The organism is Petrotoga sp. SL27 (genome assembly GCF_002924605.1).
GTDB classification, from domain to species: domain Bacteria; phylum Thermotogota; class Thermotogae; order Petrotogales; family Petrotogaceae; genus Petrotoga; species Petrotoga sibirica.
Map to the genome: position 1 here is coordinate 457 of NZ_JAIP01000016.1, position 42,534 is coordinate 42,990.

General features: G+C 33.0%; 42 protein-coding genes. 30 read left to right on the plus strand and 12 right to left on the minus strand.

Annotated elements, in window-relative coordinates:
- From AD60_RS06590 to AD60_RS06680, 19 genes are all read left to right on the plus strand, one after another.
- Window positions 1–1,141 (plus strand): flagellar biosynthesis protein FlhA (locus AD60_RS06590; RefSeq protein ID WP_146048834.1); only part of this gene is annotated, 1,141 nt, incomplete at its 5' end.
- Window positions 1,131–2,447 (plus strand): flagellar biosynthesis protein FlhF, encoded by a 1,317-nt coding sequence (gene flhF, locus AD60_RS06595; protein ID WP_103927497.1) that lies wholly within the window; start codon window positions 1,131–1,133, stop codon window positions 2,445–2,447. The genes AD60_RS06590 and flhF, both read left to right, overlap by 11 nt.
- A complete protein-coding gene (locus AD60_RS06600) occupies window positions 2,444–3,298 on the plus strand; it encodes a P-loop NTPase (protein WP_103927498.1) in 855 nt (284 codons plus the stop codon). Before flhF ends, AD60_RS06600 begins: the two co-directional genes overlap by 4 nt.
- Window positions 3,299–3,348: 50 nt before the next feature.
- Window positions 3,349–4,047 (plus strand): flagellar brake protein, encoded by a 699-nt coding sequence (locus AD60_RS06605; RefSeq protein ID WP_103927499.1) that lies wholly within the window; start codon window positions 3,349–3,351, stop codon window positions 4,045–4,047.
- A gap of 42 nt (window positions 4,048–4,089) precedes the next feature.
- Window positions 4,090–4,722 carry a CheY-P phosphatase CheC gene (gene cheC / locus AD60_RS06610; protein ID WP_103927500.1) on the plus strand — a complete coding sequence of 211 codons (633 nt, stop codon included), beginning with the start codon at window positions 4,090–4,092 and terminating at the stop codon, window positions 4,720–4,722.
- The gene (gene cheD / locus AD60_RS06615; RefSeq protein WP_103927501.1) at window positions 4,715–5,212 is read left to right on the plus strand and encodes a chemoreceptor glutamine deamidase/glutamate methylesterase CheD; all 498 of its coding nucleotides are present in this window, start codon (window positions 4,715–4,717) and stop codon (window positions 5,210–5,212) included. Before cheC ends, cheD begins: the two co-directional genes overlap by 8 nt.
- A 12-nt stretch (window positions 5,213–5,224) precedes the next feature.
- The gene (locus tag AD60_RS06620) at window positions 5,225–5,920 is read left to right on the plus strand and encodes a sigma-70 family RNA polymerase sigma factor (RefSeq protein WP_103877078.1); all 696 of its coding nucleotides are present in this window, start codon (window positions 5,225–5,227) and stop codon (window positions 5,918–5,920) included.
- 2 nt (window positions 5,921–5,922) lie between these two features.
- A complete protein-coding gene (locus AD60_RS06625; protein WP_103927502.1) occupies window positions 5,923–6,228 on the plus strand; it encodes a hypothetical protein in 306 nt (101 codons plus the stop codon).
- A 135-nt stretch (window positions 6,229–6,363) separates the two neighbouring features.
- Complete coding sequence (locus AD60_RS06630) at window positions 6,364–6,861, plus strand: hypothetical protein (protein ID WP_103927503.1); 498 nt, start codon at window positions 6,364–6,366, stop codon at window positions 6,859–6,861.
- A complete protein-coding gene (locus tag AD60_RS06635) occupies window positions 6,840–7,541 on the plus strand; it encodes a hypothetical protein (RefSeq protein WP_103927504.1) in 702 nt (233 codons plus the stop codon). Before AD60_RS06630 ends, AD60_RS06635 begins: the two co-directional genes overlap by 22 nt.
- A 7-nt stretch (window positions 7,542–7,548) precedes the next feature.
- Complete coding sequence (locus tag AD60_RS06640) at window positions 7,549–10,473, plus strand: DEAD/DEAH box helicase (protein WP_103927505.1); 2,925 nt, start codon at window positions 7,549–7,551, stop codon at window positions 10,471–10,473.
- A gap of 12 nt (window positions 10,474–10,485) precedes the next feature.
- Window positions 10,486–11,844, plus strand: a complete 1,359-nt coding sequence (mnmE, locus tag AD60_RS06645) for a tRNA uridine-5-carboxymethylaminomethyl(34) synthesis GTPase MnmE (protein WP_103927506.1) — start codon at window positions 10,486–10,488, stop codon at window positions 11,842–11,844.
- A gap of 12 nt (window positions 11,845–11,856) precedes the next feature.
- Window positions 11,857–12,561 carry a hypothetical protein gene (locus tag AD60_RS06650; protein WP_103927507.1) on the plus strand — a complete coding sequence of 235 codons (705 nt, stop codon included), beginning with the start codon at window positions 11,857–11,859 and terminating at the stop codon, window positions 12,559–12,561.
- 3 nt (window positions 12,562–12,564) lie between these two features.
- Window positions 12,565–13,740, plus strand: a complete 1,176-nt coding sequence (locus tag AD60_RS06655; protein WP_103927508.1) for an ABC transporter permease — start codon at window positions 12,565–12,567, stop codon at window positions 13,738–13,740.
- Window positions 13,741–13,754: 14 nt separating this feature from the next.
- A complete protein-coding gene (locus tag AD60_RS06660) occupies window positions 13,755–14,489 on the plus strand; it encodes an S-adenosyl-l-methionine hydroxide adenosyltransferase family protein (protein WP_103927509.1) in 735 nt (244 codons plus the stop codon).
- A 61-nt stretch (window positions 14,490–14,550) separates the two neighbouring features.
- Window positions 14,551–15,168 carry a YigZ family protein gene (locus tag AD60_RS06665; RefSeq protein WP_103877087.1) on the plus strand — a complete coding sequence of 206 codons (618 nt, stop codon included), beginning with the start codon at window positions 14,551–14,553 and terminating at the stop codon, window positions 15,166–15,168.
- Window positions 15,165–16,568, plus strand: coding sequence for a DNA polymerase III subunit gamma/tau (dnaX, locus tag AD60_RS06670; protein WP_103877088.1), 1,404 nt, complete (start codon window positions 15,165–15,167; stop codon window positions 16,566–16,568). Before AD60_RS06665 ends, dnaX begins: the two co-directional genes overlap by 4 nt.
- A gap of 9 nt (window positions 16,569–16,577) precedes the next feature.
- Complete coding sequence (locus AD60_RS06675) at window positions 16,578–17,414, plus strand: hypothetical protein (protein WP_103877089.1); 837 nt, start codon at window positions 16,578–16,580, stop codon at window positions 17,412–17,414.
- Window positions 17,383–18,423 carry a radical SAM protein gene (locus AD60_RS06680; RefSeq protein WP_103877090.1) on the plus strand — a complete coding sequence of 347 codons (1,041 nt, stop codon included), beginning with the start codon at window positions 17,383–17,385 and terminating at the stop codon, window positions 18,421–18,423. Before AD60_RS06675 ends, AD60_RS06680 begins: the two co-directional genes overlap by 32 nt.
- 47 nt (window positions 18,424–18,470) lie before the next feature.
- Here AD60_RS06680 and speE read toward each other — a convergent pair whose 3' ends face one another.
- The 3 genes from speE to AD60_RS06695 are packed head-to-tail and all read right to left on the minus strand — an operon-like array spanning window position 18,471 to window position 20,286.
- A complete protein-coding gene (gene speE, locus AD60_RS06685) occupies window positions 18,471–19,337 on the minus strand; it encodes a polyamine aminopropyltransferase (protein WP_103877091.1) in 867 nt (288 codons plus the stop codon).
- A complete protein-coding gene (speD, locus tag AD60_RS06690) occupies window positions 19,337–19,735 on the minus strand; it encodes an adenosylmethionine decarboxylase (protein WP_103877092.1) in 399 nt (132 codons plus the stop codon). The genes speE and speD overlap by 1 nt, the downstream gene beginning before the upstream one ends.
- Window positions 19,736–19,749: 14 nt before the next feature.
- On the minus strand, window positions 19,750–20,286 hold the full coding sequence (locus AD60_RS06695; protein WP_103877093.1) for a helix-turn-helix domain-containing protein: 537 nt from the start codon (window positions 20,284–20,286) through the stop codon (window positions 19,750–19,752).
- Window positions 20,287–20,485: 199 nt separating this feature from the next.
- Between AD60_RS06695 and AD60_RS06700 the strand changes: the two genes are divergently transcribed.
- The 5 genes from AD60_RS06700 to AD60_RS06720 all read left to right on the plus strand — a co-directional run bounded on the left by AD60_RS06700 (window position 20,486) and on the right by AD60_RS06720 (window position 25,729).
- Window positions 20,486–21,505: a rod shape-determining protein gene (locus AD60_RS06700; protein ID WP_103877094.1), complete on the plus strand. Its 1,020-nt coding sequence runs from the start codon at window positions 20,486–20,488 to the stop codon at window positions 21,503–21,505.
- Window position 21,506: 1 nt separating this feature from the next.
- Window positions 21,507–22,184 carry a hypothetical protein gene (locus AD60_RS06705; protein WP_103877095.1) on the plus strand — a complete coding sequence of 226 codons (678 nt, stop codon included), beginning with the start codon at window positions 21,507–21,509 and terminating at the stop codon, window positions 22,182–22,184.
- Window positions 22,185–22,203: 19 nt separating this feature from the next.
- Window positions 22,204–22,617, plus strand: a complete 414-nt coding sequence (locus AD60_RS06710; RefSeq protein WP_103877096.1) for a hypothetical protein — start codon at window positions 22,204–22,206, stop codon at window positions 22,615–22,617.
- On the plus strand, window positions 22,598–24,307 hold the full coding sequence (locus tag AD60_RS06715; RefSeq protein WP_103877097.1) for a penicillin-binding transpeptidase domain-containing protein: 1,710 nt from the start codon (window positions 22,598–22,600) through the stop codon (window positions 24,305–24,307). Before AD60_RS06710 ends, AD60_RS06715 begins: the two co-directional genes overlap by 20 nt.
- A gap of 180 nt (window positions 24,308–24,487) precedes the next feature.
- Window positions 24,488–25,729, plus strand: coding sequence for a hypothetical protein (locus tag AD60_RS06720; protein ID WP_103877098.1), 1,242 nt, complete (start codon window positions 24,488–24,490; stop codon window positions 25,727–25,729).
- Here the strand turns inward: AD60_RS06720 and AD60_RS06725 are convergent.
- The gene (locus AD60_RS06725; protein ID WP_103877099.1) at window positions 25,719–26,096 is read right to left on the minus strand and encodes a DUF123 domain-containing protein; all 378 of its coding nucleotides are present in this window, start codon (window positions 26,094–26,096) and stop codon (window positions 25,719–25,721) included. The genes AD60_RS06720 and AD60_RS06725 overlap by 11 nt on opposite strands.
- Window positions 26,097–26,149: 53 nt before the next feature.
- Between AD60_RS06725 and AD60_RS06730 the strand changes: the two genes are divergently transcribed.
- On the plus strand, window positions 26,150–26,680 hold the full coding sequence (locus tag AD60_RS06730; RefSeq protein ID WP_103877100.1) for a hypothetical protein: 531 nt from the start codon (window positions 26,150–26,152) through the stop codon (window positions 26,678–26,680).
- Here AD60_RS06730 and AD60_RS06735 read toward each other — a convergent pair.
- Window positions 26,669–27,529, minus strand: coding sequence for an alpha/beta fold hydrolase (locus AD60_RS06735; RefSeq protein WP_103877101.1), 861 nt, complete (start codon window positions 27,527–27,529; stop codon window positions 26,669–26,671). The two genes, AD60_RS06730 and AD60_RS06735, sit on opposite strands and share 12 nt — an antisense overlap.
- Window positions 27,530–27,815: 286 nt before the next feature.
- Here AD60_RS06735 and AD60_RS06740 point away from each other — a divergent pair, with 286 nt between their 5' ends.
- Window positions 27,816–28,058: a glutaredoxin family protein gene (locus AD60_RS06740; RefSeq protein ID WP_103877102.1), complete on the plus strand. Its 243-nt coding sequence runs from the start codon at window positions 27,816–27,818 to the stop codon at window positions 28,056–28,058.
- A gap of 62 nt (window positions 28,059–28,120) precedes the next feature.
- Here AD60_RS06740 and AD60_RS06745 read toward each other — a convergent pair whose 3' ends face one another.
- Window positions 28,121–30,637 (minus strand): alpha-amylase family glycosyl hydrolase, encoded by a 2,517-nt coding sequence (locus AD60_RS06745; protein WP_103877103.1) that lies wholly within the window; start codon window positions 30,635–30,637, stop codon window positions 28,121–28,123.
- Window positions 30,638–31,085: 448 nt separating this feature from the next.
- Here AD60_RS06745 and AD60_RS06750 point away from each other — a divergent pair, with 448 nt between their 5' ends.
- The 4 genes from AD60_RS06750 (at window position 31,086) to AD60_RS06765 (ending at window position 35,592) form a co-directional block, all read left to right on the plus strand.
- On the plus strand, window positions 31,086–31,361 hold the full coding sequence (locus AD60_RS06750; protein ID WP_103877104.1) for a hypothetical protein: 276 nt from the start codon (window positions 31,086–31,088) through the stop codon (window positions 31,359–31,361).
- Window positions 31,355–33,013, plus strand: a complete 1,659-nt coding sequence (locus tag AD60_RS06755) for a LytS/YhcK type 5TM receptor domain-containing protein (RefSeq protein ID WP_103877105.1) — start codon at window positions 31,355–31,357, stop codon at window positions 33,011–33,013. Before AD60_RS06750 ends, AD60_RS06755 begins: the two co-directional genes overlap by 7 nt.
- On the plus strand, window positions 33,010–33,690 hold the full coding sequence (locus AD60_RS06760; RefSeq protein WP_103877106.1) for a LytTR family DNA-binding domain-containing protein: 681 nt from the start codon (window positions 33,010–33,012) through the stop codon (window positions 33,688–33,690). Before AD60_RS06755 ends, AD60_RS06760 begins: the two co-directional genes overlap by 4 nt.
- Window positions 33,691–33,921: 231 nt before the next feature.
- Window positions 33,922–35,592: a carbon starvation protein A gene (locus AD60_RS06765; RefSeq protein WP_103877107.1), complete on the plus strand. Its 1,671-nt coding sequence runs from the start codon at window positions 33,922–33,924 to the stop codon at window positions 35,590–35,592.
- Window positions 35,593–35,676: 84 nt separating this feature from the next.
- Here AD60_RS06765 and hpf read toward each other — a convergent pair whose 3' ends face one another.
- From hpf to AD60_RS06795, 6 genes are all read right to left on the minus strand, one after another.
- On the minus strand, window positions 35,677–36,276 hold the full coding sequence (gene hpf / locus AD60_RS06770) for a ribosome hibernation-promoting factor, HPF/YfiA family (RefSeq protein ID WP_103877108.1): 600 nt from the start codon (window positions 36,274–36,276) through the stop codon (window positions 35,677–35,679).
- Between the two features lie 96 nt (window positions 36,277–36,372).
- Complete coding sequence (gene priA / locus AD60_RS06775; protein ID WP_103877109.1) at window positions 36,373–38,667, minus strand: primosomal protein N'; 2,295 nt, start codon at window positions 38,665–38,667, stop codon at window positions 36,373–36,375.
- A 15-nt stretch (window positions 38,668–38,682) separates the two neighbouring features.
- Complete coding sequence (locus AD60_RS06780; RefSeq protein WP_103877110.1) at window positions 38,683–40,674, minus strand: alpha-amylase family glycosyl hydrolase; 1,992 nt, start codon at window positions 40,672–40,674, stop codon at window positions 38,683–38,685.
- 130 nt (window positions 40,675–40,804) lie between these two features.
- Window positions 40,805–41,614: an Mrp/NBP35 family ATP-binding protein gene (locus AD60_RS06785; protein ID WP_103877111.1), complete on the minus strand. Its 810-nt coding sequence runs from the start codon at window positions 41,612–41,614 to the stop codon at window positions 40,805–40,807.
- Between the two features lie 32 nt (window positions 41,615–41,646).
- A complete protein-coding gene (locus tag AD60_RS06790; RefSeq protein WP_103877112.1) occupies window positions 41,647–42,063 on the minus strand; it encodes an OsmC family protein in 417 nt (138 codons plus the stop codon).
- Between the two features lie 212 nt (window positions 42,064–42,275).
- On the minus strand, window positions 42,276–42,534 hold a 259-nt coding region (locus tag AD60_RS06795), incomplete at its 5' end, for a beta-eliminating lyase-related protein (RefSeq protein WP_233186840.1).

The window sequence follows — 42,534 nt, forward strand, 5'->3', positions numbered from 1 at the left end:
ATTGGGTGCTTCAACCACACCAAAAGGTGAAAAAAGGGACGTTTCTGGCGGTTTTGCACCACCTCTTACAACCCCAGAAGAAGTTTCAGAAGTCTTACAAGGAGATACAATTGAGGTAGATATTGGTTATGGACTGATTCCTTTAGCTGATCCAAATCAAGGTGGAGACCTATTAGATAGGATAACCGTTGTTCGAAAACAATTAGCCTATGAATTGGGTATAGTTATCTCTCCCATTAGAATAAGGGACAGCGTTCTATTAAGTTCGAACGAATACGTCATTAAATTAAGAGGTGTTGAAGTTGGGAGATTTGAATTGATCCCCGATAGACTTCTTGCTATAAACTCAGGTATGGCTTCTGAAGAATTACCCGGTATAAAAACAAAAGAACCTGCCTTTGGTTTGGGAGCCTTCTGGATAGACGAGAGTTTAAAAGAGGAAGCTATAGAAAAAGGCTACACAACTGTTGATGCACCCAGTGTTTTTGCCACTCATCTTTCTGAAACCATTAAAAAATATGCTCACGAAATTATTGGTACCAAGGAAATAGAAATATTGATAGATGGATTGAGAGTTAATTATGCCAACATTGTAGATACCCTTATTCCAACAATGCTAAAAATGCATGAACTAAAAAAAGTTTTAAGTGAACTATTATATGAAAGAATTTCAATAAGGAATCTCCCCTTAATTTTTGAAAGTTTGGTAGAGGCAGTAGATAAATATGGGAACAATATTGAGAACTTAGTAGAGTATGTTAGAAGATCTTTAGGTAGGCAAATAGCGGAAAATTTAAAGTCAGACGATGGAGAACTACATGTTACCGCATTGGATCCATCTATAGAGAAAAAATTATCTGAATCGATTAGGGAAGCCGATTCGGGAAGGGTTATAATACTCGAACCAGAATATTCAAATATTTTGGTACAAAAAATATCAAAATCTCTAGAAAATATGATGATGAAAGGGTTTAATCCTTTATTAATCTGTTCTAAAAACATAAGATATCCGTTTGCCAGATTTATATTAAAATTTATTCAAAACATTAGTATTATTGCTTACGAAGAGATACCTTCGGATACTTCTCTCAACGTGAACGAAATAGTGAAAATAGAAGGTGAGAGATCCAATGCAAATTAAAAAACTTACAGTAAAAACAATTTCTGAAGCAATGGAAAAGATAAGAAGAGAATTTGGTGAAGATGCCTATATTTTAGAAACAAAAAAAATTAAAAAAGGGGGTTTTTTTGGAATCGGTGGAGAAAAACACATTGAAGTAACCGTTTTGAGCGAAGAAAATAAAAATTATCAATACAATACTCAAAAATCAAAAAAATACCCAAAGGAAGTTGATAATACCTATTCGTTAAACGATCTGATAAAAAGGAATACACCCGACGTTTATAGAAAAAAAGAAAAAGAACAAAATATATCAAAACCATCGTATTTAAACATCGAAAAAGAACCCAGTGACAAACGTTCGAAAGATGATTTAACAGAGTTTATAAAAACAAGTAGGGAAATATCCTCTAAGATAGACAAAAGTGCAGAAGCGTTTTACCATCGATACAATGAAAAGGAATCTTCTGAAGGTAACATAAAAGATCGTTTGAAATTAGAAGAGTTGATGAATATGGTTAAACAGTTGAATAAAAAAATGGAAGCAAACAATTTCTACCTTCAAGATATAAAAGATAAGTTATACGAAAAATCGTATTCAAGGACTTTCATTGAATCCTTTTTAAATCAATTGAACGATTTGAAGGTCGAAGAAAATTGGAAAAATCAAGAAATTATAAGGACAAGATTTGAAAAAAAGCTTCATCAAAGCTTAGAAATTTTAAATTTTGGTGATATAAAAGGTAAAGTTATGTTTATAGGTCCCACAGGTGTAGGAAAAACAACAACTTTGGCCAAAATAGCAGCCAACTTGAAAAAAATGAATAAAAAAATCGCTTTAATTACAATTGACACTTACAGAATAGCTGCAACAGATCAGTTAAAAACTTATGCAGATATTCTAGGTGTTTCGCTTCATATTTGTTATACCCCCTCTGACCTCAAAATTGCTTTGGAATCACTTCTGAATTTTGATGTAATTCTAATAGACACTGCAGGGAGAAGCCATAAGAACGATTTACAGATGGGAGAACTCAAAGTGTTCAAAGATGTAGTTGAACCTGATTACAATACAATGTTAATATCTTCCAATACCAATTGTGAAGATATGATGCATATTTATGATAATTTTTCTTTTCTAAAACCCAACGCGTTAATTTTTACAAAGATAGATGAAACCTCATCATTTGGGCAATTATTTTCTTTCTTAGAATATTCTAGAGTACCTTTGTTGGGGATAACAAACGGTCAAAGAGTTCCTGAAGATTTGAAGTTTCCTTCTAAAGAATGGCTGACCCATGCAGCAGTGGAGGAGGTATTTAAATGAACCGTATATATCAAGATCAAGCAGCTGGTTTAAGGGAAGAGTATTTAAGCTCACAAACAAAGATTATAACAGTCGTAAGCGGAAAAGGTGGAGTCGGAAAGTCGGTATTATCAGTGAATATCGCTGCTGATTTGGCCGCACATGGGAAAAGAATACTTTTATTTGATTCGGATGCAGGCTTTGCAAACGCTTCTATTTTGATGGGAAACACTGTGAAAAATACGTTGAGTGAGTATATGAGGGGGAATGTCACCTTCAATGAGTGCGTTCAAGATACAGAGTATGGTGTTAAGATAATAAGCAGCGGTTTTGATTTTACAGATTGGAAGATCTTTCAAAATAATTTTAATGACTCGATAATGGATGAATTTTTAAATTTGTTGAAAGACATCGATTTTTTTATAATAGATGTAGGTGCAGGTTATTCTGAAAAACTCAATAATTTTTATCTAAATTCGGATACGATATTTCTAATAACCGTCCCAGAACCGACAGCGGTAGTTAACGCCTACAGCTTGCTGAAAGCTTTATCGGTTTTGAATGTAAATGGGGAAATAGAGATAATTCTTAACATGATTAAAAATAAAAACGAAATAGAGATGGTTAAATCTGTCTTAAATAGAACCACAAAGAGGTTTTTAAACAGAGAAATAAATAACTTTCATGAAATTTCCTACGATGAAAACGTTCATGTGAGTGTAAAGAGACAGATACCTTTAATTTCATTGAAAGAAAACAGTAAATTTTCGAAAGATATAAAAAAGATAACCTCCGATATACTGAATATCAAAACCTCTTCCCATACCAATTTCACACAGAGATTGAAAGAAATGTTTGGGAAAGGCCATTGAACTGCGAGGCGAAGTGGCGCTATAGATAGTATTAAGAAAAGGAGTTTAAGATGTCTGATTTTGTAGAAAAAGTAAGTTCAAAGAATGTTTTATACACTAATATGCCTTTGGATTTAGAAATTCAAGAAAAAGGAATTCAAGGGATTTATAAAAGTATCTTATACGAATATGACCTCAACACTAATCTAGCTAAAATTGGAATGCCTATTTTTAAAGGTGCTTATCTGAAAATTTTTCGAGGTACAAATCTAAAAGTAAGAGCATACTCTTCAAGGGCAGTTTATTTATTCAAAAGCAAAGTTTACGGTAGTGGAAAAGAAGCGAATATAAGGTACCTTATGATAAATATTCCTGAAACAATCGTTAGGGTACAAAGAAGGCAACACGCTAGAATTCCTGTTTCTGAAGAGGGCACCTTTTATCTCAAAGAGGAACAAGAAAATAGTAAAAACCAGGAGAACGTTCAACCCACCCAATACAGGTTTATAACTAAAGATTTTAGTGCTGGAGGATTGGCTATTGTTACCTCTAAAGAGTTGAAAGTCGGGCAAAGAATAATATTAAAGCTATCTTTAAAAAATGAGATCAGACTCGAAGACATGGAATCACAGGTTGTTAGGTTAATTGATAAAACTACAGGTGGAGAATACATTTATGGAATTAAGTTTTTAAACTTAACGAGAGATAAAGAAGAAGAGCTGGTAAGGTTCGTTTTCAAATTAGAGCGAGAGACATATAAAAAGATTTGAATGTAATCTTTGACGGTTTTCGATTAAAAAGGGGGAAGTTTAATGTCAATCTATGATGAGATCAACGAACAAAAATTGGATGCATTGAAGGAATTAGGAAACATAGGTGCAGGTAATGCAGCGACAGCTATTTCAACGATGTTGAACAAAAAAATTGATATCACGGTTCCATCCGCTGAAATTATACCTATTTCAGAATTATGGGAGGAGTTTAGTGATCCTGAAGGCATAACAGCTGGCGCTATGGTAGAAATTGGTGGAGAACTCCACGGGGCAATTTTGTTTCTGCTTGGAACCCAAGAAACGAAAAAAATCTTAGAATTGCTAATGCTCCCCCGACCTGAAGACTTAACCCAAATTGATGAAATGACATCTTCAGCCATTGGAGAAGTTGGAAATATTATGTGTAGCTCTTATATATCTGCCATTTCAAATTTCACAGGTTTGAACATACATTCCTTGCCCCCAAAAATTACTGTGGATATGTTGACAGCCATAGTTTCTGAATCTTCTCTTATGGTTACTGAAGGTAGCGATTTTGTAATTCTAATTAGAACAGATATAAATATTGAAGATTATGAAGGAAACGTAAAAGGCTTCTTAATATATTTATCAGACGAACAAAATATAATAAAATTATTAAAAACCTTAGGAATGGGGACGAATAATGACTGAGAGCAAGAAAAAAATAATAGGAATTGGAGAATACATAGTAGATAAAAATCCAGCTATTTTGGTCACATTAGGATTAGGTTCTTGTGTGGCTGTTTGTCTGCGGGATAAGAAAAACCTCATTGGAGGGCTAGTCCACATCATGCTTCCAGAAAGCAGAAACAGCAAAAAGGATGAAAAAATTGGTAAATACGCAGATACTGGTATAAAAGCGATAATAGATGGAATTGTTGATTTAGGTGGAAACGTTAAATATCTGGAAGCTAAGATAGCAGGAGGAGCAGCGATGTTCAAAAATTCAAATAATTCTTTGAATGTCGGAGCAAAGAATGTCGACGCAATCAAAAAAATTTTAAAAGAAAACAGCATAAAAATAATCGCTGAAGATACAGGAGGGAACAGAGCTAGGAGTGTTGAATTTAACATTGCAAATGGGGATCTAAAGGTTAAGAAGGTTGGCGGAGGAGAGAAGGTAGAAATCACTGTAATTTAAGGTGGCTCATGAATGAAATACAAAATTAATGAAGAACAGTTGGTAATGGAATTTTTGCCTAAAATAAAGATTATAGCTTTAAATTTAAAAACTACTTTACCTAAAAATATAGAGTTGGAGGATTTGATTCAGGAGGGGATTATAGGATTACTTCAATCATATAAGAGATACAACCCGGAGAAAGGCACTTCTTTTTACACCTACGCTCTAAAAAGAATCAAAGGTTCGATGTATGATTATCTGCGCAGAATAGATTGGCTTCCAAAAGAAATAAGAAGTTTAGTAAAAAAGTACGAAGATTTGATTTACGAATGTAAAGATAATGAGTACATAGACGATAATTCAGTGGCAGAAAAACTTCACATTGAAAAAAATGATGTAGACAAGATAAAGTTCTCCTTGAGTAAAAGGCAGATTCTTCAGTTGGATGAATACTTTTTAAGCAATGAAGAAGAGAACTGGTTTGAAGATATACAAGAAGAAAACGACCCTGAAATACTGGCTTATAAAGATATGTTGCATGATAAATTAACACAAAGTATCGAGAAATTGGAAGAAAGAGAAAAACTTATTCTTTCTCTATACTATAACGAAGGCTTGACCTTTAAGGAGATAGGAAGTGTTTTAGAAATAAGTGAATCACGGGTTTCTCAGTTACACTCTGTAATATTGGTTAAATTAAAAAAGATGATTCAGGGAAGTGAATAAAAATGGCTTCACTTCACGAGTTACAAATATTGGTAACCAAATCTATAGATGTAGCCAACAATGTGCAGGCAATATCTCATTCTTACGATGCAGCCAAAAATATGTTGTTAGTTAAACAAGCGAGTGAATATTCTCAAAACCTACAAAAAAGGATAAAAAGTAAAGACCAAGTTGAAAAGGAAAATGTGGATAATAAATCATCTTCTGGGGTTCCCCCTCAGAGGAATATAAACAATGAAAAAAAAGATACCGTAAAGAAGTATGTAGTGGATGAGTACAGAGGTAAACTTTTGGATTTAAGATTATAGGTATTTTATAATTGGGATGGGTTGCAGGTCAAAGTCTTACTAAATCCCATCCTTATGGGCGAGCAGCGGGGCAAAGGGGCGCTAATAAATACTAAGATACCTTAAAAGAAGGTAGGGAAGGAGAAATAAAAATATATGTTAGGTTATTTTTCAATATATAAATCAGATGATGAACTCTATTCTGGTGGATTATTGATTCTCAATGAAAATGGAATACCCGTTTCGTTTAAATACACCGAACCAATAAAACCTTCCAAAATTCAAAAAATAATTTATGGATCAAACCTAAAAAATTATTTAGCCTTTCAAATACTAAGTAATGATGAATTATACTCCCCTCACGATGTGGACTTAATACTAACTGACGACAGTGATCTAATAAATTATATCGATATTGGCAAGATAATAATGTACATAATGGAAGTAAGCAGTGATAAAGGCTTTGAGGTTAAAGAAAAAGAAGGTATAATTCCTATAAACCAAAATACGAGCTTAAGATTTTATTCTTCGAAACTGTTGGATTCCCTTACATTGAAGAAACTAAAATCTTATATAGAAATTTTTGATATCTTTGAACCATTTACTCGATTAAAAGAGGCTTTGGTGTATATATGTACTTCAAAAGAAAAATAACTATCAATCAAGCTAGCCTTTCTTTGGATACCCGTATAAATTCAATACCTTTCCAGAACATAAAGTACCACCTTCTACCCTCAAAAACTCAAAACTCAAAAATAAAGACGGTTGATATCAACAATTTGGTAAAGATAAAAGAACTCCCTTGGACAGGGGAGGAAATTACCTTTGTTGAAGAAATAGATCATCTTTTACCAAAAAAAATAATTAATTTTGATTTTATTAAGATTAGTATAATTAAAAATTCTTCTTTATCTGGTATAAATATAAAGGATAGTGAAATGAAGATAGGAGTTAGTTTAATAAATGTGCCAATGCCAACTAATACAACCCTAAATACGACAAAAATGATAGAATTTAATATTAAAGAAAGTGTGCCTCAAAAAATAGTAGTTAAACCAATTAGAAAAGTTTTAAAAAGACCTGTTTCGAAGGAATACATCCTACAGTTGGCACAGGAGATTGTATCATCAAAAAAATTGCAAAAGATAAAGCTATCTTTCTTAGGCTTTTATGTTAAAGTCCCTATAGCAGAAGAGATAAATTACTATTGGAAAGGTGAAAAATTGATATGTTTTCTTAAAAATAATAAAACAGATATTACCGATTATCTCGATTGTGCCGTTTTTTTTGATTCTGAAAACAATAAAAAGTATTTGAAGTTTATCAGGAGGTAACGTTGAATTGATTAGAAAAGAGCTTGTAAATTTTCTAAACTCGCTAAAAAAAGTCAACAAACAGAAAATTTTAGTGCTTCCAGATGGATATCTTTACGATATCGATGAGGAGGGAGAGGTTTTCATTTATCCGGACTTTGATATATTTCCATTTGAAAATTTGGATATCTCTCCAAACATAAAGGCAAATAGGATGAAAACGTTATATGCTTTATTAACGAAAAAGAACGCGACTGTTTTAACTACCTTCTCGTCTTTAATAAAGTACACCTTACCCAAAAAAGAATTCGCAATCAAAAAAATCAAAGTTGGAGATACATTCGATCTTGAATATAATGTTCCTTATCATTTAGGATACAACCTTACTGAAGAAGTAACTAGTCCTGGAGAATATTCTAAAAGAGGTTTTGTAAGAGATTTTTTCGTTCCAATTTACGAACAACCTGTGAGAATAGAATTATGGGATGAAGTAATAGATAGAATATCTTTTTTTGATATTTATTCACAAAGATCGATTGAAAATTTAAAAGAAATAGAGATAATTCCTGGTTCTGAAATTATGAAATTTGACCACAACTTAGAAATTTATGAGGAGAGGTTAAAAAAATATACCATTGAAACAAATGAGGAAGAGCCCCTAACTCTTGATCAATTCAACACTCTCCCGGGAATCTTTTACAAAGATAAAAATACAATATTAAGTTATCTAAATGAAGACAGAGATATTTATTTAATAAACAAAGAAGAAATTATAAACTCTTACAGAGAAAAAGTAAAAGAAAACTATGAAATGTGTGACAATGAACTAAAACGAAAAATATATAAAATGTTTTCAGGACATAACCTTGAAATTTTGAACAAAATAAAATACGAAGAAGTTAAACTAACCCTTGAAAAGATTTACTTTATAAAACCCAAGAAAGAAGATAAAAGGTTGGAATATATACCCCTTCTTGATTGGGAAGATCTAAATGAAGGGGACTTGGTGGTACACGAAGATTACGGAATAGGAATATATCATGGCGTTAACAAAATTGAAACCCCTTTGGGTTTAAGAGAGTTTGTGACATTAGAATATTCTGATAATTCAAAGGTCTATGTTCCCGTAGGTAGGTTGGACAAACTATCCAAGTACATTGGAGATCCCGAAACAGTTAAAATATCTTCTTTGAACAGCAAAAGCTGGAAAAATACGAAACAAAAGGTAAAAGAAGAAATTAAACTAAAGATCAGAGAACTCCAAAAAATCTATGCCTTAAGAGAAAATCAACGAGGGATACAACTATTCGGGGATCCTGAATTGGAAGAAAAATTCAAGGAAACCTTTCCTTACGTTGAGACACCTGACCAAGAAAAGAGTATCAACGAGATTATGAGAGATCTCGAAAGTGAAAGACCAATGGATAGATTGTTGTCAGGTGATTCAGGATTTGGTAAAACCGAAGTTGCTATGAGAGCGTCTTTCAGAACGGTTGTTTCAAACTATCAAGTGCTACTATTAGCTCCAACAACTATACTTGCTAAACAACATTACGAAAATTTCAAACAAAGAATGGACCCTTTTGGAATTAAGATAGCTTTAGTTACTCGTCATAAAACACAAAAAGAAAAGAAAGATCTTTTTGAAAGCATAAAAAAGGGTCAAACAGATATAGTAATAGGAACGCATGCCTTATTATCAGATTTACTACAAGTTAAAAAATTGGGGTTAGTTATAGTCGACGAAGAACAAAGATTTGGGGTACTTCAAAAAGAGAAATTCAAAAAGTTAAGCGAAGGTGTAAACTTCCTTATGATGAGTGCCACTCCCATACCTAGAACCTTATACATGTCTATCAGCGGATTAAGAGACATATCCACGATATCGACCCCGCCCGTGGGTAGGTTACCCATTCAAACATTTGTAGGGAAATATTCAGATAAGTTAATACGTACGGCTATTTTGAGAGAGAAATCTAGGGGCGGACAAACGATCTATATTCACAATAGAGTACAAGAATTGAACGAACTGTACGAAAAACTACAAAGCCTCGTTCCAGAAGTTAAGATAACAATGGTACATGGTGGAACATCAAAAAAGGAGTTTATAAACTCTATAAACAATTTGTACGATGGAAATATCGATCTACTTTTATCAACAACAATAATAGAAAATGGGATAGATATACCTAACGTTAACACCCTTATCCTAGACGATCCAGAAAGATACGGGATCTCTCAGTTATATCAAATTAAAGGAAGAGTCGGAAGATCTAACAGAAGAGCTTTCGTCTACTTTCTTTTTAAAAAAGAAGTCACCCCTCAAACTAAAAAAAGGCTGGAAGCGATCAAAAAGTACAATGAACCAGGAAGTGGATTAAAGCTTGCTTTAAGAGATTTAGAAATTCGTGGATACGGGGATATATTGGGAATAGAGCAAAAAGGTCATATTAACGCGATAGGGTACCATCTATACCATGAGATGTTGAATAAAATTTTGTTTGAATATGGAATTAAAAAGGAAGAAGAAATTCAAAAACCTCAAACCTATACAGAAATAAAAGGTATAAAAGGTTCCCTAGTTATTCCAGAATCATATATTCCTAATTCTATTGAAAGAATGCGAATATATAGAAGTATATCTGTAGCTAAAACAGTTGATGATGTTGAGGATATAAAATCTGAAATACGTGACAAATACGGTAAACTTCCACAAGAGGTAGAAAGATTATTTCAATACGCTTTTATAAAAGTAAAAGCCAATATGGAAGGTATTAAAGAGATAGAAATAGGAGATACATATATATCTTTTAAATTCGAAAATGATGTAAATCCTGTCATTGAAAAATACGACAAATATTCAAGAAAGATTACCTTTTATCCAGAAACGAAAGAACTCATAAGTTATGGGCCCAAAGACCATATGAAATATATGGAAAAGGTTTTTTCCTAAGAGGTGAAGAAGGTGTTGAATGATACAATAGTTGCCATTTCATCCCCAATTGGTACAGGAGCTATAGCGGTGGTAAGAATTTCAGGCAATCACGTTAAAAACATAATAGGCCAAGCATTAAAAAGAAAAAGATATACCCCTAAGAAAATGTACTATGGTTGGCTTTATAATAAAGAAGGAGAAAAAGTGGACGAAATTACCTGGGTTTACCATTCACAACCTCACTCTTACACAGGAGAGGATATGCTTGAAATATTTTGTCATGGTGGTAAACTTATCACTTATGCCGTTTTGAATACAATTATAAAATATGGTGTAAGGCAAGCTCTACCTGGGGAATTTACAAAACGAGCTGTTTTAAACGGTAAGATGGATCTCATAAAAGCAGAAGCTGTAAACAATGTAATTACTTCGGAGACCGAAATATCTTTAAAAGCGTCTTTTAATCAACTTAAAAATCCCCTTTCTGAAAAGATCAATGAGATAAAAAACAGTTTGCTAAGTATCTCTGCCCAGATCGAGGTAGAAATGGATTATCCTGATGATATAGAATTTGAAGATCACAATATGAAGAACAAATTAGATGATATTGTGAATCGTATGGATCAAATACTAAAGGGTGCTGACAACGGTATTATAGCTGTTGAGGGTGTCAGAACGGTTATAGTAGGAAAACCGAACTCTGGTAAAAGCACCTTGTTGAACGCCCTTCTGAGAAAAGATAGAGCGATTGTAACTGATATTCCAGGAACAACAAGGGACACCATTGAAGAAAATCTGAACATAAACGGTATATACATAAAACTCATAGACACAGCAGGAATACGAAACACAGAAGACACGTTGGAAAGGGTTGGAATAGAAAGGACCATAAATTCCATAAAGAATTCTCATCTAATCTTGTTTGTTTTGGATGGCACAACGCCTTTTACACAAGAAGACGAACTAATTTATAATAAACTAAATGAATTGGGAAATAAAACTGTTATAATTGTATTGAATAAATCGGATTCTCCTAATTTTAAAGAGAGTAATTATCTCCCATTGAAACAAAAAAATCCCAATGATTTTGTTATAATTTCTGCAAAGAACGGAGATATTAAAAATTTGGAAGATAAGATATATGAAAAGTTTTTTGAGAAGGTCAATATTGAAGAACCAACTCTAACTAACCAAAGGCAAAAGATAACCTTAGAATCATCTAAAGAGTTTGTTTTAAACGCTATTAATTCGTTTGAGAAAGGTTTTTCTAACGATGTAATTATGTACGACGTAAGAAAAGCACTTGAAAAAATCTACGAACTCTCTGGGGAAAATTATACTGAAGAATTACTAGATAAAATCTTTTCCACATTTTGCGTTGGAAAGTAGGAGGTAAAATAAATGTATCGGTCAGTTTCTATTTTCTTTGGGCTAATTCCCTTAATGCAATTTTTCATAAAAGGATGGTACTTTTTTGGAATATCTTCTATAGGCTTAATTTTTTCGTATTTTATTCTTAAAAAGAGGGGAGCCAAACCATTCATCACAGAAGGTGCGCTCTTATTAATCTCCCAGCTTTTTATGAATATAATTGGGCTATCAAATATACCGATGTTTTTATATATCTCTTTGGCAGCGGTTTTAATTTTTGTTGCCTCGAGAGATGAAAAGATAGTTGACGATTTGAAAGATTATATAAAAGAAACTGGCCATTCCAAAGAAGATTGGGATTTTGAAATATGTTTTTTTGGAATGGGGCAGATTAGAAACATCGATCAATTAACAAATTTATCTACCGCGGCATTTGGTTTTTCAAACAAAGGCATAGCTTTCAACACTAAGTTGGGAAGTGGGTATTACACAAGGTTTATTGATTATAATGAAATAGATGATTTCGGCATGTTCAAATTACAAAAGAAACAAGAGTTGTACTATCCCAAAATAAGAGATATGTTCATCTGGCCAAGTAATATGAGCACTATGCATAAACCGTATATAAACACCTACGGTTTATACCTTTTAGTGGGGGATGAGTCCTTGACTTTTTACGAATCACCGAACATCATACTTAAAATATCCCAGCATTTGGAAGAAGTGAGGAGATAACAGATGAAAATTTTAAAGATGTCATGGTATGAGATAAAGAAAGTGTTAAGAAATAGAGGAGTATTAATCTTAAGTGTTATAATACCTGTTATTTTAGCTTATTTTGGTTCTTCATTCTATCCTGCGAATATAACGCAAGATTTTCTATTAGCTTTATACAACGAAGATAACAGCCTTTTAGGGAATTTCAGTTTCATTTTGATAAAACAATTTTTGGATTTTGAGAGCACCATCGAAATTAAAAATGATGAACAATTAAATCAATTAATTAAAGAAGCAAATTATGATTCAATACTGATCATTCCAAAGGGTTTTACACAAGATCTGATCAATCGTAATCAAACGGTTTTGTATATCATACCAAATCCTCACAAAATTCAGAACAGTATGATGATCTATACTGGCTTTAAAGCTGTTTTTGATGAACTTGCAGGGATACCCGAAATAAAAGTTGGCTCCACTACCGAATTCTTACTTCAAGGAGGTATAGGGATCGACGAAACGAGACCCAAGCCGGAAATAAAAATGCTTATACCACGCGCCTCGGACGGTTCTTTGGTCGTTTCTCCCACTACAAATTTGGGAATTAATGATATGTTTGCTCCTATCGTAGCGATGGTTGTAATCCTTTTGTTATCTATGATAGGAATAGCCTCTTCCATTGGTCAAGCCAGAGAAGTTGGATTACTGGATCTATATATATCAAACGGATTAAAAACCTGGGAATTCATTTTATCAAAAATTATATCGTATATAGTAATAGGTTTCGTTGCTGGGATGTTCTCGTGGTCTATGTTCAGAATGCTTGGTGTTCAATCCCAAGCTAATCCCTGGAATTTGATCTTACTCGTTTTAATATCTGTATTTTCTTTCACCTCTTTTGGCTTGTTTTTATCTTCTTTTTTAAAAACGGCTCGAGCTACTTCTTTCCTTGTGACGGCAATGATAGGAGGAATGTTGGTATTTGGCGGGGTTTTGATCCCAATACCTACAGGAAGTATTCTTGAAAAGATAGCGAACCTATTTCCTGTTAAATACTCTTTAGATGGCTGGAGAAAAATAACGGTATTAGGGTACGGACTAAGTGATGTAAGTTTTGAAATTCTAATACTATTAGGTTCTGGGGTAATTTTCTTTCTGGCATCATTGATGCTAATTCAAGCTACGCAAGAAACATAAGGGGGTTAATTCTAATGGATCTTATAGCTTTTTTAACGGATTGGGGACTCTCTTCGTATTATGTCTCAGTGTGTAAATCCGTTATAAAAAAAATAAATAAAAATGCTGATATAATTGATATTACACATAGTGCTGGACATTTTAATATAAAGAAATATGCATCTCTAATTTTCAGGGCCTCTCGCGATTTTGAAGAAGGAACCGTTTTTTTGTGCGTTGTTGATCCAACCGTAGGTAGTCCTAGGAACCCGATCGCTTTGAAAACATCAAAGTACAACTATTATTTTGTTGGCCCAGATAACGGTCTATTTACTTTTGTGATCCAAGAATATGGAGTTGAAGAATCAGTTGAGTTATCCGACAAAAGATTTTTCTATAAAACTGATTATTCATCAACATTTCATGGGCGTGATATATTTGCACCCGTGGCCGCATACATTTCTAAAGGTATTACTATCGATCATTTTGGACCAAAAACAGAAAAATTAACAACTTTCGATATGCAAAAACCTGTCATTGAAGATAACAAAGTAATATGTGATTATTTATATTCAGATGATTTTGGGAACATTGAAACTAACTTATCTTCCAACTATCTTGAGAATTTAGATCTAAGCAAAAAAGTAACAGTAGAAATAAACGGGACAAAAAATGTAGCAAGAGTCGTTAAAAACTATGCTGAAGTAAAGAAAGGTGAATTATTGTTGCATGTTGATAGTTCAGGATTCTATGAAATTTCTGCCAATTAATCCAGTGCTGCTAATAAATTTAACCTCACCGATGATTTTGAAGGGAAGATAAAGATATATCTTGAATTATAAATCTATAAAAGATCCTATCGAAGTTACATACACTGTAGAAAGGTCTAAATTTATTGGAAATATATCGAAGGTCAATTCGATCGATGAAGCGCAAAAATTTATAAAAGAAGTTTCTCAAAGGTATAATAACGCCACACACAACTGTTGGGCTTATAAGGTACATGAAGAAGGAAGAGAAATCGGTAATTATTCGGATAATAACGAACCATCAGGCACGGCGGGTAAACCTATTTATGGTGTAATTGAAAAGTTTGGTCTATCAAACGTTGCGATAGTAGTTACGAGGTATTTTGGAGGAGTGAAATTAGGGATTCGCGGTTTAATAGATGCGTATTCTAAAACTGCTGAAGAAGTTGTTAAAGCCTCTAAAGTGGTTACCTATGAAAAGACGTTTATTTACGAGGCAAAATGTGACTACGGTAATTTTTCCTTCATACAAAACCTCATGCAAAAACAAAACAACTTCAAAATAATAGAACGAAAATTTTCAGACGAAGTTTATTTTATATTTGAAATATTAGAACATAACAAAGATATCGTTTTATCATTATTGAAAAACAAGGTGTACAGTTTAAATTTTGTTGGCAATTCGGAGGGAATTTTATGAACAACAATTTATACAGAAAATACAGACCTTTAGATTTTGATGAAATTTTAGGACAACCCCATGTGGTAAAATACTTCAAAAACGCTTTAAACAAGCAAGAGGTTTCTCATGCATATATTTTTTCGGGTCCACGTGGTACTGGAAAGACTACAACCGCTAGGATACTCGCCAAGGTATTAAATTGCATGGATCCCCAAGTATACAATCCATGCAACAAATGCGAGAACTGTGTTTCTATAAACAATAACAGTTTTTTGGATGTAATAGAAATGGATGCAGCTTCGAATAGAGGAATAGACGAAATCAGAAACATCAGGGATTCTTCCAATTATAGGCCTGTCTATGGAAAATACAAAGTATATATAATCGATGAATTTCATATGTTGACAAGAGAAGCCTTCAATGCCTTGCTAAAAACGCTGGAAGAACCACCTTCGCACGTTGTCTTTATTTTAGCGACCACCAATTTGGAAAAAGTTCCTGATACCATCATTTCTAGGTCTCAAATTATAAACTTCAAAAATTTAGGTCAGAATGAAATAGTAGAAGGGTTGAAAAATATAGCAAGCTCTGAAGGAATGGAATATGAGTTAGACGCCTTGCAGATCATAGCTAAAAGGGCAAAAGGTGGGATGAGAGATGCCATATCGATGTTGGAACAAGTAGAAAAATTTGGAGAGATGAAGATAACCCACCAAGATACCCTAGACATACTAGGTTTGTTCGACGAAAATTTTATTGTTCAGTTCATAGAAAATGTTTCCAATTCAAAAATAGATGAATTTTTGGTACAATCTGAAGATCTGTTCAACTTGGGAAAAGACCCAGAAATTCTTTTGGAACAATCCATAGAATATATTTTTGATTCACTAATTAACGAGAAAAGAAGTAACTTAATTCACTTAATGGGGATATTCAACAATATACTTAAAGATTTAAAATACAGTGAAAATAAAAGGTTGATTTTCGATGTGGAGATCTTAGATTTCATGCACAAATATTCAACTACCTCCGTGCCTTTGCTACACGAAAATGAAAAAACTCCAAATAGAAATCAAGTAACCACAGAATCCGTTATCAAAGAAACTCAACACCCAATTATGAAGAAAATTCTCGATTACTTCAGCGATCCCCACGAGAAGAAGTCCAACATGGCTATATACTTCGCTTTACTATTTTCGAATCCAGAAATTGAAAACAATAAAATACACTTCAAATTCTCTTCAGGTCAAAAGCTAGAATATGAAATTCTAAAAAAGTACGTTGATGAATTAAAGGTGAATATATTTTTGCTGATCGATGGATCATACGAAATCACTTTTTCTCTCGAAGGTGGCGAGGTGGAAAGTCTGACCCAACAAAAAGAAAAAGCCAATTTGAGAGAAAAGAAACTGTTCTGAGGGAATTACATGCTTTATATAATCTCTGCAATGGGTATTGAAGCAAGAGCGATAATAAAATATTTAGATTTAAAAAAAACAACAGATAGGCCTTTTGAGACTTATCAAAATGAAGAAGTCCATCTTGTAATATCAGGGGTAGGAAAAATCAATGTAGCCGGGGCTACGTCCTATCTCTTGAAAGATACCTTAAGAGGTTTGAATCATAGTGATTATGTAATAAATTTAGGAATATGTGGTAGTCTAAATAACAAATTTAATGTTGGCGATCTAGTTTTAGTTAATAAAGTAGTAGATTATGAGAGAAAAAGAAAGTACTATACGGATATCTTAGTTAAACACAATCTAAAAGAAGGTTCCATTCAAAGTATAGATATTCTCAATAGAAATTATGAATTTGAAGAAGACCTAGTGGATATGGAATCATCGGCTTTTTTTGAGATTGCTTCAAAATTTTTATTTGTTCATCAGATATATGTAGTAAAAATAGTCTCCGATAAAGTGAGCAAAAATCAGCCTTTAGAAAGACTGACTAAAAAGTATATAGATGAGCTAATTTACGACAAATTAGAAGAAATTTTTTCTTTCGCAAAATTGGTGAGTTCCCTACTAAAGTTATTTCAACCTATTCTTCAACAACAAGACGAAGAAATCATAGAGAAGGTTTCTAAAAGTTTGAAGTTAACATTCTCACAGACAAAACAACTTGAAAATGGATATGCATATTTCAAATCGAATAAGAGAATAAACCCTTTATTCTTAGAAGAATATTTTAATTACATTCCAAAAAGCAAAAAAGAAAGGGATGCGATTTTTGAAGATCTCAAATCAAAATTATACCAGTGAAACCTTCTCACACATCTACATTGAGAAAGATGCTTTATATTATCCATTAACTAACAAAATTACAAGCAAACTCAACAAAAGTAAGATTGTATACATTGATAACTACAATGAAATATTCTCCAGGAAGAACCAAAACCCTTTTCTACAAAAACTCTCACCGTCTTTGATCCTGGCAGTTAACAAGGGTGATTTTATCTATAAAGGGTCAACTTTGTGCCATAATTTTGAACAACAAAATTTCTACTACACAAATTTCGTAGTCAACTGTCTACTCGATTGCGATTACTGTTATTTGAAAGGTATGAACTTCTCTTCCAACATTTTATTCTTTGTTAATCTCTCAGATTACTTTCATGAATTAAGCAGATTATTAAACGTGATTAAAGAACGCCCCGAACGGGGTCAAGGAAAGCTTTATCTAAGTATATCGTATGATTCAGACATCCTTCTTTTTGAAGGAATCTACCCGTTTTTAAAAGAATGGATAGAGTTTGCTGAGGCAAACCCCCAAATAACTATAGAAATTCGAACTAAGACAAGCAATTATAAAAAATTTTTGAACTACTCTCCATTAGAAAATTTGATCATTACATGGAGTATATCTCCAAAGGAAGTAATAGCAAAATATGAAAAAAACACCCCCTCTTTAGAAAGAAGGTTAATGGCTATATCTCAGTTGCTAGAAAAAGGTTGGAAAGTCAATTTAGCGTTGGATCCTATACTTTATATAGGAGAAAACTGGAGAGATACCTACAAGGAGTTCTTGAACTTGCTATCTGTGAACATTAACCTAAAAAAGATTAATGCCATTACACTGGGAGTATTCAGAATACCGGTTGAATACTTAAAAAGATTTAAAAAGTTTTTTAAATCTCCAATCTCGTTTTTCCCTTATGATACTGTAAATGGCGTTTCTTCTTACCCTGAGGAATTAAAAAGTAAAATGATCGAATTCGTCTCTTCCGAGTTGGAAAAAATATACGATAAAAGAAATATATACATAGTTTGATTGTTTTAAAAAAATAGACGGACAATTGTCCGCCATTATTTAGTGAATCAACTGATTAATTTTTTTACAAAAACAGGTAGAGAAAAAGAGGCAACGTGTACTTCTTCATCGTAATATTTAAGTTCTTTATTAAACTCTCTAACCTTTTCAGGATCAAAATCTTTTATTGGGTCCAAATTTTTTGAGGCAAACGTCCATGTCCATGTACCTGGCATGTATTGAGGTACATAACCCATGTACAATCGAGCTACATTGAAGGTATTGGTGATTCTTTTGTACGCCCTTATCATCCATTCTTTTTTTAAAAAAGGCTCCTCGGTCTGTGCAGAGAAAACTCCGTTTTCCTTCAAGGCCTCAAAACAGTTATGATAAAACTCTTCGGTGAAAAGTAGTCCACCTTCACCTTCTGTGGGATCCGTGGAATCAATCAATATAGCGTCGAATTCATCTTTAAATTGAGAAACAAATTTACTTCCATCTTCATAAACTAATTCCACTTTTGGATTTTTTAACTCATAAGAAATGTTGGGTAAATAATTTAAAGCAGCTTCTACAACTTTTTTATCCAATTCACAAAGAACGACTTTTTCTACTGAATCATGTTTCAACACTTCTCTAACAGTTCCTCCATCGCCTCCACCAATTACCAAAACCTTCTTGGGGTCAGGATGTATGAACAAAGGAACGTGTGAGATCATTTCATGATAAACAAATTCATCCGAATCTCTCGTCATAATGACTCCATCTAATGAGAATAACTTTCCAAATGTTGGAGTTTCATATATATCTATTCTTTGATAATCCGTTTGTTCGGTATAAATATGATTAGTTATTTCTGTAAAGACTCCTACATTATGTACTTTATCGTACTCGGTAAAAATAGTATGTGGAAAGGTATAATTATTTTCAGCCATCACCTCACCTCAACTTTATGAGCGGAATTTTCAGGAATTCCTATTGAAGAAAAAACTCCTCGTTTGAATTCTTGACTCTCCTGTCTTTTTGAATTTAAAGCATATTTTAGATAATAGAAAGCTTTCCATGGATCGACAGAATCTCCACAAGTATATATATCTAAAGATGCATAATTGTATTCAGGCCAAGTGTGAATTGCCAAATGAGATTCAGAAACAATTATTGCTCCACTTACCCCATGGGGTAAGAATCTGTGAAATGTTGAAGTAACTATTGTTGCTCCCGATTCAATGGCTGCCTTTTTCATTAAGTATTCTATTTGTTCAACATCGTTTAGTATCTCTTCATCACAATCGTATAATTCTGATATCAAATGTCTTCCTAGGGATTTTGCCATATCTCAATCCTCCTTTAAAATATTTCTATCCATATTAGAGTTGCTATATTTGTACTACTTTTATTTTTTATGAAATGTTTCTTATTTGCTGAATAAAAAAAAGTCTCCTCTTTGCGTACCAAATAAACTTCTTTGTTTAGGTATAACTCTATCTCTCCCTCAATCACATATCCCAATTCCACACCTTCATGAGGTTTTTCAATATTAGTTGAACAACCTGGTTCCAAAACTAACAAAGAAGGTTCTATATTTTTTGGTTCGGACGTCGTTAAAAGAAGCTCTTCTTTAACTCCTTTTGGTGTATCGTATATAGGTATTCTATCTTCTTTTGTGAAAACAATCTTTTCCTTATTTTCGAGATTCGAGAAAAAATCTTTCAGATCAGTTCCTAAAGCTCTTAGAATCATTTCCAAATTTTCAACAGTAGGAGAAGCTAAATCCCTTTCAACTTGGGAAATAAAACCTCTAGTTAAATCAGATCTTGTCGCAAGCTCCTCTTGGGTCATGTTTCTCATTATTCTAAGGCTTTTTATCTTTTCACCTATTTGCATTCAAGGTGCCTCCTATAAACTATCAAAAATGCACAGTTAATTAAACAAGTCGGTTAATATTATAAATTTTTATTTTATATTTGTCAATTACAACAATTTACATTTATGTTTCTGCAACATCAATAATGAATTGTTTGTGTTATACTACTAAGTAGTGGGGTGGGCAGCATAATATACTTTTAAGGAGGGCTTTTAAGTAATGCGATCGTATTTGAGACCATATCTTGGTATAGATTTAGGAACAGCAAACACGTTAGTTTATATGAAAGGTAAAGGGATAATTCTAAATGAACCTTCCGTTATAGCCATCAATAAAGAAACTTCAGAATTGCTTAAAGTAGGAAAAGAAGCTAAGAAAATGATTGGAAAAACACCTGCTAATATAATCGCCATTAGACCACTGAAAGAGGGTGTAATAGCAGATTATAATGTGGCTATGACAATGCTTAAGTACTTTATAAACACATCATTGAATGGTTTTAGCTTTTTTAAACCAACGGTAGTTGTGGGAATACCTACAGATGCAACTCAAGTAGAAAGAAATGCTCTAAGAGAGGCAGCCTTGGATGCCGGCTCTAGTAAGGCCTTTTTAATTGAAGAAGCTATGGCAACAGCTATTGGTGCTGGTTTAGATATAGAAGAACCATCGGGGAATATGATTGTAGACATAGGTGGTGGTACCACAGAAATAGCCGTAATTTCTCTGGGAAATATAGTATTATCCAAATCTATAAGGGTAGCGGGAGATTTAATCGATCAAGAAATTATCAATCACATAAAATCAAAATACAATATGGTAATAGGAGAAAAAACTGCTGAGAGGATAAAAATTGAGATTGGTAATGTTTTTGATAGCCCCCAGTACAATGATTTAAGCATGGAAGTGATAGGTTTGGACGTTCTAACAGGCCTTCCAAAAAATGTTACCATTACAGGGTCGGAAATAAGAAACGCCATGAGAGTGCCGGTTACCAAGATAGTTGAAAATATTAAATTGGCAATTGAAGAAACTCCACCTGAACTTTTGTATGATATCGTTAATAGAGGCATATTTTTAGCTGGTGGGGGCGCATTGATCAAAGGAATAAAAGAGCTGTTAGAAAAGGAAACGTTGATAAGAGTAGTAATAGCGGATGATCCAATAACTTGCGTCGCTAGAGGGGCTGGAATAGTTATTGACAAGATAAATCTCATAAAAAGTATATCTCAAAAAGCTTAATATGAGATATTTTGGAATTTTATTTCTAGTAATTTTGATCTTTATTACGATTTTATTTAATACTTTTGAAAACTTGCGAGTCATTTTAGAACCATTAACGTACCCGTTTGATTTAGTTTTTTCACTGTTTCATTCCAAAATTTTAGAAAGGGATGCAAGTGCTGAAAAAATTACTAGTATCTTGGATGAACTCGACAAACAACCCCTTTATTTAATTGAAAGTCAAAACAGTGAAAATAAGGATTTAACTATTCCTCGAGGCATAATTTTAAATGAAACGAATCGTAGTTTTAGCCTTTTAACGAATAATAAAAGTAACTTGGGAAAAGGATATTTAGCAGTTTCTACAGATGGTATCCTTTTAGGTTTTGTTGAAAACATATTCTCAGATAGAGTAGTTGTGAGAAAATTAGGTTGGGGAGATCAACATTTTTTTGGGAAAATAGGGGTTGTAGATGTTTTGATAAAAGAGGATAAAGGCAATTTATTGGTTGAAATACCTGATAATTATAATGTAGTAATGGAAGAGCACCTAAAAATAGATCTTCCTGCTTATGTAAAAGGTGTAGAAAAAGAGGGTATATTTTTATCGGGTGAAATTGTTTCTAAATATGGAGACCTTTATCTTTTTAACCCTGTCACGATCGATGATTTTTTAGTGTACTTTTTTCCTTATTAAACAAAAGAAGTGAGAAAATATGATGTATTTAATTTATTTTTTATTAGCTCTAGTTGCAGCTTCATTTGATAGATGGCTTGGAGAAATACTTTTTTTTATCTTCCCTATAATTGTGTTGTATGTGTCAAATCTTGAAAAAGATGACCATAGACTCCTTTTTTTTGTATTCGTATATACTATTTTTTATTTCAATTCTAGGTTTGAATTGGGATTTCTTGCAATAATTTTTTTTGTTATCTTTCTTCTCATCAACTTTTTCTTACATCAGTTGGAAATGACTTTAATTAATGCATTGATATATGTGGGCGTTTTGTCGCTGTATATGAGTGTCATTACTTCTTCTCTTTATCCGTTTTTCTGGGATATGATAATTATCTTTGTATTATATTTTTTGAACATGAGGCTGGTTTTCAATGAAAGAAAAAAGAGCTAAAATATTGTTTTCTTTATTTTTTTTGGGTATTGCCTTACTTTTTGCTAGATCATTTCAATTACAGATTTTAAACTGGAATATATATACGGTGGAAGTTCAAGAGTTATCAACAAGAATTGTAAAAGATTCTCCTAAGAGAGGAAATATATACGATAGAAATGGAAATTTGTTGGCATGGAACCAAAGAATATATAATTTAACGAATTTAGGAGGAACGTTGAGTGAAGAAACAGAATCTGAATTGTACATAGTTCTAAAAGACGTTGTAGATAATCCTTATACCGTAATAGATAAATTAAATTTTCAAAAAAGAGTGAATTTAGAAATAAATTCGGTAACTGCTCAAAAGATAGCCAGCATTGATAAAAATCTACAAGTTCAAGAGAGATATATAAGAAGGTATGCTCACGAATCTTTGTACCATGTCTTGGGTTATGTTGACAATGAAGGTACTCCCAGGTCAGGATTGGAATTGGTATTTGATAAAGAATTACAGGGGGAGCCAGGGTACAAAATGATCAATATTGCGACAAATAAATCATTTTCACCTCTAATAACTAATGCGCATTCGATTAATGGTAACAATATTTATTTGACGTTGGATTTAGAATTACAGATTAATGCATACAATTATTTAAAAGAAAGAAACTACAATGGTTCGGTGATCATCTCCGAACCAAAAACAGGGGAAATATTAGTCTTTGTTAGTTACCCTTCTGTAGATCCTAATTTGTTTGCTCAAGGAATGAGTAATTTAGAGTTTCAAAGAATTTTGAACGATAATAATAGGCCTTTGTTAAATAGAGTAACCTCTGGATTGTACGCACCAGGATCTATCATAAAACCTTTTGTTGCATATGCAGCGCTTGAAGGAGGCGTATCTCCACAAACAACTATAAATTCCACTGGAAGATACGATTTAAAGAACTCTCAAGGTAACGTTATCGCATCTTATTACGATTGGTATACATTAGGCCATGGTGAAACTAATTTAGTGAAATCCTTGAGGGCATCGGTTAACTCTTATTATTATTGGCTTGGAGAAAACTTGGGGATAGACTATTTGAAAAGTGTTGCCGAAAGATTTGATATTACTTCTAAAACAGGAATAGAAATACCAAATGAAAAAGCGGGGATTTTCCCAGACCCCCAATGGAAAGATGAGAAATTCGATACCATATGGTATCCAGGAGAAACATTATTAACGTATATAGGTCAAGGCTACGTCACAATGACTCCACTTCAAATTCTAAGAATATATAATATTCTTGCTACAGAAGGAGAATATTATCAATTCAGCTTATTTAAAAGAGAAGAAGATATTTTTGAAAACATTATAAATAAAAATACGCCTTTACTTAGAGATTCATACGAAATGAACGAAGAATATCTGAAATATATTTACCAAGGTATGATAGAAGTGACCTCATTCGGTGGACCAGCTGGCGAAGAAGGAACTGCTTTTCAGTCCTTTATGGATTTTCCAATAACGGTTGCTGGAAAGACAGGTACCGCAGAAGTAGGGGGTGGAAAGCCCGCTAACTCATGGTTTGCTGGTTTTTTGCCAGCAAGTTATCCTCAGTATTCAATCGTTGTCATTATTGAAAATGGAGGTATGGGGTCTACCGCTGCCGCCCCAGTTGCTAGAAAGATACTTGATGATCTGGTTGAAAAATATCATATACAATAACTGGGCTGCGGGGCGAAAGGGCAAAGGCTCCTTTATCCTTATGGGTGGGGAGCGGGGGAAGGGCGCTATAGATAGTTTTATAAAAAAATTCTGCTTTTAAAAAAGGGTCACAGGGCGAGCCCTCACCTTACCGGGCTAGGACCGCAGGTTCTTTTAATAAATCAAAAGGAGATGAATTTCGTGAAGAAAATGTATGTATTTTTTATGCTCATCGTTTTTTTATGTATAACGGTTCTGTCAGAGAATTATACCTTTGTCTTTAAAGATGTGCAACTGTTCTATACGGTTTCTAACGAAACCTCGTTCTTAGTTCCTGATGGTTTTGATGTGCTTTGTATCAGTGGAGTGGATTCTTGGGAACTTCAAAAGGTATACCAAAATTTTCCTTTTAAGATTGTTTCTTTGGATGATTTCACTCAAAAATCTATTGAGGCTATAGATGAAGGTGTTTATAAGATAGTTGGGACAAAAGAAATTCTATTTTACAATCCTCAGTTAAGTCAATGGTGTGTTACTGATGAAAAGAATAAAGATAAGATTCAACCGAGTACTCAAATATTATTGAGGAATCCCAAAAATTCTGTAATTGCTTTAAGGGCAAGGGGTTCATGGGAAGTTATCTATGAGATGAAAAGTGACGGGACTTTCAACAAAAACGTCCAAATCAAGGGTATTCCTGTTGGCCCAACGAATCTATATTTAGTGAACGAATATCTTAACTTGTCTCCTGTTGATTACGTAGAGAGTACAAAGTTATTGAGTGGTACACGGATGGCAAGTATGGATGATTTTGGGATTGTTGCAAAAGAGGCAATTGTAAGTCAAACTTATACAATGAATTTAGGAAAAATCAATTTTCAAAATACTTTAATGAATGTTAGGATATCCCAAAACGATATATTGTCATACGAAGACAGAAATGTAATTAATTTTTCTTTGTACTCCAATATACCAAATTATACAAAAACCCAGATAATAAGACACACAGAAAATACAAAATATAATGGTTTAGGGATAGAGTTACCTTCTGGAGAAGTTTGGATACATGAGGAATTCGATAGTGAAAGTTTTCCAATAAAGTTAGCATACATAGAAGACACACCTGTAGATGACTCGCTTAAGATAAATCTAGGTGAGAGTTGGGATGTACAATATAAAATAGAAAAAATGTCTGATGTGGAAGTCAAATCCCGAAATTCCCGAATAGTAGACTTTTTGATTACAGTACAAAATTACAGTAAGGACAGACAAATTGTTAACTTAAGTATGTCTTCACCCAATATCGAAATAGACAAAATGCAGATAGAAGGGAATTATCAAAACTTTAAAAACAACTCAGAGAAAGGTAAAATTGATATTATCTTTGATATAATAGATGAAGTAAGAATAAGAATAACCATTAAAACCGTACTCAAAGAATGAAATTTTTAATAATTTCAAAAAAACAGTCGATATCATCTATGAGATAAAGGTTTGATTTTACAGTTAAATCAGTGGCTCCAAAACCTTTAATAAACTCAAAATTCTTAGCAAATTCTATTGAAATGTCTTCTTCAATGCGTCTATCTGAAGGCAGCATAGCGATGAATATAATTTTGTTCTCTTCGTTTTCTAATATACCGTCTATATGCCAATGTTTTTGGTAAGCTTTTTCATTAAAAGTCAAATGCCTGCCAACTCTTTGGTGAAGGTTTTTCATAGCAGAACCTATGTAAGCGTACAAGCCTTTATTGATCTTTATTTCTTTGTGATTAAAATTCACTGTATAATCTTTTTTTATCTCAATCAATAAAATGTAAGATCCCTTATTCGTCTCTATTCCTCCAAAAGAAAGGTGATTTTATGATTGATTCCATCAAACCAGAATATTTTAACCCATACTTGGGTTACAAGTTGGATCCTGGAGAACCTGGCCTGGCTAATAGTTCTCCTGCGTCTTTGAGTATACTTAGGGTGGCAGCCCATGAGGCAGGGAACATAAATCAATTTAAATCTCAGGCGTTGAAAAAAGGTGGAATAGTTATTTATACTGACATAGACCTTAATCTTAAAAAGAGGGGAGGATTTTTAGCTGCCGTTGGAGGCAAATCTAAAGCTGTTATTTTGTATAGAAAAGAAATAGACAAAAGTTCATCCCAAGATTCTATTTATGAATCGCAAAATACAGAGAAAAATGCCAACGAAAAAGTAGACGTAAGGCTACGAATCGAAAAGGAAATTCAAAAAATAACGAATGAATTAAGGGCCGAAACTGATCCAGAAAAAATAAAAAAGTTACTTAACACCCTTCGATCTTTAGAAATTTTTAAAAGTAATAGCTCTTCTTTAGATTTAGAGTTTGTTTTAGGTTTAACTTTGGATTTAACGGTTTGATTCTAAAACTTCTTCTCTTTTATTACTTTTTTCTCGGCTTTCTTGGGATAGCCCTTCCTCTATAAAATTAATCACCCAACATCCAACGGTTCTTTTGAATAAATAACTAGATTTATGCCCAGACAATAATCTTTTAACCTTTTTATTTGGCAATAACTTTTGAAGGTCATTTGTTGCTTTATGTGGCATAATCTTATCAAAAAGAGCTTTTATAAAAAGAACAGGTTGATTAACAAACTTGGCATAACTTAAAGGGTCGTAATGGTAACAAGTGATGGGAGTTTTTTGGAATATATCATCTATTGAATTGATTTTATATTTCACAAAGTTAGCCGCATCACTTCTATATTTTTTACAATACTCTTCGGAATCACAACCAAATGAATTCTTTTCTTTTGCGTATCTTTCTCTAACTTTCTCTGTATATGGTGAATAAAAGTTTATCCATCTCCAATTTCCCCCAGTGATCATCAAAATACCTTTTTTAATTCTCTTATCGAGGGCTAAAGTCATTGCACCAATTATTCCTCCAAAAGATACACCCATCAAGTACAAGTTATTTTCGGAAAAATCATCGAAAGTTTCTAATAAATCGATCGTCCTTCGAACGTCTTTTACCGAATTATGGAAAAGTACTGTACACTTCTCTGGTTCAGGTGAATAATAAGGGTCACCATCTTCTATGTCATTTGGTTTTCTACTCAGATGATAAGGAAGAATCACAACACTCGTTCTGTAACCAAGTTTTTGAAAATATCTACCGTACCATTCAAGGTAGGGAACGTTGTTGGGCCCAATACCATGTAGAAAAACTATATCCCCTTTAACTTTTTGCTCGGGTTTAAACATGTGAATTACCTGAGTTTCATTTTCTTTGTAGATAGGGTCGGTATATACCGTGTTGAACGTATAAACAAAATAATCATCTTCTTCTCTTACTTTATAATTTATGGGAAGTTTAGGATAATTAAATATGTAGTCCGTCGTTTATCACCTCGTCTTTAAAATGTTTAATTGATATTTAAACACTTCTATTTTACAAAATTATATTTACCTTTTCTTAAAAGAAATATTATGAAAGTCTGTTATTATAATAAAAAATACCTATATAGGGTATGGGAGGTGGAAAGAAAATATGCAACATGTAAAAATAAAGGTTTATACAACTCCAAGTTGTCCTTGGTGCAGGAAAGCCAAATCGTACTTTAGAGAATTGGGAATAAAATTTAAGGAAGTCGATGTTTCAAAAGATCCAAAAGCAGCAGAAGAATTAGTTAGAAAAACTCATCAGATGGGGACTCCAGTGATTCAAATTGGAAATCATTATATCATTGGTTTTGATAAAAACAAAATCGACAGTATGCTCGGAATTAATTAAGACAGTCAGTTCAATATTAATAAAAACATAGGGCCTGATTTTAAAGGCCCTATGTTTTTTTGTTAATCAATTTTTATTAAAATATCGTCCATTATCTTCGGATCTGTTGGATTTCCTCCGCCAAACGACCAAGGGCCTCCATTTGGCGATAATGGCCTCAAAACCCCTTCTATTCCATCATAATCATAAGTTGTAACATAAATTGTCCATCCGGAAATATCGCTTGTGTCAAGTGTTGAAAGTGGAATCATAAAGGTTATTGTATTTTCTTTTTTATTAACCTGTATAGCAGGAGTGGGGGTTATTGGATTACCATATTTATTAGCTGATGAGTTCTCTGAACTGAAAAGACTAATACCCCAACCGGTTGCGTAAACTTCGTAATCCCAGTCTAAGTTATTTGGCATAATTGCATTTTGAAAAGGTAATTCTATTGCTCCTTTTTTGTTAGGGTCATCGAAGAAAATTTGAAATGTCACGTGATCGAATCCGTTGGCAGGGTTCCAGACATCAGTTACATTCTCCATAGTTACAATTATCCTAAGCATCGTTCCAATTTGTATCAATTCAACCTCTCTGATATCCATCTGTTTGTTGAAAGTTGGATCTTTTGGGTAAGAATAAGTTCCATTAGGTCCTTTATCGTCTCCCAGAGGATCTTCGACTACTTTAATTGTCACCATGGGGATATCAAAGTTAACGTTATAACTTTCTGAATAATCAACTATTAATGGAGTTCTTCCGTAGGCTTTAACGAATATGTTGTGTTGCCCAGGTGTGAAATCCGAGATGTTTATTGGAAGTTGCCAAGATTCATTTTGTTTTTGTGTGAGGGTGATTTTAGCATATCCCTTTTCCTCACGATCAACAATTACAAGAATGGATTTTGCGTTTGACGCAGTTCCTTTTAACACAAAGTTGTCCGAGAAGGTTTGACCCTCTTCTAAATTTGTTATTTCGACAGATATATCTTCTTCTTTCACTGGCTTAACTTCATCCGTCACCTCAAATATACCAATAGTTTTACCGTTTAACAAGATATTCAAAGATGAAGTATATACGATTTCTTTGTTAATCATATTGTTTACTAAAATTGGTTTAAGAATGGTACCTTCAGCAATTCCTAAGTCAACATCAGTAGCATGTTTTTTATTGGAAGACGTATTCATCAAAATAATATAAGATTTTGATTCATCCTTTACTTTATAAATGAAAGGTCCAGGACCTAATTCATCGCTGAAGAGGACTTCTACTTTTCCATATCTGAAAGTCGATATGTTTTTCCTTAATTCTGTTAATTCTTTAATGTACTGGAAGGTAGGTGTTGTTGTATCAAAGTGGTCAACGCCTCCAGAAGCAAATCCTTGTTCAAACATTGCTGCCCTTGTCTCAACAAAATTCTGTTCTGTACCGTAATATATTGTTGGGATTCCGGGAATAGTAAATATAAAAGTTAGCGCTTGTTTGAGACTGTTTATGTCAGAACCTTTTAGGAACCTATCCATATCGTGATTATCAATAAAGGTTATCATTCTTGAAGGATCTTTGTACATTATTTCTCTTTGATTCAACCTATACTCCAAGTAAGATGTTGGTTTTCCTTCTTTAAACACTCGTTTGATATCCGTTTGAAGTGGAAAATCTAACATTGAATTAAATCCAAATTCCATATATTCATTTAAAGACTCCTCGGCTTCGTTCGAGAAAGGTTGAGGTGTTATCCATGCTTCACCATAGGTTAAGAAATCATTTTTTCCACATGATTCGGCCATTTCATATATTCCATTTTCTCCATTTAAAAATTCTCCCCAAAATTCATTTGGAACATAGATAGCAGTATCTACCCTAAAACCATCTATATCCGCTTCTTCTATCCAAAAGGTGTAAGAATCTTTCAAAGCATCTATCACAAGAGGATTTTCAGTGTTCAAATCATCTAATTGAGAAAATTCGGTATTATATTGGTTTGGGTTTTTAATTTCTGAAGGCCAATGATAAATATTCAATTTTTTTTGTTCTGGATCGTTATAATCATTAATATTAAAGGGATACTGTTCGGGTTTGTTTGTTGGTACACTTTGATCGTTTAAAAAATATTTTCCGTTTTTGTAAATCAAAAAATTACCCGTATGATTCGCTACGATATCCTGAATTACATACAGCCCTCTTTTGTGAGCTTCTTCTACAAATTTTTTGTAAAGTTCTAAATCTCCAAAATGTTCTTCTACCTTTTTAAAATGTCTTGCCCAATAGCCATGGTAACCTCCATAATTCACACTTCCATCCCACCATTGGTTAGCTACAGGCGGTGTAATCCATATTGCCGTCGCACCTAATTCTTTAATGTAGTCTAACTGGTTGATCAAGCCTTGGATATCCCCACCGTTGTATTTTGAGTTCACCATTCCACTTTCTATACCTGAATCTGTTAGTACATCGTTGGAAGTATCTCCATTTGCAAACCTGTCTATCATAACAAAATAGATGATCTGATCTTCCCAATTTGGAGAAGGTGTTCCTGAAAAAACAAATGAAGCTAGGAAAAGAAACAATACTACTAAACCTAAGTATCTTTTCATTTGTTTCGCCTCCTTTTAACTTTTTTAATAATGGAAACGTTTTACTAGAATATTATAACATAAGTTTGAAAAACTTGCAAATCTAAGTACGGCTGTATAATAAAAATGGTTGATGAGGTACTTGACAAAAAGGATAAAAAAGATATCACTCCTCATTGAACAAAAAACAAATCAAGTTTAAAGACATAATTACTATCTAACCATTACCCTATTTCAATGACAATTAATTATGATCTAACTAACACTTTTTGGAAAAAAATAAAAATTTGTTATAATAATAAAAATATTGAAACCAAATTATTAGTATTTAGTTAACATTCCCCTGGGCTACTTCTAAAATGTTTAGAGGAAGCTTGGGTGTATGAAAATGTGTGAAAGTGTTTTTCAGTATTAGTATTGCAAAAGCAAAAACTTTGACTTTGGAGTGGTTATAAAAGTGGAGGCGAATATGAAAAATTTGATTTTGTACGGTTATGGATTAGGCGTTGATGATTTGAGAAACATTGCAAAAGTTAGAGATAAATATAAAAGAATAACTGTATTTGTTGCAAAAAATCCTGAGGGGAAAGCTAAGTTAATGTTAACAGAATTAAAGGATTTAGAAATAAATATAACTTCTAACTTCTATAAAGATGCAAAAAGAAAAGCTAAAGAGGTGGAAGATAGTGAATTAACAGACTTGGGTGATTTTGGAGACAGAGCGATAAGGCGGGATCCATGTTAGGAGATATTACTATTAATTTGCTTGAAAGATTGTCCTTAGTATTAGTCACAACTTATTTAATCTTTCAGACCTATGTTATGAGAAACATTGTAGGAAAAAGATTATTTCTTAAGAATAAGATTACCATAGGAATAATTGGGGGATTCATTGGAATTGTAGGTACGTTATCCGGTATAAATTATAATGGGGCAATTGTGAATTTTAGAGATATTGGTGTTATTTTAGCAGGTATTTTAGGTAATATCCCTGGCGGAGTTGTTGCAGCTTTAATTTCTACTACTTTTAGAATGTTCATTGGCGGGATCACCGCGATTCCTTGCTCTTTAGGAACTTTAACAGCAGGCTTTATTAGTGGTGTGATCTCAAAATATCATGGTAGAGAACATTTTACTTTTCTTAGAACATTACTTTACACAACTATTTTAGAGGTGGTACATTTAACCTATGTTTTAGTGATGGTAAAGCCAGCAGAATTAGCTTTTGAAATAACTTTTAATATATTATTTCCAATGATTTTAACGAATGCTTTAGGCGTTTCTTTTTTCAATTTCATGATTATAAATATAGAGAATCAACTTCAATTTACCGAAGAAAATACAATGAATTCTATTTTTTTGATAATGGAAAAAAGTTTGTCTTTTGCTGAAAAAGGTCTAAATAAAGAAAGTGCAAATGTTATAGCTAAAGTTATCTTAGAAAATACAAATTTCGATGCTATAGCATTGACTAATAAAGATGTAGTTTTAGCTCATGTTGGAAGTGGTTCAGATCATCATATTTCTGAATGGCCAATAATAGATCAAATGACCAAAAAAGTTATTAACAGCGGAAGAGAATTAACGATTGTCAATAGAGAAGGGATAAATTGTATAAAAAAGGATTGCCCGTTGTTTTCGTCTATAATTATTCCTATAAAAGACATTAATGGAAAGTTAATAGGAACTTTGAAACTGTATTATTCTAAATATAAAACTATAAAAAATGCTGATCTAATATTTGGTAAAAAGTTAGCTCAAATTCTCTCGTTAATATTGTCAATTTATCAAATTAATAAGGCACTGAAACTAACTACAGAAGAGAAATTGAGAGAATTGATGTCCAATATGAGTCCGCATTTTTTATTCAATACTTTGAACGCTATAAAATATATATCTAAAGAAGAACCAGAAAAAGTTGCTTATTTTATAGATAATTTATCAGATTTACTGAGGTATACTCTACGTGAAAACTCCCAATTGGTTAGTGTAAAAAAAGAGGTTGATTTTACCTTAAATTACCTTACATTAATGAAACTTCGATTTAAAGATAAATTGGATTATGAAATTGATTTTGATGATAATATAGAGGATGAATTAATTCCTCCTTTTTTATTACAACCGTTGGTAGAAAATTCAATAAAACACGGTTTGAAAGACTCAAAATTATTAGTAAAAATTAAAATTGAAAGAAGTGAACAAGGGCTAAAGATTATAGTAAAAGATAATGGGAAAGGTTTTAAAATTATTAGAGATAGCGGAAAAGGTTTATTTTTGATAAAAAGTAGATTAGAGAGCTTATACGGAAGTGATTATAGGTTTAATATAAAACATATTTTATTAGGGGGAACCATGGCGGAAATAATAGTTAAAAATAAATCTGGTGAACGAGTATGATAAAAGTTGCAATTATTGATGATGAATATTACGCCAGGGAGTCTTTAAAAGATTTAATAAATAAAATGAGCAGTTTTGATATAGTTGGTTGCTTTGAAGACGTTGAAAAATTTTTAAAAAGCGATGCTAAAAAGATTACAGACGTTATATTTTTAGATATAGAAATGCCAATAATGAATGGGCTAAAAGCCTCTAAATATCTTGAAAACTATAAAATTGTATTTGTAACAGCTTATTCTGAATATGCAGTTGATGCATTTGAAGTAAGAGCATTGGATTATTTAACAAAACCCATTTCAGAAATAAGGTTTATAGAAACCATAAATAGAATAGAGGAAGTATTTAAAAACGCCAAGGTGAATAAAATAACAGTAAAAAATAATGAAGAAATAATATTTCTCGATATCTGTGATATCTACTATTTTGAATACTTTGAAAAAAAGATAAGAGTGATTACTGAAAACGATGAATATGTGCTGAAACATTTTAAAAATTTAAGTAATTTGGAAAAAGAATTACCCAAAGAGTTTTTAAGGGTACATAAATCTTATATTATAAATTTGAATTATATAGACAGATATATTAATAACCTCAATTCCATTCAGATGAAAAACAATAAAATAATACCAATAGGTAAAACACATATGAAGAATTTAAAAATTAAACTTAATATATAATGTCAAGTAAATTAAACATCTTTTAATAAAAAAAAATAGCCTTTCAGGCTATTTTTTTTAACGTTTAAGAAGCAAACAGTCTTTTTGTACGTATAATAAATACTTAGAACTTCGCTTAATTTTCTAAAATACCTAATAGAGAAAATCCAAACTTCAGACTTTAATTTAATAAAACGACCACAAGGTGGAATTCCTTAAGATTGTACAAAAATTTTAAAAGGAGGGATTACAGTGAATTCTTTGGTTTTGGCCTTGGTTGCTTTTTTTGGTTATTGGTTAGCTTATATCACTTATGGTAAGTGGTTGTCAAGAAAGATTTTTGGTTTAAATGACAAAAATCTGGTACCCTCAAAAGAATTTGAGGATGGCGTCGATTACGTTCCAACGAAGAAACATATCCTTTTTGGGCACCATTTTACAACGATTGCAGGGACAGGCCCTATAGTTGGTCCTGCAATTGGTGTTATATGGGGTTGGGTGCCAGCGTTTTTGTGGGTCGTATTGGGACCAATTTTTGCTGGAGCAGTTCATGATTTTACGTCATTAGTTGTTTCAGCAAGAACTCAAGGAAAAACTCTCGGTGAACTAACCGGTGACCTGATTAATGAAAGAACAGCAAAAATTTTCCACCTCTTAATTCAATTTTTGTTGTGGATAGTTGTAGCAGTGTTTGGAATGATCGTAGCTTTATTATTCAACATGTATCCAGAATCTGTAATTCCAGTATGGCTGGAAATTCCCATCGCTATGTGGTTAGGTCATATGGTTTATAACAAAGGTAAAAAAGATACCGTTTATTCGATAATCGCTATTATTTTAATGTATGTTACTATATTTATAGGTCTTTTGGTGCCAATAAAGGGGATTTCAGTGGTAACTTGGATTTATATTTTAATGGCCTATGTGTTCATAGCGTCAGTTTTACCTGTACATAGGTTATTACAGCCAAGAGATTATATCAATTCACATGAATTGTTCATAGCTTTGGTGTTGTTGATGCTGGGTGTTTTTGTAGGGCATCCACCAGTTGTCGCGCCTGCGTTTTACTCCGTTCCAGATGCTCCCCCATTGTTTCCCATCTTATTTATAACTATTGCATGTGGTGCTATCTCTGGTTTTCATAGCCTTGCAGCTTCGGGTACTACTGTAAGGCAATTAGAAAAAGAAACAGACTCACATCTAATAGGGTATGGTGCAATGCTATTAGAAGGTGCACTTGCAGTAATGATTATTATAGCAGTAACAGCTGGGATAGGTATGAACGGTGGTGGAGTAGAGGCTTTTTCATCGCATTATAGTTCGTGGGCATCATCTAGTGGTTTAAGTGCAAAATTAACTGCTGTTATAAATGGTTCTGCTAACCTAATGAATTCATATGGTATTCCGTTAGATCTCGCTAAAACGATCATGGCTGTTTTTATCGTTTCATTTGCTGGAACAACAATGGATTCAGCAGTAAGGATGCAAAGGTTTGCTCTAGTGGAATTGTTTTCCACAAAGAAGGGAGATGTGGTGATAAAACCGTTAAAAAATAGGTATGTTACTACAACATTTGTTATTTTAGCAGCTATTGCACTGTCAATGTCAGCTGAAGGGGGTACAGGTGCTTTATTACTATGGCCTGCATTTGGTGCCCTGAACCAATTGTTAGCTGCCTTGGCATTATTAATAGGTACTGTTTACTTAGTTAAGAAGAAAAAGCCATTTTGGATTACGGGATTGCCGATGTTATTTATGTTAGTAGTGACTCTATCTGCAACAGTAATAAACTTAAATAGCTTCATTAAAGCGCAAAATGGTTTATTGATATTTGTTTCAATTTCAACACTTATCATAGCATTATGGATAACGGTAGAAGGATTCATCGAAATTGGTAAGGCATTGAAAAAAATCGATAATTAGAAAAAACATAGGGTCTGCTTTTAAAGACCCTATGTTTTTTTCTCAATCAATTTTTATTGAAGGCATCCCTTGTGTGTCTAATAATTATTCATTGAATTCTATGAGCCCTAAATCTCCATCTTTTCTTTCGTAAAGCACACTGATAGCGTCATTTTCTGGGTTTCTGAAAACGAAAAATGAATGTCCCAAAAGTTGCATTTGTAACATTGCTTCTTCCACATTCATAAGAGTTAAGTCAAAATTTTTTGTTCTCACGATTTTAGGGGCATTTGGTTTTTCTTCACTCTCTGTTTTACTTTCATCATTGAAATTAAGATCATTGATGTTGGCATTTAGGAAGTTTTGTTCTATTTCCATACGCACTTTTTTATCTGTTCTACTTTGTTCTTGCAAACGATTTTTTAGCTCTCTGATTTTTCTTTCGAAAGAATCAGTTACCTTATCTATAGCTTCATAAAGATCGTTGCTTCTTTCTTCTACTTTTATGATCTTGTTTAAAGCTTTAATGTGGGTAGTTATTTCAACTTTGTACATGCCTCTCTCTTTTGTGATTCTGACGTCAGAAGGAGAGACGATATCAGGATGTTTTTTAAGAAGATGGTCTGGTTTACTCATCCTTTTTTCGATATAATTCTCTAAAGCTTCTGTGAGTTCTACTTCCTTTGTATAAACTTTATACTCCATCTAAATCACCTCCAGATTTGAATAGTTGTTGTACTTGTCTTTAGTGTGTATCCATATTTTGACGTTAAACATGAAACGACGTTTTCATAACAATATTTATACTAATGTAGTGGGAGGATTAACATAAATTTTGATATCTCTGTAATATGTTTTAAGCGTTGAGAATAAAAACTCATGATTTTTCTGTTTGCTTTTTATAATGATTTGATACCTGTAATTTCCCCTTAATTTGGAAATGATAGGCACAACCGGGCCTAATATTTCAAAATCATCCTGATTTTCAATTCTATCCAACTCTTCGACAATTTCATTCGCTTTAGCTTTTGCTTTATCAACAGAAGGGTTGTTCACTAAAATCAAAAACAAGGTCACGAATGGAGGATATCCGTATATTTTTCTTAGTTCAAGATCATTCTCTGCAATCAGATCAAAATTATGATCAATTAAAGATTTATAAATATTACTTTCTGGTTGAAAACTTTGAATGATAACTTTGCCTTTTTCTTTTCTGCCAGATCTCCCAGCAACCTGCATAAGCAATGAGGCTGTACTTTCCTGAGCATTGTAGTCAGGGAAGTTGATATATCTATCAGCATCAAGAATGACTACTAAATCCAAATCTTGAATATCTAAACCTTTAGTGATCATCTTAGTTCCAACAATGATTTTTTTCCCGGGTTCTTTAATGAAATTAAAAGTGTTTTTTAGGTCTTTAAATGTTTTTATAACCGTTCTATCTACTCTTACCAAGGGTTGTGAAGGGAACATTTTAGCTAATTCAGTCAAAACTCGTTCAGTTCCAAAACCTCTGGATTGTAGTTTAAACCCTCCGCATTTCGGGCAAAAATTTGGTAATTCACTTTCTTTCCCACAGTAATGGCAACTTAATTTTCTGTCTTTTTTATGAAAAGTTAATGAAACATCGCACTCATCACATTTAAATATATATCCACAATCGCTGCAAATTACGTAATTGGCATAACCTCTCGTTGGTGTAAAAACAATTATTTTTTTATTTTTTTTCAAAGAGATTTCTATATTTTCTACTACCTTTTTACTGAATATCCAGTTGTATTTTTCATCCTTTTTCATATCAACTATCTGTACCTCAGGCATTTCCGTGAAGTATCTTGTTTTTATTTTTTCAAGATAAAAAGAGTTCGTTTTCGCCATGTATAGATCAACCATCCGTGGGGTAGCTGATGAAAGTATTAGTTGAATATCTTCTAACTCTTTTCTAAAACAGGCTGTATCTATCGCATCGTAACTAACGTTTTCTATCTGATAGTAAGATTGATCATGTTCTTCATCGATTATTATCATTTTCAAATCTTTCATGGGTATAAAGATGGCACTTCTTGTCCCTATGACTAAGTCCAATTCACCATTTGCTGCTTTATACCATGTCTGTACTCTTTCACTACTTGTAAGCCCAGAATGGTAAAATGCAGTATTGTAATTAGCGAACCGTTTTTTTAACCTGTTCATTAGCTCTGAGGTTAAGGAAATTTCTGGAACCAAAAGAAGTACTTTTCCACCATTTTTCAAAATAGGCTTAGCCACTTCGAAAAATACTTCCGTTTTACCGCTACCTGTAACTCCGTACAATAAATGAGGTTTGTCAGGATTTACCTGTATTGATTCAACTGCTTGTCTCTGTTCTTCATTTAAAGAAACTTCTATATTTTCTTCACAAGATGTTGAACTTTCTGATAAGTCTATTATACCTTTTTTCCATAATGTATTCAAAACTGTGGAACCTTTTTTCACAATACCTTGTGAGTATAGATCGCTTTCTAAGGTCTCACCGTTTAAGGAGAGATAGTTTATTACCTCTCTAGCAGATTTTGATACATTGAACTTCCATGTCTCTTTTAAGTCCATTTTTAAACTAACAAACTTATCTATTTTTTTTGTGAATTCTTTTCTATATAGTTCTATCTCAATTAAATTCGAATCTAAATATTCCCTTAACTGCTTGTTGGCTTTTGAAGGGTTATTAAAAGATTTTAAAAATTGTTTATAAAAAATAGGTTTTTGAATTGGGGAAAAAGACCTTTTTGGTATAATTCTCAGTTTATATATATCTGAGGAAACAGGAGGAAAAAACAATCTTGCAACTTCTCCAATAGGTGCCATAAATTTGGAGCTTACCTTTTCCATAAGTTTGATGTGACTTTCATTTAAAAAACTCTTATTATCCAATGGAAACGCGATCTCTTTTATTTTGTTGAATTCAGTACTTTCAGTTTCTTTGTAAATTAGTCCAGAAAGGAATTTACCTCTTAAATCAACGATAACCCTTTGACCTATCTCTAATTTTTTGTCACTTTTGTAGGTAAACCCATTAAAAACCATTTGCCCTATGGGAATAACTTCATAATAATACATCAAAAACCTCCAACTTTATTCACTAACAAGTACAAGAAAACTTTTACCTGGCATTTTCTCTATAGTATCGAAGCTTTTCCCAGTGAAAATATCTATGTAATTTCCGTACAAGTCATACTCGATTTCAATTTGAGAATCTTTAGAATTTAGTGCAATTATAATGTTCTCTGATTGATATCGTCTTTCATAAATTAGAACACTTTCATCGGCATACAGTACTGTATAATCACCTTTTCTCAAGGCATTACTTTTTTTTCTTAATTCGGCGAGCTGAGAATATAATTCTAAAATTTCCATATTCCATTTGTTATCATCCCAGTAAAATGGAACCCTGCAGAATGGATCTGTGGTCCCTGTCATGCCTATCTCATCACCATAATATATTAGAGGAGAGCCGATAAACGTCATTTGAAGAACAACAGCTAATTTCATTCGCTCCGTATCCTCACCGAAGGCGGTTAGAATTCTTTCTGTATCATGTGAACCTAAAAGGTTCCACAACCCATGCAGTACTTGTGGCGGATATTTGTGTATATATGCATTGGTGGTATTAACAAAATTAATAGACTTTCCACCTTTAGCATAAGCAATAGCTGCATCTCTGAAGATGTAATTCATAACCGAGTCGAAGCTTGGATCTTCAAAATAAGAAGTGGCATCTCTCCAAAATTCTCCCACAACTAAAGCTTCTTGGTCTATATTTTTAATATTCTCGTAAAGAGCTGACCAATAAGCTTCAGGAAGTTGATCAACCGCATCCATTCGCCATCCATCTATACCAAAACTCATCCATTTACCAATTACCTGATTTATGTATGCCCTTACCTCGGGATTTTCGTTGTTTAATTGAGGGAGATCAGCGTATCCATGCCAACCTTCGTAACTTTCTGTCGATTTTTTGATAGGAAATGACTTAATATAATACCAATCCAAATAATCGGATTTTTCTTGTTTGAGAAAGTTTTCTTTCATAGCGAAAAATTCAGTTCCGGTGTGATTAAAGACACCATCTAATATTACTTTGATATCTGATTCATGTAATACTTTCAATATATTAGAAAAGACCTCATCATTACCAAAAGAATCATCAATTCTTAGATAATCAGTTGTATCGTATTTATGAGGAGTCTCGGCTTCAAAAATGGGATTGAAATAGATTGCTTCCACTCCTAAATATTTAAAATAATCAATTGAGTCAATGACTCCTTGAAGATCCCCACCATAAAAACCAAAAGAAAGAGAATTTCTGTTGTGTGGACCATTCCAACTGTATGTTCCTTTAGGATCATTTGAAGAATCACCATTTCTGAACCTATCAGGAAATATTTGATAATAGATCCTTCCTTTTGACCACTCGGGTATATCAAAATATGAAATTATAGGATGGTTAAAGTCGAATTCAAAAAATTCTTCAGATCTGTTGAAACCGTATATTATTTCTTCCCCATCGTAAATTAAAAATCGATACTTTAAAACTTCTGATTCTGTAAATATGTGAAACCTATAAAGAATGGTATTATTGAATTCTATTACGGACTTTTGTACGGATGAGGCGTTAGCCTGTAGTTCAACGTCTTCAACATCATTTTTTTCGAATTCTATTGAAAGATATATTTCTCCCTTTTGTACTGGATTTATGTATCTTCTTTGGTTATCGAAATAAAAGTTTTTAACTTTTCCATCCCCAACTTTTGAAAAAACATATGCCTCTTGAACGGTACGTACATTGAAGATTTCTCCGCTATATGCTGTTATCTTATCGTTTTGAAAATCTATCGTTCTTTTACCATCTACGATGAATTTATAGAGGTATTCACCAGGCTCTAAATTAACGTTATAACGCCACAGGCCTGTGAAGCTTTTTTCCATCGGTACCGGTTCAAAGTCGTTAAAACTCGCAACTAAATAAACAGAAGTAGCTTCTTTTGAGTATAAAAAAGAAGTATTTACTGAAAAAGAAACAACAACAGAAAAAATTATCGTTATAAGGAAAACTAATTGTTTCATGAGTATAACCCCCTAGATAAAAAGAAGTTTACTGGCTTGAGATAATTTAAATGTGGTGTTTCCATACTGTAACCCTTTATAATCAAAAGACTATCTTCTTCCCATCTTAGTTTTCTGATCTTATACTTTATTAACGAACCGTTTCTACTTTTTCTATTACCTTCTTGCCCAAATTAACGTAAGAGCTAGTTACTTCAGGGGTTCCGAAGTAAGCAACGGGTTTACCAGCATCCATGTTTTCCCTGACAGTCGAATCCAAAGGAATTTGTGCAAGTAATTCTAAATTGTATTTTTCGGCTAAAACTCTTCCTCCACCTTCACCAAAAATGAAGTGTTTAGTCTTACAATTTGGACAGATAAAATATGACATATTTTCAACTATCCCGATAATTTGTTTGTTCATTTTTTTCACAAAATTAATAGCCCTCTCCACGTCGTCTTGCGAAACGACAGAGGGAGAAGTTACAATCAAAGCACCCTTAATCTTTTCCACGTTTTGAAAAACCGTTAGAGGTTCATCTCCGGTACCTGGGGGTGCATCAATAATAAGATAGTCCAATTCACCCCAAGCAACATCACCAATAAATTGCATTATAGCGCCTGTTTTTAAAGGGCCTCTCCAGATAACAGCATCATTATCGTTATCCAGAAATTGGGAAATAGAAATAACCTTTATTCCGTGTACTTGGGGAGGAAGTATTTCCTCCCCAACTGCAGAAATTTTAGCCTCCCTACCTCCCAACATTCTTACTACATCCGGACCATGTAAATCAACATCTAAAAGGCCTACTTTTCTACCCTCTAGAGCCAAAGCTACCGCTAAATTCACTGCGACGGTAGTTTTCCCAACTCCTCCTTTACCGCTCATAACCATAATAACGTTATCGATATTTTCAAGCTTTTGAGAGACCTTCTCTTTTCTTTCCTTTAAGTTAGCCATTCTATTCCTCCCAACAATCATTGTACTTATATTTACTCAACGATCTTTACTTCGTAAGTAATCTCTGTAGAACCTCTAAAAGTAGCGCTTGCTCCACAATATTTTTCTTGTGAAAGTTGAGCGGCTCTTTCCAATTTATCTATGGGTAGATCCTTCCCCTTAAATTCGTAAATTATATGAATCTTCGTATATTTTTTGGGATGTTCCTCACTTCTTTCTGTTAATATTCTCAAATTTAATTCATCGTACTTTACTTTCATTTTGTTTAGAATAGTTACTACGTCTATTCCTGTACATCCTCCTAAGCCGGCAATTAAGTACTCCATGGGGCGCGCAGCCGAATCATAACCAAGGTTCTCTGGGGCTGCGTCCACATGAACATCATGACCAGATGGTGTTTTCATGTAAAAATGACTTCCGTGTGTGTTTTGCAGTAAAAATTCAGACATAATTAACATCTCCTCCATTTTAGTATTATTTTACAATTTTTAGAAACTCTAAAATTTTATATATAGCACCATTCGTCTCACACCCTATACCAATATTGGTCCTTATAGGATTTCTTCAAACATTTGTCATCTTCATTTTATTTATGAAGTGTCTGAGTTCAATTCTTTCTAATAATACATTATATCATGAAAAAGTGATTTATAAATTGAAATTACGTTTCGATAGGTTTCAATCTTGCCATGAAATGTCTTAGAATTTTAGGCTCGTATGTGAATTCTAATCCTTTGAGTGAGGTAGATATATCTTTTACAGCTAACAATCCTTCAGCAACGTAATCAAGGTGCGTGTAAGTATAGACTCTTCTTGGGATGGCTAATCTCAAGAATTCAAAAGGAGATTCAAGTTGTTCACCAGTCTGAGGATCACGCCCCATCATTAATGATCCAACTTCTACACCACGAACTCCAGAT

Bases quoted from the DNA above. Each gene is read 5' to 3' on its own strand.
- flhF (WP_103927497.1), top strand. From the start codon at position 1,131: ATGCAAATTAAAAAACTTACAGTAAAAACAATTTCTGAAGCAATGGAA.
- AD60_RS06600 (WP_103927498.1), top strand. From the start codon at position 2,444: ATGAACCGTATATATCAAGATCAAGCAGCTGGTTTAAGGGAAGAGTAT.
- AD60_RS06605 (WP_103927499.1), top strand. From the start codon at position 3,349: ATGTCTGATTTTGTAGAAAAAGTAAGTTCAAAGAATGTTTTATACACT.
- cheC (WP_103927500.1), top strand. From the start codon at position 4,090: ATGTCAATCTATGATGAGATCAACGAACAAAAATTGGATGCATTGAAG.
- cheD (WP_103927501.1), top strand. From the start codon at position 4,715: ATGACTGAGAGCAAGAAAAAAATAATAGGAATTGGAGAATACATAGTA.
- AD60_RS06620 (WP_103877078.1), top strand. From the start codon at position 5,225: ATGAAATACAAAATTAATGAAGAACAGTTGGTAATGGAATTTTTGCCT.
- AD60_RS06625 (WP_103927502.1), top strand. From the start codon at position 5,923: ATGGCTTCACTTCACGAGTTACAAATATTGGTAACCAAATCTATAGAT.
- AD60_RS06630 (WP_103927503.1), top strand. From the start codon at position 6,364: ATGTTAGGTTATTTTTCAATATATAAATCAGATGATGAACTCTATTCT.
- AD60_RS06635 (WP_103927504.1), top strand. From the start codon at position 6,840: ATGTACTTCAAAAGAAAAATAACTATCAATCAAGCTAGCCTTTCTTTG.
- AD60_RS06650 (WP_103927507.1), top strand. From the start codon at position 11,857: ATGTATCGGTCAGTTTCTATTTTCTTTGGGCTAATTCCCTTAATGCAA.
- AD60_RS06655 (WP_103927508.1), top strand. From the start codon at position 12,565: ATGAAAATTTTAAAGATGTCATGGTATGAGATAAAGAAAGTGTTAAGA.
- AD60_RS06660 (WP_103927509.1), top strand. From the start codon at position 13,755: ATGGATCTTATAGCTTTTTTAACGGATTGGGGACTCTCTTCGTATTAT.
- dnaX (WP_103877088.1), top strand. From the start codon at position 15,165: ATGAACAACAATTTATACAGAAAATACAGACCTTTAGATTTTGATGAA.
- AD60_RS06675 (WP_103877089.1), top strand. From the start codon at position 16,578: ATGCTTTATATAATCTCTGCAATGGGTATTGAAGCAAGAGCGATAATA.
- speE (WP_103877091.1), bottom strand. From the start codon at position 19,337: ATGGCTGAAAATAATTATACCTTTCCACATACTATTTTTACCGAGTAC.
- speD (WP_103877092.1), bottom strand. From the start codon at position 19,735: ATGGCAAAATCCCTAGGAAGACATTTGATATCAGAATTATACGATTGT.
- AD60_RS06695 (WP_103877093.1), bottom strand. From the start codon at position 20,286: ATGCAAATAGGTGAAAAGATAAAAAGCCTTAGAATAATGAGAAACATG.
- AD60_RS06700 (WP_103877094.1), top strand. From the start codon at position 20,486: ATGCGATCGTATTTGAGACCATATCTTGGTATAGATTTAGGAACAGCA.
- AD60_RS06705 (WP_103877095.1), top strand. From the start codon at position 21,507: ATGAGATATTTTGGAATTTTATTTCTAGTAATTTTGATCTTTATTACG.
- AD60_RS06710 (WP_103877096.1), top strand. From the start codon at position 22,204: ATGATGTATTTAATTTATTTTTTATTAGCTCTAGTTGCAGCTTCATTT.
- AD60_RS06715 (WP_103877097.1), top strand. From the start codon at position 22,598: ATGAAAGAAAAAAGAGCTAAAATATTGTTTTCTTTATTTTTTTTGGGT.
- AD60_RS06730 (WP_103877100.1), top strand. From the start codon at position 26,150: ATGATTGATTCCATCAAACCAGAATATTTTAACCCATACTTGGGTTAC.
- AD60_RS06735 (WP_103877101.1), bottom strand. From the start codon at position 27,529: ATGTTTAAACCCGAGCAAAAAGTTAAAGGGGATATAGTTTTTCTACAT.
- AD60_RS06740 (WP_103877102.1), top strand. From the start codon at position 27,816: ATGCAACATGTAAAAATAAAGGTTTATACAACTCCAAGTTGTCCTTGG.
- AD60_RS06745 (WP_103877103.1), bottom strand. From the start codon at position 30,637: ATGAAAAGATACTTAGGTTTAGTAGTATTGTTTCTTTTCCTAGCTTCA.
- AD60_RS06750 (WP_103877104.1), top strand. From the start codon at position 31,086: ATGAAAAATTTGATTTTGTACGGTTATGGATTAGGCGTTGATGATTTG.
- AD60_RS06755 (WP_103877105.1), top strand. From the start codon at position 31,355: ATGTTAGGAGATATTACTATTAATTTGCTTGAAAGATTGTCCTTAGTA.
- AD60_RS06760 (WP_103877106.1), top strand. From the start codon at position 33,010: ATGATAAAAGTTGCAATTATTGATGATGAATATTACGCCAGGGAGTCT.
- hpf (WP_103877108.1), bottom strand. From the start codon at position 36,276: ATGGAGTATAAAGTTTATACAAAGGAAGTAGAACTCACAGAAGCTTTA.
- priA (WP_103877109.1), bottom strand. From the start codon at position 38,667: ATGTATTATTATGAAGTTATTCCCATAGGGCAAATGGTTTTTAATGGG.
- AD60_RS06780 (WP_103877110.1), bottom strand. From the start codon at position 40,674: ATGAAACAATTAGTTTTCCTTATAACGATAATTTTTTCTGTTGTTGTT.
- AD60_RS06785 (WP_103877111.1), bottom strand. From the start codon at position 41,614: ATGGCTAACTTAAAGGAAAGAAAAGAGAAGGTCTCTCAAAAGCTTGAA.
- AD60_RS06790 (WP_103877112.1), bottom strand. From the start codon at position 42,063: ATGTCTGAATTTTTACTGCAAAACACACACGGAAGTCATTTTTACATG.